This is a genomic window from Corynebacterium sp. KPL1824 (assembly GCF_000478095.1).
Lineage (GTDB): Bacteria > Actinomycetota > Actinomycetes > Mycobacteriales > Mycobacteriaceae > Corynebacterium > Corynebacterium accolens.
Map to the genome: position 1 here is coordinate 718327 of NZ_KI515749.1, position 57124 is coordinate 775450.

The 57124-nt window shown below is 58.3% G+C and carries 51 protein-coding genes and 2 pseudogenes (1 of these 53 cut by a window edge); 26 read left to right on the forward strand and 27 right to left on the reverse strand.

Annotated features, from left to right (window positions below; all coding sequences use genetic code 11):
• Positions 1–649: endonuclease domain-containing protein (locus tag HMPREF1267_RS03380; protein ID WP_232215099.1), on the forward strand; the 649-nt coding region annotated here is incomplete at its 5' end.
• Positions 650–667: 18 nt separating this feature from the next.
• Here HMPREF1267_RS03380 and HMPREF1267_RS03385 read toward each other — a convergent pair.
• The 5 genes and pseudogenes from HMPREF1267_RS03385 to HMPREF1267_RS03405 form a co-directional block, all read right to left on the reverse strand.
• On the reverse strand, positions 668–1576 hold the full coding sequence (locus tag HMPREF1267_RS03385) for a ribokinase (RefSeq protein WP_005277419.1): 909 nt from the start codon (positions 1574–1576) through the stop codon (positions 668–670).
• A pseudogene (locus HMPREF1267_RS03390) lies at positions 1573–2486 on the reverse strand (substrate-binding domain-containing protein). The gene HMPREF1267_RS03385 and the pseudogene HMPREF1267_RS03390 overlap by 4 nt, the downstream one beginning before the upstream one ends.
• Before the next feature lie 10 nt (positions 2487–2496).
• Complete coding sequence (locus tag HMPREF1267_RS03395) at positions 2497–3438, reverse strand: ABC transporter permease (protein ID WP_023016865.1); 942 nt, start codon at positions 3436–3438, stop codon at positions 2497–2499.
• Between the two features lie 9 nt (positions 3439–3447).
• Positions 3448–4999 (reverse strand): annotated as a pseudogene (locus tag HMPREF1267_RS13465) (sugar ABC transporter ATP-binding protein).
• Positions 4996–5985 (reverse strand): LacI family DNA-binding transcriptional regulator, encoded by a 990-nt coding sequence (locus HMPREF1267_RS03405; protein ID WP_023028394.1) that lies wholly within the window; start codon positions 5983–5985, stop codon positions 4996–4998. The pseudogene HMPREF1267_RS13465 and the gene HMPREF1267_RS03405 overlap by 4 nt, the downstream one beginning before the upstream one ends.
• A gap of 121 nt (positions 5986–6106) precedes the next feature.
• On the opposite strand from HMPREF1267_RS03405, the gene HMPREF1267_RS03410 reads away from it, so the two are divergent.
• From HMPREF1267_RS03410 to galK, 6 genes are all read left to right on the forward strand, one after another.
• Positions 6107–6562 carry a YdcF family protein gene (locus HMPREF1267_RS03410; protein ID WP_023028395.1) on the forward strand — a complete coding sequence of 152 codons (456 nt, stop codon included), beginning with the start codon at positions 6107–6109 and terminating at the stop codon, positions 6560–6562.
• A 280-nt stretch (positions 6563–6842) separates the two neighbouring features.
• Positions 6843–7742 (forward strand): aldose 1-epimerase family protein, encoded by a 900-nt coding sequence (locus HMPREF1267_RS03415; protein ID WP_023028396.1) that lies wholly within the window; start codon positions 6843–6845, stop codon positions 7740–7742.
• An 18-nt stretch (positions 7743–7760) separates the two neighbouring features.
• Positions 7761–9410: a sodium:solute symporter family protein gene (locus HMPREF1267_RS03420; protein ID WP_023028397.1), complete on the forward strand. Its 1650-nt coding sequence runs from the start codon at positions 7761–7763 to the stop codon at positions 9408–9410.
• 10 nt (positions 9411–9420) lie between these two features.
• Positions 9421–9663 carry a hypothetical protein gene (locus HMPREF1267_RS03425; protein WP_023028398.1) on the forward strand — a complete coding sequence of 81 codons (243 nt, stop codon included), beginning with the start codon at positions 9421–9423 and terminating at the stop codon, positions 9661–9663.
• Positions 9663–10757: a galactose-1-phosphate uridylyltransferase gene (gene galT, locus HMPREF1267_RS03430; protein WP_023028399.1), complete on the forward strand. Its 1095-nt coding sequence runs from the start codon at positions 9663–9665 to the stop codon at positions 10755–10757. Before HMPREF1267_RS03425 ends, galT begins: the two co-directional genes overlap by 1 nt.
• On the forward strand, positions 10750–11976 hold the full coding sequence (gene galK, locus HMPREF1267_RS03435; protein WP_023028400.1) for a galactokinase: 1227 nt from the start codon (positions 10750–10752) through the stop codon (positions 11974–11976). Before galT ends, galK begins: the two co-directional genes overlap by 8 nt.
• 20 nt (positions 11977–11996) lie before the next feature.
• On the opposite strand, the gene HMPREF1267_RS03440 is transcribed toward galK, so the two are convergent.
• Entirely contained in the window at positions 11997–13049 is a 1053-nt protein-coding gene (locus HMPREF1267_RS03440) for an RNase H family protein (protein WP_023028401.1), read from the reverse strand.
• An 813-nt stretch (positions 13050–13862) separates the two neighbouring features.
• Here HMPREF1267_RS03440 and HMPREF1267_RS03445 point away from each other — a divergent pair.
• The 3 genes from HMPREF1267_RS03445 to HMPREF1267_RS03455 all read left to right on the forward strand — a co-directional run bounded on the left by HMPREF1267_RS03445 (position 13863) and on the right by HMPREF1267_RS03455 (position 16544).
• Positions 13863–14414: an endonuclease domain-containing protein gene (locus HMPREF1267_RS03445; protein ID WP_023028402.1), complete on the forward strand. Its 552-nt coding sequence runs from the start codon at positions 13863–13865 to the stop codon at positions 14412–14414.
• Positions 14415–14610: 196 nt separating this feature from the next.
• Positions 14611–15774: an NRAMP family divalent metal transporter gene (locus tag HMPREF1267_RS03450; RefSeq protein ID WP_005277435.1), complete on the forward strand. Its 1164-nt coding sequence runs from the start codon at positions 14611–14613 to the stop codon at positions 15772–15774.
• Positions 15765–16544: a putative hydro-lyase gene (locus HMPREF1267_RS03455; RefSeq protein ID WP_005277438.1), complete on the forward strand. Its 780-nt coding sequence runs from the start codon at positions 15765–15767 to the stop codon at positions 16542–16544. Before HMPREF1267_RS03450 ends, HMPREF1267_RS03455 begins: the two co-directional genes overlap by 10 nt.
• Positions 16545–16564: 20 nt before the next feature.
• Here HMPREF1267_RS03455 and HMPREF1267_RS03460 read toward each other — a convergent pair whose 3' ends face one another.
• Complete coding sequence (locus tag HMPREF1267_RS03460) at positions 16565–17182, reverse strand: GntR family transcriptional regulator (RefSeq protein ID WP_023028404.1); 618 nt, start codon at positions 17180–17182, stop codon at positions 16565–16567.
• Between the two features lie 144 nt (positions 17183–17326).
• Between HMPREF1267_RS03460 and HMPREF1267_RS03465 the strand changes: the two genes are divergently transcribed.
• Positions 17327–18454 carry an ATP-binding protein gene (locus tag HMPREF1267_RS03465; RefSeq protein WP_023028405.1) on the forward strand — a complete coding sequence of 376 codons (1128 nt, stop codon included), beginning with the start codon at positions 17327–17329 and terminating at the stop codon, positions 18452–18454.
• Here the strand turns inward: HMPREF1267_RS03465 and HMPREF1267_RS03470 are convergent.
• The 4 genes from HMPREF1267_RS03470 to HMPREF1267_RS03485 all read right to left on the reverse strand — a co-directional run bounded on the left by HMPREF1267_RS03470 (position 18451) and on the right by HMPREF1267_RS03485 (position 24676).
• A complete protein-coding gene (locus tag HMPREF1267_RS03470; protein ID WP_023028406.1) occupies positions 18451–20244 on the reverse strand; it encodes a biotin carboxylase N-terminal domain-containing protein in 1794 nt (597 codons plus the stop codon). The genes HMPREF1267_RS03465 and HMPREF1267_RS03470 overlap by 4 nt on opposite strands.
• A complete protein-coding gene (locus HMPREF1267_RS03475; RefSeq protein WP_023028407.1) occupies positions 20234–21823 on the reverse strand; it encodes a 5-oxoprolinase/urea amidolyase family protein in 1590 nt (529 codons plus the stop codon). The genes HMPREF1267_RS03470 and HMPREF1267_RS03475 overlap by 11 nt, the downstream gene beginning before the upstream one ends.
• The gene (locus tag HMPREF1267_RS03480) at positions 21823–22584 is read right to left on the reverse strand and encodes a LamB/YcsF family protein (protein WP_005281702.1); all 762 of its coding nucleotides are present in this window, start codon (positions 22582–22584) and stop codon (positions 21823–21825) included. Before HMPREF1267_RS03480 ends, HMPREF1267_RS03475 begins: the two co-directional genes overlap by 1 nt.
• A gap of 145 nt (positions 22585–22729) precedes the next feature.
• On the reverse strand, positions 22730–24676 hold the full coding sequence (locus tag HMPREF1267_RS03485) for a fructose-specific PTS transporter subunit EIIC (protein ID WP_023028408.1): 1947 nt from the start codon (positions 24674–24676) through the stop codon (positions 22730–22732).
• A gap of 346 nt (positions 24677–25022) precedes the next feature.
• Here HMPREF1267_RS03485 and HMPREF1267_RS03490 point away from each other — a divergent pair, with 346 nt between their 5' ends.
• Positions 25023–25532 carry a 2'-5' RNA ligase family protein gene (locus tag HMPREF1267_RS03490; RefSeq protein ID WP_023028409.1) on the forward strand — a complete coding sequence of 170 codons (510 nt, stop codon included), beginning with the start codon at positions 25023–25025 and terminating at the stop codon, positions 25530–25532.
• Here the strand turns inward: HMPREF1267_RS03490 and HMPREF1267_RS03495 are convergent.
• The 3 genes from HMPREF1267_RS03495 to HMPREF1267_RS03505 are packed head-to-tail and all read right to left on the reverse strand — an operon-like array spanning position 25518 to position 27615.
• Positions 25518–25952: a DUF86 domain-containing protein gene (locus HMPREF1267_RS03495; protein ID WP_023028410.1), complete on the reverse strand. Its 435-nt coding sequence runs from the start codon at positions 25950–25952 to the stop codon at positions 25518–25520. The genes HMPREF1267_RS03490 and HMPREF1267_RS03495 overlap by 15 nt on opposite strands.
• Positions 25949–26368: a nucleotidyltransferase domain-containing protein gene (locus tag HMPREF1267_RS03500; protein ID WP_023028411.1), complete on the reverse strand. Its 420-nt coding sequence runs from the start codon at positions 26366–26368 to the stop codon at positions 25949–25951. The genes HMPREF1267_RS03495 and HMPREF1267_RS03500 overlap by 4 nt, the downstream gene beginning before the upstream one ends.
• Positions 26369–26424: 56 nt before the next feature.
• Complete coding sequence (locus HMPREF1267_RS03505; protein ID WP_023028412.1) at positions 26425–27615, reverse strand: amidase; 1191 nt, start codon at positions 27613–27615, stop codon at positions 26425–26427.
• Positions 27616–27771: 156 nt separating this feature from the next.
• Here HMPREF1267_RS03505 and HMPREF1267_RS03510 point away from each other — a divergent pair, with 156 nt between their 5' ends.
• Complete coding sequence (locus HMPREF1267_RS03510; RefSeq protein WP_023028413.1) at positions 27772–28713, forward strand: nucleoside hydrolase; 942 nt, start codon at positions 27772–27774, stop codon at positions 28711–28713.
• A 131-nt stretch (positions 28714–28844) separates the two neighbouring features.
• Here HMPREF1267_RS03510 and HMPREF1267_RS03515 read toward each other — a convergent pair whose 3' ends face one another.
• The 3 genes from HMPREF1267_RS03515 to HMPREF1267_RS13335 are packed head-to-tail and all read right to left on the reverse strand — an operon-like array spanning position 28845 to position 32534.
• On the reverse strand, positions 28845–29966 hold the full coding sequence (locus HMPREF1267_RS03515; RefSeq protein ID WP_023028414.1) for a hypothetical protein: 1122 nt from the start codon (positions 29964–29966) through the stop codon (positions 28845–28847).
• Complete coding sequence (locus HMPREF1267_RS12330; protein ID WP_023028415.1) at positions 29950–32049, reverse strand: AAA family ATPase; 2100 nt, start codon at positions 32047–32049, stop codon at positions 29950–29952. Before HMPREF1267_RS12330 ends, HMPREF1267_RS03515 begins: the two co-directional genes overlap by 17 nt.
• A 23-nt stretch (positions 32050–32072) precedes the next feature.
• Positions 32073–32534: a winged helix-turn-helix domain-containing protein gene (locus tag HMPREF1267_RS13335; RefSeq protein ID WP_023028416.1), complete on the reverse strand. Its 462-nt coding sequence runs from the start codon at positions 32532–32534 to the stop codon at positions 32073–32075.
• 133 nt (positions 32535–32667) lie between these two features.
• Between HMPREF1267_RS13335 and HMPREF1267_RS03530 the strand changes: the two genes are divergently transcribed.
• Positions 32668–33177 (forward strand): gluconokinase, encoded by a 510-nt coding sequence (locus tag HMPREF1267_RS03530; protein WP_023016894.1) that lies wholly within the window; start codon positions 32668–32670, stop codon positions 33175–33177.
• Here HMPREF1267_RS03530 and HMPREF1267_RS03535 read toward each other — a convergent pair.
• Complete coding sequence (locus HMPREF1267_RS03535; RefSeq protein WP_023028417.1) at positions 33174–34568, reverse strand: GntP family permease; 1395 nt, start codon at positions 34566–34568, stop codon at positions 33174–33176. The two genes, HMPREF1267_RS03530 and HMPREF1267_RS03535, sit on opposite strands and share 4 nt — an antisense overlap.
• 225 nt (positions 34569–34793) lie before the next feature.
• Here HMPREF1267_RS03535 and HMPREF1267_RS03540 point away from each other — a divergent pair, with 225 nt between their 5' ends.
• From HMPREF1267_RS03540 to HMPREF1267_RS03550, 3 genes are all read left to right on the forward strand, one after another.
• Complete coding sequence (locus tag HMPREF1267_RS03540) at positions 34794–35702, forward strand: hypothetical protein (RefSeq protein WP_023028418.1); 909 nt, start codon at positions 34794–34796, stop codon at positions 35700–35702.
• Positions 35703–36037: 335 nt separating this feature from the next.
• On the forward strand, positions 36038–37309 hold the full coding sequence (locus HMPREF1267_RS03545; RefSeq protein WP_198011992.1) for a threonine/serine exporter ThrE family protein: 1272 nt from the start codon (positions 36038–36040) through the stop codon (positions 37307–37309).
• Between the two features lie 468 nt (positions 37310–37777).
• On the forward strand, positions 37778–39100 hold the full coding sequence (locus HMPREF1267_RS03550) for an MFS transporter (RefSeq protein ID WP_023028420.1): 1323 nt from the start codon (positions 37778–37780) through the stop codon (positions 39098–39100).
• Between the two features lie 290 nt (positions 39101–39390).
• Here the strand turns inward: HMPREF1267_RS03550 and HMPREF1267_RS03555 are convergent, their stop codons facing one another.
• From HMPREF1267_RS03555 to HMPREF1267_RS03585, 7 genes are all read right to left on the reverse strand, one after another.
• Positions 39391–40347, reverse strand: a complete 957-nt coding sequence (locus HMPREF1267_RS03555; protein WP_023028421.1) for a glycine betaine ABC transporter substrate-binding protein — start codon at positions 40345–40347, stop codon at positions 39391–39393.
• Positions 40344–41096: an ABC transporter permease gene (locus HMPREF1267_RS03560; protein ID WP_023028422.1), complete on the reverse strand. Its 753-nt coding sequence runs from the start codon at positions 41094–41096 to the stop codon at positions 40344–40346. The genes HMPREF1267_RS03555 and HMPREF1267_RS03560 overlap by 4 nt, the downstream gene beginning before the upstream one ends.
• Positions 41083–42297 carry an ABC transporter ATP-binding protein gene (locus HMPREF1267_RS03565; protein ID WP_023028423.1) on the reverse strand — a complete coding sequence of 405 codons (1215 nt, stop codon included), beginning with the start codon at positions 42295–42297 and terminating at the stop codon, positions 41083–41085. The genes HMPREF1267_RS03560 and HMPREF1267_RS03565 overlap by 14 nt, the downstream gene beginning before the upstream one ends.
• A 2-nt stretch (positions 42298–42299) precedes the next feature.
• Complete coding sequence (locus HMPREF1267_RS03570) at positions 42300–42935, reverse strand: ABC transporter permease (protein WP_023028424.1); 636 nt, start codon at positions 42933–42935, stop codon at positions 42300–42302.
• A 189-nt stretch (positions 42936–43124) separates the two neighbouring features.
• Positions 43125–43862 carry a sulfite exporter TauE/SafE family protein gene (locus HMPREF1267_RS03575; RefSeq protein ID WP_023028425.1) on the reverse strand — a complete coding sequence of 246 codons (738 nt, stop codon included), beginning with the start codon at positions 43860–43862 and terminating at the stop codon, positions 43125–43127.
• 28 nt (positions 43863–43890) lie between these two features.
• Entirely contained in the window at positions 43891–44553 is a 663-nt protein-coding gene (locus HMPREF1267_RS03580) for a TIGR03089 family protein (RefSeq protein ID WP_023028426.1), read from the reverse strand.
• Positions 44554–44578: 25 nt separating this feature from the next.
• Positions 44579–46210 (reverse strand): LCP family protein, encoded by a 1632-nt coding sequence (locus HMPREF1267_RS03585; RefSeq protein ID WP_023028427.1) that lies wholly within the window; start codon positions 46208–46210, stop codon positions 44579–44581.
• A 133-nt stretch (positions 46211–46343) separates the two neighbouring features.
• On the opposite strand from HMPREF1267_RS03585, the gene HMPREF1267_RS03590 reads away from it, so the two are divergent.
• The 3 genes from HMPREF1267_RS03590 to HMPREF1267_RS03600 all read left to right on the forward strand — a co-directional run bounded on the left by HMPREF1267_RS03590 (position 46344) and on the right by HMPREF1267_RS03600 (position 49172).
• Entirely contained in the window at positions 46344–47252 is a 909-nt protein-coding gene (locus HMPREF1267_RS03590; RefSeq protein ID WP_034666836.1) for a glycosyltransferase family 2 protein, read from the forward strand.
• Positions 47253–47345: 93 nt separating this feature from the next.
• On the forward strand, positions 47346–48440 hold the full coding sequence (locus HMPREF1267_RS03595) for a sugar phosphate nucleotidyltransferase (protein WP_023016905.1): 1095 nt from the start codon (positions 47346–47348) through the stop codon (positions 48438–48440).
• A gap of 438 nt (positions 48441–48878) precedes the next feature.
• Positions 48879–49172, forward strand: coding sequence for a WhiB family transcriptional regulator (locus HMPREF1267_RS03600; protein WP_005277485.1), 294 nt, complete (start codon positions 48879–48881; stop codon positions 49170–49172).
• A gap of 87 nt (positions 49173–49259) precedes the next feature.
• Here the strand turns inward: HMPREF1267_RS03600 and HMPREF1267_RS03605 are convergent, their stop codons facing one another.
• Positions 49260–49736, reverse strand: a complete 477-nt coding sequence (locus HMPREF1267_RS03605) for a metallopeptidase family protein (RefSeq protein WP_005281750.1) — start codon at positions 49734–49736, stop codon at positions 49260–49262.
• 88 nt (positions 49737–49824) lie between these two features.
• Between HMPREF1267_RS03605 and HMPREF1267_RS03610 the strand changes: the two genes are divergently transcribed.
• A complete protein-coding gene (locus HMPREF1267_RS03610) occupies positions 49825–50322 on the forward strand; it encodes a DUF3499 domain-containing protein (RefSeq protein WP_023016906.1) in 498 nt (165 codons plus the stop codon).
• A 107-nt stretch (positions 50323–50429) separates the two neighbouring features.
• On the forward strand, positions 50430–51797 hold the full coding sequence (locus HMPREF1267_RS03615) for a phosphomannomutase/phosphoglucomutase (RefSeq protein ID WP_023028429.1): 1368 nt from the start codon (positions 50430–50432) through the stop codon (positions 51795–51797).
• Between the two features lie 17 nt (positions 51798–51814).
• Here HMPREF1267_RS03615 and HMPREF1267_RS03620 read toward each other — a convergent pair whose 3' ends face one another.
• Entirely contained in the window at positions 51815–53167 is a 1353-nt protein-coding gene (locus HMPREF1267_RS03620; protein WP_023028430.1) for an FAD-dependent oxidoreductase, read from the reverse strand.
• Between the two features lie 305 nt (positions 53168–53472).
• Between HMPREF1267_RS03620 and HMPREF1267_RS03625 the strand changes: the two genes are divergently transcribed.
• The 4 genes in view from HMPREF1267_RS03625 to HMPREF1267_RS03640 are tightly spaced (at most 9 nt apart) and all read left to right on the forward strand, a layout consistent with a single transcriptional unit that may run on beyond the window.
• Positions 53473–55149, forward strand: coding sequence for a nitrite/sulfite reductase (locus tag HMPREF1267_RS03625; protein ID WP_023028431.1), 1677 nt, complete (start codon positions 53473–53475; stop codon positions 55147–55149).
• Positions 55146–55397, forward strand: a complete 252-nt coding sequence (locus HMPREF1267_RS03630) for a hypothetical protein (protein WP_005277497.1) — start codon at positions 55146–55148, stop codon at positions 55395–55397. The genes HMPREF1267_RS03625 and HMPREF1267_RS03630 overlap by 4 nt, the downstream gene beginning before the upstream one ends.
• A gap of 9 nt (positions 55398–55406) precedes the next feature.
• Positions 55407–56144 carry a sirohydrochlorin chelatase gene (locus tag HMPREF1267_RS03635; RefSeq protein WP_023016907.1) on the forward strand — a complete coding sequence of 246 codons (738 nt, stop codon included), beginning with the start codon at positions 55407–55409 and terminating at the stop codon, positions 56142–56144.
• Positions 56138–57124 carry the 5' portion of a sulfite exporter TauE/SafE family protein gene (locus tag HMPREF1267_RS03640; protein ID WP_023028432.1) on the forward strand. 33 nt of this gene lie beyond the right edge of the window, so 987 of the gene's 1020 nt are visible here — the first part of the coding sequence; the start codon lies at positions 56138–56140; its stop codon lies beyond the right edge, outside the window. Before HMPREF1267_RS03635 ends, HMPREF1267_RS03640 begins: the two co-directional genes overlap by 7 nt.

Here is a 57124-nt window from a genome sequence, read left to right on the forward strand (position 1 = left end):
CCCCACAGGAAGTAGAAACCGAGTACTATCTCACCCAGCCCATCAACACAGGGCTGTAAAAGAAGCGGAACTAAACCCAGGACGCTTCATTCCCGTGCAGAATCCGCTTTTGGCTGCGGGAGAAGTAAGCGAAGCGGACGCGGTGGCGATGCTAGAAGCGCGCTATCAGACGCGACGCGGGAAACAAGCCCTAGAGAAGGAACGGGGCGCTATCTCTCGGGTACCAGCAAGGGTTAAAGAATTGGTGAAAAAGGCCGCCATCGGTGCCGATAGTGAAGTGGAGAGAAAGGTGACCCGCGCATTGCAGAAGCGCGGTAAAAAGGTGCAGGTTAACCACCAAATCGGTCCGTACCTGTGGGACATTGTGGTGGGTAAGGTGGCGGTAGAGATTGATGGTTACGACTACCACAAGGCTGAAGACCTAGGGACCTTCATTAAAGACCGATGGAAGGGAAATAACGCTGCGTTGAAAGGCTATACGGTGTTGCGGTACTCGGGAAGCTGCGTGAAGCACCACTTAGTTGATGTAGTACAGCAAATAATCGAAGCAGACGAGGACCGCACCAACTTCACGTCGCACGTTCACAAGCCCGTGTGGCAGTGGCATTGGATTCTTGCCGGATTTGAGTCCGAACCAATCTACGGCTAGATACCACCGAACACAGTTCTATTTCTGCGTGACCTCTGGCAACCTCGAAGAGGTCGTGGGATAGGACGGCTGGGCGCCGGCGCTGGTGGCGGCGAAGGCACCGACGCGGGCGGCAAAGGTGGCGGCATCGACAAGCGTGGCGCCTTCAAGGAGTTTGGTGCAAAATGCTCCGGCAAAGGCATCACCGGCGCCGGTGGTATCGACCGCAGTGATCTGTGGGGTGAGGATGTCCGTGTTGGATTCGGGCGTTGCCACGTAGGCGCCTTCGGCCCCGAGGGTCAGCACCACCGATTTAAAGCCGGCGGAGACGAGGCGGTGGGCGAGCTCGCGCGGGGTGCCGGTGGAAGAAAGGCCCAGTTGCTCAAGGATGAGGCCGGCCTCGTGCTCGTTGGCCATGAGGGGATCGGCCTGCAGGAGGGCGTCGCGGTCCACCTCGATGACCGGGGCGAGGTTGACGACTACGCGTCCTTGGGCGGCATCGACAGCAGCTTTGAAACCGGAGGCGGGGATTTCGCCCTGGAGCAAGACTACGTCCGCATCGGCGATGGTGGATTGGCGGGCGGTGACGAAGGGGGCATCGACAAGAGCGTTGGCGCCGGGGGAGATGACGATGGTGTTTTCGCCATCGGCGGAGACGGTGATGACCGCCAAGCCGGTAGTGGTATCGGACTGTTCCACCGCGCTGAGATCGATGCCGGAGCTGTGCATGTAGTGCATGGCGGGCTCGGCGTAGGGGTCGGAGCCAACCGCGCCGACGAATGCTACATTGGCGCCCAATTGCGCGGCGGCGACCGCCTGGTTCGCGCCCTTGCCGCCAGCGAGGATCTCGCCGCCGGAGCCCAGCAGGGTTTCGCCGGGGTGCGGGTGGCGTTCGGCGTGGACAATAAGGTCAGCATTAATCGAGCCGACGACGGTGAGTTTGCTCATTGGAAATCCTCCACGGTGTCTTTGGTGACGGTAATAACCTCAACAGGAACATTCTTTTCTGCGCTCTCGCCATGTAGAAGCGCTGCTGCTTGTTCAATTGCGCGGGCACCAAGCTCGGCAGGCTGCTGGGCGATCGTTGCCTCCAGCTTGCCATCTTTTACAGCTTTGAGCCCGTCAAAAGTGCCATCGAAGGCAACAATTTTGACTTCCTTGCCGGCTCTGGAGCCGAGGGCTTCAACAGCACCTAAAGCCATCTCATCGTTTTCTGCAAAAATGGCGCTGATATTCGGATTCGCCTGCAGCAGATTGGTCGTTACGTTGAGGCCTTCAGTGCGGTCGAAATTCGCGGACTGTTTGCCGGCGATCTTGATGCCGGGGTACTGCGCGATCCTTTCCTCAAACCCCTTGCCTCGTTCGCGCGAGGCAGAGGTACCAGCGGTTCCCTGCAGGATCAGAATTTCGCCCTCTTCTCCGATCAATTCTGCGAGTTTATCCGCCGCTTGGGCGCCACCGGCCTCGTTATCAGAAGCAACCATGGAATCTAGTTCCACGCCGTTGACGTCTCGGTCGACTCCGATGACTGGCACACCATCATTTTTGATGCTGCGTACAGCGGGGCGACGGCATCAGAGTCGGTGGGATTAATGACCACCACTTTTGCGCCCATGGATGTCGCATTTCCCAACTGATTGACCTGTTGAGCCGGGTCATCGGAGGCATCTTGGATATCGAGGGGAACGTCGAGCTCTTTGGCCTTATCCTGCGCGCCGTGGAGTAATTCTACGAAGAATGGATTAGTTTGCGTCGATACGGACAGGGTGATGCGGTTTCGATCCTCCTCGGAGCGGTTGCACGAGGCTAGACCCAACGCTAGTGCTGGGACGATAAGTGAGACTAAAAGTTTCTTCATGGTCTCCTGCCTAATTCGCGGTCTTATTACGGAATACGTCGAAGCCCACGGCTAGGGCGATGACCAAGCCGATGACAATCTGCTGCCAGAAAGAAGAAACATTGAGCAGATTCAATCCGTTGCGAATCACGGCCAAAAGGATGGCGCCAACGAGTGTGCCCGTGGCTTTGCCTTGTCCGCCGGAAAGGGAGGCACCACCAATGACAACGGCTGCAATAGCATCTAGCTCATAGCCGGTTCCGGCTTGTGGCTGTGCGGATTCAAGGCGGCCCGCCATAACCATTCCTGCCCAGGCGGCGAAAAATCCGGAAAGCGCGAATACTGCGATTTGGATACGCCTTACTGGCAGACCAGACAGGCGCGCGGCTTCAAGGTTTCCGCCGATGGCATACATCGAACGGCCAAGGACGGTGCGCTCTAAGATAAACCAACAAATAACGCCAGCGATGACCATCATGATGATGGGAACAGGGAAGCCGAATACGTCACCGCCGAAAGCGTTAACTGTGGGTGCAGTTTCGATGGGCGAACCCTGTGAAATTACGAGCGTGATGCCGCGGGCGATGGACATCATGGCTAGAGTGGCGATGAATGACGGAATTTTTCCCCAAGCAGTGGCCATACCGCAGATAGCACCGGCGAGCGCACCGACGAACAAACCGATAAGCAGAGTAAGCCAGCCGGGAAGCCCAGCGTTGGAGAACATGTAGGCCGAAACCATTGCTCCCAAGGCCGCCACCGAGCCAACAGAAAGGTCAATGCCTGCAGTGACGATGACGAAAGTCATGCCGAAGGCCAAGATGGCCACCGTGGCAGCTTGAATACCTACGTTGAGGAGGTTAGCCACCGTAAGGAAATAGGGAGTGGCGATAAAGAGCGCGATACACAAGGCGATGAGCCCCACGAGCGCGCCATTATTCATGGCCCAGTTGGCAATGCGATTCTTGGTCATGAGTAGTCCTTATTTTGTAGAGGCGGAGGGTGATGCGGCGGATTCGGTGTTGACCTCGGAGACGTCCGTAGCCGCAGCTACGTTAGAAACCGCCAAGGCCATGACTTCATCTTGAGTGGAATCCTTGGGCAGTTGTCCTACCAGCTGGCCCCCGGACATTACGAGGATGCGGTCAGACATGCCGAGAATCTCAGGCAGATCCGAGGAAACCATGAGTACTGCTCCGCCTTCTGCAGTTACTTCGTTGATGATGTTGTAGATTTCTACCTTTGCACCAACATCGACGCCGCGAGTTGGTTCATCAAGCAATAAGACTTTGGAGCCGGCCAGTACCCACCGACCGAACACAGCCTTTTGCTGGTTACCACCCGAGAGATCACGGATGGGTTGGTCCAGCCCGGCCATCCGGATCCGAAGGGTTTCGGCAACCTCACCGGCTCGTCGGTGTTGCCCCTTGCGGTCTGCGAGCCCTGCCTTCGCCGTGGGATACAAGGTGGCAAGACCAAGGTTGTCGGATACTGAGGCATCGAGGATCAAGGCCTGTGATTTACGGTTTTCCGGAATATGGCCTACCCCTGCGGCGATGGAGGAACTGATATCGCCGTTGGGTAGAGCGTTTCCTTCGACATGTATCGTGCCCGAATCATACGAATCCGCCCCGGCGATAGCGCGGATAATCTCTGTACGGCCCGCTCCCACAAGGCCGGCCAGCCCGACCACTTCGCCGGCGCGCACTTCAAACGAGACATCGTGAAATGCGCCTTCGGAGGACAGGTCTTTAACTTCAAGCAGTGCCTCGCCAGGCTGAGCCGAAGCTTTTCGCGGATACTGATTTTCAATCTCACGGCCAACCATGAGGCGCACCAGCTCGTCCTTTTCGGTATCAGCGGGGACTTCAGCGATGAAGGCGCCGTCTCGCAGCACACTGATGGTTTCTGCGATTCGCGCCAGTTCATCGAGGTGATGGCTGATAAAAACCATCGCGACGCCCTTGGCTTTAAGGTCCTCTAATACCGCGAAAAGGGCATCGACCTCTTTGCCCGTCAATGCCGCGGTTGGCTCATCAAGAATGAGGATGCGCGCATTCATCGATAGGGCTTTGGCTATTTCTACCAATTGCTGCTTGGCGATGCCCAGCTCGCTTACCGGTTGATTTAAATCAACGTCCAAGCCGATGAGGTCTAATGCTGCTTTAGCTTGTGCTTTGAGGTGTTTTCTGTTGACTAGGCCAAACTTATTCGGCGTCCGCCCGAGCATGATGTTTTCTGCCACAGACATCGTGGGAACGAGGTTGAGCTCTTGATGGATTGTGGCGATGCCAAGCGCTTCGGAGGCTTTAGTATCGGGGATTTTTAACTTCGGATCCATCAATGAGGATTCGTCCTGAATCCGGCTCGTGTACGCCTGCGATCATCTTGATGAGTGTGGATTTCCCGGCACCATTTTCACCGAGGAGGGCTTGAATCTGCCCATAGCGTACGTCTAAATCTACGCCTTTGATGACCTCGACTGGTCCGAAGGACTTAGTAACGTTGTCGAGTTTGAGGACGGTATCGCTCATGTGTTTTCTCCCTGCACCTCGTGGGCTGTGGACATCCGCGGAATATAGCGGGTGGGAAGGATTTTTCCTTGGGGTTGTCGTTTGTCTTCGATGGATGCGATGAGTTCAGCAGCGGCGGTTCGGCCCATGCAGGCGACATCTTGGTCCACCACGGAAATTGGGGCTGCTTGAAACCGCAGATAGATAAAATCATCGAAACCAACGAGCGCTACTTCTTGGCCGATGGCTTTACCGGCGTTATGGCAGGCCTCTAATGCGCCGGCAGTCATCATGAAATCCCCGGCAACAATTGCGGTGACTTCTGCTTGCAGCAGTTCGATGGCGCCCTTATAGCCTTCCTTGTGCCGAAAGTTGCCTTGGTGGATGTGTATATCCATTCCCTGAGCGGCCTGCTTAAACACTTCGAGGCGCTGGCGACCAGTAGATGTTTCCTGCGGCCCTGAGAGATAACCAATCTTGGTATGGCCCTTGTCCTTGAGTTGGGCCACGGCGTCGTTGATTCCAAGGGAGGGGTCCGAAACCACGGCTGGCAGCGAGTCGAGTTCGCGGTCAATGAGAACGAGGGGGCGTTGTTCCTGCGATTGCGCCAGGGCATCCTTTGCTCCAGAGAGTGGTACGGCGATGATGCCGTCGACTCGTCGTTGTCCCAATGCTTCCAGTGCTGTCACTAGGCGTTCCGGATCTTCCCCGCAACTGGTAATGATGGTGGCGATGCCTTGGGCGTTTGCTTCTTTTTCCACCGCTGCTGCCATGGCGGCGAAGTAGGGGTTATCCAGGTTGGGAATGATGAGCCCGATGGCGTGTGAGCGCGCGCTGCGCAGGGCCCTCGCTTGAGCATTGGGCCTGTAATTAAGCTTATCGGCGATGTCTTGAACCCGAGTCCGCGTGGCTTCTGAGATCGAGGTATTTCCCGCCAAAGACCGTGAGGCGGTGGAAATGGACACCCCAGCAGCCGCGGCGACGTCTTTCAGCGTGGTTGTAGCCATGCCGAGCTCCTCATTGGTGGGGAATAAACGACTAAGTGTGCAATCGTTTGCACGATTATTTTAACTCTACGGTTTGGCTCTTATCAGTGTCAAGGGTTCCCGCCGGTCTAAGCTAATAATCATGGAACATTCCCAGCGCGATCCGCTCCTTGTTTTGGGCTCCCGTGTCACCCACGGCCATCCGGGCGCCATGCTGCGGTCTCGCTTGGATAAGGCACTCGAGCTCTATTCTGGGCAGACGGTCATCGTCTCTGGCCGAGGGGAAGCGGGCGCGATGGCTGAGTACTTGTTCCAGCGGGGTGTGGATCCTGCGGATGTACTTGTGGAACCGGCCGCTACCAGTACAAATGAGAACCTAGAAAACGCGCACAGCCTCGCACCAGATGCTGTGTTGCAGGTGGTTACCAACGATTTCCATGCACTGCGCACCACATTGTGGGCTTGGTACTTGGGGATCGCGATTAACGTTCATCCCGCGCGCACGCCGTGGCTTTCGATGCCGAGCAATTACCTGCGCGAGGTTGTGGCGACCCCGCATTCCGCGGCGCGCATCCTGTGGCGGCGACTGCGCAAGTAGTGGGAAGCGATTGTGCAGTGGGTGATCTCGTCTGGCTTGGACTGCTGGGAGGCTAGTATTCCTCGCATTCTGGGGGAGAGGTAAAAATCAATCTCAGGCATGTGGGTACACAATGGTGTGGGTATGTACACCGCAGTAGCCCTGAAATGGGTCAATCTTGCAGTGGCCGAGCTGGCCAAATACCCCTTTTAAGGAGATGGTTGTGCAAACGATTGACTTGATTTTGCGCGAGATCTTAAGCTGATTTCAACCACACGTTATAGCCAGAAAGGTCGTTAATATGACCGGTTATACATCGAATGAAGAGCGCGCCGACATTGAGTGCGTCAGCATCTCTCATGGCGAGTACATAGCCGAAATTGCCCTATGGGGCGGCGGCGTGAAATCCCTGACCTTTCGGGGACGGCCGCTGCTAGAAAACTACAAGGACAAGCCCCCGATGATGGCCGGGGTGGTACTAGCGCCGTGGCCTAACCGCACTGAAGACGGTCAATTCACCTGGCAGGGCGAGCACTACCAGCTGAACATTACAGAACCAGAGCGCAATAACGCTATTCATGGGCTTGCAGTGGACTGGTGGAAGTTAATTGAACAGCATAAGGACGAGGTCACGCTAACTTTTAGCATTGGGCCCCACAATGGCTGGCCTTGGACTGTAGAGCTAGTGGCCACCTACGCTGTGGATGACAGCGGCTTGCATTCTCATCTGAAGGCCGTGACCGAGCACGCCGAGGACATCCCATTTGCTTATGGGCTTCACCTCTACCTGTCTGCGCAGGGTGCGCCCACCCACGAGTGCGTGCTCAACCTGAATGTGGATGAGCACCACCTTCTGGATGAAAGAAACCTGCCCACCGGTGAGGTGCGCCCGGCGAAGTTGGTGGACACACCGCTGGACCGTGTGAACTGGGATGACTGTTTTCACGGACACGGCCCGCTTGTAGCGGACTATACCGCCGATGGCCGCGGGGTCCGCTTGGCCATGGATAGCGGTGTGGAGTGGGTGCAACTGTATACACCGGAGAATTTTCCCCGCGAAGTAGCACCATCGGGCAAGGCCTTGGCAGTTGAACCTATGAGTGCGCCACCTAATGCCTTGCGCAGTGGGATAGATCTTGTGCGACTAAAGCAGGGGAAACCGCACGTTTTTAGCCTGCATTTGTCTGCCGTAGAAAAATAAAATCGAGAAAGGTCAGCGATGGAAACAGCTGAATCCGTATTGAGGCTGGATGCCTCATGGGTGGACTACCTCTTGGTAGCCATTTACTTCCTATTCGTTTTGGGCATCGGCTGGGCGGCAAAGGCCCGGGTCTCAAACTCCATTGACTTCTTTCTATCCGGAAGGGGTCTGCCGGCTTGGGTAACCGGGTTGGCCTTCGTTTCCGCCAATCTGGGTGCGGTAGAAATTATTGGTATGTCCGCCAATGGTGTGGAGTATGGCTTCCAGACCATGCACTACTTCTGGATCGGTGCCGTTCCCGCCATGGTATTTCTTGGCATCGTGATGATGCCGTTTTATTACGGCTCCAAGGTGCGTTCGGTCCCAGAGTTCATGCGCAAGCGGTTTGGCAACGCAGCACACTTGGTGAATGCGATTTCCTTTGCCATCGCTCAGCTGCTTATCGCCGGAGTGAACCTGTATCTCTTGGCCACCATCGTGGAAGCCTTGTTGGGCTGGCAGATGTGGGTATCTCTGCTGGTAGCAGGACTCATTGTGCTGTCCTACATCACGTTGGGTGGCCTATCGGCAGCGATTTATAACGAGGTATTGCAGTTCTTCGTCATCGTGGCTGCACTGGCGCCGCTGACCATCATCGGCCTTAACCGGGTCGGTGGATGGAGCGGTTTGAAGGATGCCGTGGCTGAAGAATCTCACTTCCACACCTGGCCGGGTACGGAGATTTCCGGTTTCGATAACCCGGTATGGTCCGTTATCGGCATCGTCTTGGGATTGGGCTTTGTGCTGTCTTTCGGCTACTGGACCACGAACTTCGTCGAGGTGCAGCGAGCAATGGCCTCAGATTCCATTTCCGCTGCTCGCAAGACTCCGATTATCGGTGCCTTCCCAAAGATGTTTATCCCATTCTTGGTGGTAATTCCGGGCATGGTGGCTTCGGTATCGGTTGCGGACCTGATGGAACAACGGGCTGAACCGAATGATGCCATCTTGTTGCTGATGCGTGATTTGCTGCCTAATGGCCTTTTGGGCGTGGCCATTGCGGGCTTGTTGGCATCCTTTATGGCTGGTATGGCCGCCAATATCTCTGCCTTTAACACAGTTATGTCCTATGACATCTGGCAAACGTATGTGGTTAAGGATCGTGAGGACGATTATTACCTCAAGTTCGGGCGATGGGCTACGGTAGCGGCGACGGCGATTGCGATTTTCACCGCGTTGTTGGCGAAAAACTTTGGCAATATCATGGATTACCTGCAAACGCTCTTTGGATTCTTTAATGCGCCGCTCTTCGCCACGTTCATCTTGGGCATGTTCTGGAAGCGGATGACTCCGCACGCCGGTTGGTCGGGCTTGGTTGCCGGTACGGCTTCGGCGATTGCGTTCTGGTACGTAGCTACCTTCACTGACGCCATTAATCTTCCGGGGCAGGGAACTGCGTTCGTTGCTGCTGGTGTCGCCTTCGTTGTGGATATCCTTGTGTCCATCATCGTCAGCATGTGCACCCAGCCCAAACCTGACAGCGAGCTCGTGGGCTTTGTTTCTTCCGTGACGCCTAAGGGCCACTTCGAGGATTACACCGAAAAGTCCCTGCCGTGGTACCAGCAAACTGTCCCATTGGGCATTATCTGCCTCGCCATGGCCGTCGGCCTCAATATCATCTTTGCCTAAGGAGTAGCTCATGTCTGATAAAAAGCACGCAGGCGCGTTTGACCTGCGCAATGTGATTGGCGCCTTATTAGGCCTGTACGGAATTATTCTCATTGCTTGTTATTTCTTCCTTGACCCTGGCGTCAACCCGGATACCGCAATGCCAAAAGAGGCGGCGAATAACCTGTGGGCAGGCCTGGCAATGCTCGCGGTAGCAGCGCTTTTTGTTCTGTGGGCGCGCCTGAAACCAATCAGGATCCCAGGAGAAGAGTAATGGTTGATATCACCCATGCCACGCTTGCCGATGGCCGCGAGATCATCTACTTCGACGACCAACCTCACCCCGATCGCGTGCTTGATGATGCCCGCGATATCCCCGCCGTCGCTCCTGCTTCTGAAATGCGCCGTGATCCGTTGACCGGCGATTGGGTTGCTTTTGCCGCACACCGCATGAACAGGACCTTCATGCCGCCGGCAAATGAGAACCCTCTAGCCCCGACGCGGCCAGACCAACTGCCTACTGAGATTCCCAGCCCCAGCTATGACGTGGTGGTTTTTGAAAACCGCTTTCCCTCTTTCTCCATGGCCGCCACGATTGAGGAACCGGATAAAGATGAGCTCCTCGGCATGGTCCCGCGCTTGCCAGCCCAAGCCCGTTGCGAGGTGGTGTGCTTTACCGAAGACCCAACCCTTTCATTCCGCGATCTGCCTGAATCCCGTATTCGCACCGTGATCGAGGCCTGGGCACACCGCACCGCCGCATTATCCGCCATCGATGGAGTACAGCAAGTATTCCCCTTTGAAAATCGCGGGGAAGAAATTGGGGTTACCCTCCAGCACCCGCATGGCCAGATTTATTCTTACCCGTTCCTTTCCCCGCGGTTGCGCTCCATTGTGGATTCGGTTCGCGCCTATGACGGCGATCTTTTCCAGGAGCTTCTCGATAGGGAACGGGAAGCAGGTGATCGCATCATTGCGGAGACGCAATATTTCACTGTCTTCGTCCCCGCGGCCGCTAAATGGCCGCTTGAGGCGATGGTTCTGCCCAATGACGATGTCCCAGACTTTTCGGCGCTTAATGAAGCACAACGCGCCGACCTTGCTGGAGTGCTGAAAAAGCTTTATTCCGCGGTCGATCGCTTTTTTGAGGGCGTGGAAAAGACACCATATATTGCCGGCTGGACACAAGCCCCGGTGGATCCGGAGCTACGTTCGGGCGTCCGCATGCATTTGCAGCTATTTTCGCTCATGCGCTCGCCAAATCGCATGAAGTATCTTGCCGGGTCTGAATCCGCGCAGGGAGTGTGGATTAATGACACCACGCCGGAACGTATTGCAGCGCGATTCAAGGAGGTTTGGGATGCCTAAATGGTTTACTGCGCGCACGGACGAGGAACTTGCAGCCGCTGCCCGTCGGCTTTTTGCGGCGACTTTCGCTGACGATGAGACAGGTGCTGCTGCCCCCGAGCCGGTAGGGGTGTGGGCTGCTCCGGGGCGGGTAAACCTCATCGGCGAGCATATTGACTATGCCGGTGGCGCATCCATTCCTTTTGCCTTGGAACAAAATACGGCCGTAGCTGTGCGCCCGCGTACAGATGGCGCACTACGCATCGCTTCGGAATTCGATGGTTCCGTCGCGCAGGCCTGTGTTCCGTTTTCTAGCGTGAAACCGGGGCATCCTGCTGACTGGTCAGGCTATATCGCTGGCACCATCTGGGCGGCGGTCGAGGCCGATTTATTGCAGTGCACTGGGCTCGATATCGCGATTGTATCGGACGTTCCTGTTGGTTCTGGTCTATCCAGTTCTGCAGCGTTGGAGTGCTCTATTGCCGTAGCAGCTTATGAACTCGACCATGGGTGTTTACCCGATGATGCTGCTAGAGCGCAGCTCGTCCAAGCCTGCATCCGTGCTGAAAATGAGGTGGTGGGCGCCTCCACCGGGGGACTGGATCAAAATGCCAGCCTCTTTGGGCAGCGCGGAAAGGCCCTATTTCTCGATTTTTCTACCGGAGCCGTCGAACGCATCCCCTTCGATATCGCCTCCCAGGACTTGGTGCTGCTCATTGCGGATACCAATGCGCCACACACGCTTTCCGATGGCCAGTATGCCTCCCGCCGCGGGATTATCGATGATGTGCAATCCGCGGCTGGGTGCACCATCCGCGATATTCCGGATGCTGTGGATTTTGCCGCAACTGTTGCCGAAAAGTCCTCGGATTCGGCCGAGCTGTACCAAAGGCGCGTGCGCCATGTGGTGGAAGAAACCGAGCGCACCTTGAGCGCTGCTTCCGCCTTGTGCGCATCCGATATGGATACATTTCGCCAGCTGATGCGCGATAGCCATGTCTCGCTGCGGGATTTTTACGAGGTCACAACGCCCGAACTCGACTCTGCTTTTAACGCGGCAGGTGAGCTCGGTGCGCGCATGACTGGCGGTGGCTTTGGCGGCGCAGTTATCGCCCTAATAGCGAAGGACGACGTAGACGCGACCGCGCAGGCCATTGAAGAAGCAGCGGCACAGCAAGGCTTTCCCGCTCCGACCTTCGTGGTGGCCCGCCCCGGAGAGGGCGCGCGCCGATTACACTAAGCGTGCTGCGGCGGAAACCGTTACCGGGGCTTTACCGCCTTGAGCGCCTTGCTGATCCCGCTTTGCAAAGTAGGCCGTGACTGCTTCATGGGGTGGGCAATGGCGCGCAGCCCCATATACGCAATCTGATCGGCGGCGCGATTGAGCGGATCCCCAGCATGGCCGAGGACTCGGCGGATATCCACCTCGCAGGTGCCTTCTAGGTCGCCCCAAGCCTGCTGGAATCGGGAGCGCGCGCCAGAGGATACCCCGCGCCACCTGCGTCCCGGGCGGGCGGCCTTCGAGCCTTTCTTGTGCACAATGTGGTTGACCGCATCCAATGCCGCAACAGAATCGGATTCGATGACAGCCTTTGTCGCACCTACCTTGAGCAGGTACTTTAACGCGAGCGTGAGCGCTTCTAGTTCCAGTTCGTCCGTGCTGGCTTTCGTTTCGCGGGTGCGCAGGCGGTAGTCACCATTTCCCGCCACGAAACACATCGAGCCCTTGAATACGGTATCGGAGGAGGCGTCGGTGGCGATGCGTACCACCGCGCCTGCCGGCCACGACGTCGTGTGCGAGAAGTTTGGCCACCATTTCGCCTCTGGCGTTTCGACTTGGTTGGCTTCTTTCTTTTTCGGTGCCTCGCCCAGCTTGCGGGCCTTACGCGCGGTCAAGCCAGCTTGTTTGCGGCGTGCGGAGCTCGCGCTTGCCGATGCCCGATTCTCCCCCGCAAAGCTCCCCGTCACCGTATAGCCGCGCTTCTCGAGCGCCGCTCGGAGCGCATTTTGCCTGCGCCCGGTGACAATCCAGGTGCGCCCATCGATTCCGTGCAGGGCGCGTTGCAGCTCGCGTACCGCAACTTTAACGATATCGCCTTTTTTGATCTGGCCTTTGCGCACGAAGCGTGCCTGGGCGGTATTGACCGCAATGACCCACCCCTCGATGGTTCCATCCTCCGCTGAATCCCAGCGTTCATCCCACAACGCGATCGCCACATGGACCGGCGCAGACACCATGTCCTTGGTGATTTTGCGGGTGCCATAGGTGCGCGATTGCGTGCCGGTAAGTGCTGAGAGCTCGAGGGGTTCCATTGGTTCTAGTAAATCACGCCCCATTCCAGCTGTGAGCTGCACGCGCCTGATGTGGGCTCGATTCGTGAAGGTTCGCGATAGTTCTAGGCCTCATTGCGTTCCAACCCGCAACAGGGTCGCAAAAGAGCTGTGCAAAAGCCTCCTCAGGATGTTCCGCAACCGGCTGCTTAAAGGCCTCTTCAGGTTGCTCCTAAGAAGTGCAGGGTCCTATGCAACATTTGAAGAAAATTTGCGATATTTGAGGCACCATTTTGCTCAGTTATTGCAGTGGAGGTTGAACATAGGAGGCTGGCCTTCCAACCCTGACCAAAGCGACCGACTGCCTGGCCTTCGCAAAAGGTGTTAGTCGCCCGTTCCGTGGGATTGGCACCCATTCGGTGCAGGTTTCCAGCAGGGAGCTCAGAATATGACCATTTGGAGCATCACGCTCGGCAGTTTCTCCACAGAGCCGCGAAGATAAAGGGCATGCTAAATCATGAGTTAATTAATCTTCGTTACGCAGGTTCAACTAGTCCTTACTATCCCGCGTTGTACACGGGAGAATTAAAGCGAGTCGCTCCATGGATTGCAGTGAAAACAACGACGTGGGAAAGCTGGCCATGGCATAAGCAACAGGTTGCCCTTACTTTAGCGGCCGGCCTAAGTGCGCACCGAGCGTCATTGGTGGCTAAGTCGGCTGCGCGTATGTGGGGAATATGGGTGATCCCCCGGAGAAACGAGGTCATTGAACTCGCCTCGCCGTCAGGAAGTATTCCACCGAAAACGCAGTGGCCGCGAAATTACTACCGTATGGCACGCATAGAGGAGACAACGGTGGAAAAGTCCGGAGTTCGGGTGACGAATCCGGCGCGGACATGCTTGGATATCGCAAGGTTACATGGGTTTGCGGAAGGGCTTGTTGCGGTCGATTCCGCATTGCGCGCGGGCCTGGTGTCGGTAGAAGATCTGAAGGAAACACGGGCAGCAATGGCTCGGATGAAGGGGCCTATCCCCATGAAAATGGCGGTGGAGCATGCGTACGCAGGATCCGAATCACCGTACGAGTCGCTTTTGCGGGCGTTAATTATTGAAAGGATTCCCGCTGCCACTGTGTACCCTCAATTTCGCGTATTGGGAAAGTACCGGGCTGACTTATGTATCGATGGGTGGCTCATTATCGAGGTCGATGGGGACACCAAGTACGACGGTACTTATGGGAAAGCGCCGGAAACGGTGGTTAAGCAACAAATGCGCAGGCAACGAGAAATCGAAAACCAGAAATATAAGGTATTGAGATTCGGGCCAAAAGATCTGGTCAATGACCCGAATAAGGTAGTGGAGACGATAGTTGAATACCTGGAGCGAAAGGCAGGAAAAGTAGCGTAGATCACCCCCGAAGCACCCCTAGCTATAGATGTTGTTGAACAACCTCTGTAATAGCAATTATGATGATGCGAATCACATTTAAGAGAGACTGGCGTCACGAAAGGTGAAATTAGTGAGTGCTGAAAAACAGGCTTCCGCCCCGGCACAGGCGGGGGCGCAGGCGGATGCGAAGATCCCGCCCAAGGGCATCGGCGCCATGGCGGGCGCCATGTTCCTCATGGCTACCTCGGCCATCGGCCCGGGCTTTTTGACCCAGACTTCGGTCTTTACCGTCCAGATGGGCGCTTCTTTTGCCTTCGCCATTGCGCTGTCCATCCTCGTGGACATTGCCATCCAGCTCAATGTGTGGCGCGTGCTCTGCGTGACGGGAATGCGCGCAAACACCCTGGGCAATACCGTTCTTCCCGGCTTGGGCTGGGTGCTCGCCGGCTTCGTCTTTTTCGGCGGGGCGATTTTTAATATCGGCAATATCGCCGGCGCGGGCCTGGGCCTGAACGCAATGCTGGGCATCGATGCGCGCATTGGCGGCGTCATTGCGGCGGCGATTGCGGTTTTCATCTTCCTCTCCCGCCGCGCTGGAATGGCGCTGGACCGCCTCGTGGCAGCCCTGGGCGCGGTGATGATCCTGCTCATGCTGTATGTGGCCATCGTCAGCCAGCCGCCGGTAGGGGAGGCGCTGAAGAATACCGTCGCGCCGGGTGAAATCGATTTCTTCGTCATTACCACCATCATCGGCGGCACGGTCGGTGGCTATATCACTTTCGCCGGCGCGCACCGGTTGATCGATGCAGGCTTATCCGGCGTTGAAAACGTCAAGAATATTACGCGGACCTCCGTCAGCGGCATCATCGTCACCGGTATTATGCGCATGCTGCTCTTCTTAGCGGTATTGGGCGTGGTGGCTACCGGCGTCACGCTAAAAGAAAATAATACCGCCGCCGATGCCTTCTACCACGCGGCCGGTGAATTCGGCCTTCGTGCATTCGGTATGGTGCTCTTTGCCGCAGGGCTGTCCTCGGTCATCGGTGCCGCTTATACCTCGGTTTCCTTCGTGACCACCCAGGAAACCCCGGCCCGGACCCGTAATATCTTCACCGTTATCTTCATTGCGGTCTGCACGGTCATTTTTGTAATAATCAATTCCGCGCCGCAAAAGCTCTTGATCTTCGCCGGTGCGATTAACGGGCTCATCCTTCCCATCGGCTTCGCGCTGGTGATGTGGGTAGCTTGGCGCCGCAAGGATCTGCTGCAGGGTTATAAGTATCCAAAGTGGCTGCTTATCCTTGGCGGCTTGGCCTGGTTGCTTACCATTTTCATCGGCCTCCGCGCAGTCTCAGGAATCACAGCAATATGGGCATAATGCACACGCCAGAAGAGGTGCGCGAGTTCGCTCGCACCCACGAGATGACCACCACCGCCGGGCACGCGCGGGGCTACATGCAGGCCAACCTGCTCTCGCTGCCCAGCGCATACGCCTTCGACTTCCTGCTCTTTGCCCAGCGCAACCCCAAGCCGTGCCCCATCGTCGGCGTGCTTGAGGCGGGGCAGTACACCTCGGATCTGCTACCTGGCGGCGATATTCGCACCGATATTCCGGCCTATCGCATCTTTGAAAACGGTGAGCACACGGCCACGCTTGCCGATGCCACCTCCTATTACACCCCCGACATGGTCAGCTTCCTCATCGGCTGTTCGTTTACCTTTGAAACGGCGTTGGTGGATGCGGGTATAGAGATCGCGCATATCGAACAGCAGCGCAATGTGCCGATGTACCGGACGAATATCCCCACTACTCCTGCGGGCGTATTCTCCGGGCCAATGGTGGTATCGATGCGCCCGATTCCGGCATCGCAGGTTTCCGATGCGGTGCGCATTACCTCCCGCTATCCGTCCGTGCACGGTGCGCCGGTGCACGTGGGGGACCCAGCGGCCATCGGTATCGCGGATTTAGCGCACCCGGACTTTGGTGATGCGGTGGATATTCCAGAAGGCTGCCTTCCCGTCTTCTGGGCGTGTGGGGTTACCCCGCAGGCCATCGTGATGGAATCAAAGCCAGAGCTGGCTATTTCCCACGCGCCGGGCAAGATGCTGGTGACCAATGCCCGCGATGCAGAGTACCTCATCCCTTAGGCATTGACCCCTCCGCTTAATTAGTCCGTGAGGGACAAGATGGTATCGCAGGTTTCTAAGAGGCTATCGCGCAAGTGCGTGGTGGCCTCTTCCCGTTTTCCATCCGCGATGAGCGTGGCCACATCAACGTTGCCTTGAATATGCTCGGCGTGCAGCTGCGGGTAGCGCGGGATGACCAATAAGAAGGTAAGCCGCATGCGCGCGAGAAGGTTGCTCATCTGCTCATCCAAGGTAGGGGAACCCAGCCCTGCTACCAGGGCTTGGTGGAAGCGCTGGTTAATGGAGGAGACTTCCTGGTGTTTATTGCGCCTTGCGCACTCGAAGGCGGAGGAGGCGAGGGAGATAAGCGAGGGGGCATCGGCAAACGCGCCCCAGCGCGCCGCGGCCGGCTCGATGGCGGCGCGGGCGGCGAATAAATCGCGGATATAGGCGGCATCCGGGGTGGCGATGAAGACGCCGCGGTGGGGGATGCGCTCGACCAGGCGCTCAGCGGCGAGCGTGGTGAAAGCCTCGCGGAGGGTATTGCGGGAGCAACCGAATTGCTCAGCCACCTTTACCTCGCTGAGCTGCTCGCCGGGCTGAAAATTGCCGGCCGACATCTCTTGGCGCAAAGCGGTGGCGACGGACTGGGAAAGCATGACCCTCACCTTACTGAATGGGTGAGGCGTCAACGGCCATTCCGTATGACTTAAAGATCTAAAAGTTCTAAAGAGGTGGCAAAGTTCTAAAGGATCTAAACTGAAACCATAGTTCTAAAGGATCTAAATGGGAGGTCTGTCAGAGTGATTCCGGATAAGAATCCTTTTCGCCCCAGTTTCGGCGCGTCGCCGGTGCAGCTGGCCGGGCGCGAATTTGAAATCAGCTCGTTTAACTATGGGCTCCTGGGTGGCGTGGGCGCCATGCAGCGCGCCTTGCTGGTCAGCGGTACGCGCGGGGTGGGCAAAACGGTACTTCTCAATGAGTTTGAAGAATCCGCGCGCCGCCTGGGGTGGGTTGTCATCCGCGCCTATGCGGATACCCAGATGGTGGCACAGCTGCGCGATTCCACGATTCCGGAAGCCATCGAGGAGTTGGATTATACGGAGAAGACGGGCCGCAAGATCACGGGATTCTCTGTGGCGGGCGTGGGATCTGTGACGACGCAGCTACCTCACAACCAGGCCCAGCCCAGCTTGGTCTCGCGGCTGCGCAGCCTCCTGAAGGCCGCGCGTGCGCATGATGCGGGCGTCTTGTTAACGGTCGATGAGGTGCAAGCGGCTTCCGTGGATGAGCTTGCGCAACTTGCCACCGCCATCCAGGATCTCATTCGCGACGAGTACGATATTGCCTTCGCCGCCGCGGGATTGACCTTCGGGGTAGAAGAGCTATTGGAGCATGAGGGCACCACCTTTTTGCGCCGCGCTCAACGGCTGGATTTGGGGCTGCTTGATGATGCCACCGTAGCCGAAACCCTCCACAGCACCGCCACCGCGGCTGGGCGCGGTTTCAGCGAGCGCGCTTTAAAGGAGGCGACCGCATTGGTGCAGGGGTATCCGTACCTATTGCAGCTGGTCGGTGCTTTGGCGTGGACCCGTGCGGTACTCGATGGGGCGGATGCCATCGAAGAGCGTCACGTGTCCTCTATTGCGCGCGAGATTCCAGCGCATATGGGCAACCAGGTGCACAGGATTGCGTTGAAGAATGTTCCTGACGCCCAGCGCGCTTTTCTCAACGCCATGGCGGAGCTGGAATCCGAACACGGGGCTGATATTCCCACCGGTGCCATCGCGGCGCACCTGGGCAAGACTCCCAATGCCATTTCCATGGCCCGCAAGCTGCTTTTAGAACGCGATCTCATCGCTAGCCGCCGCTACGGAACCGTGCATTTCCTTTTGCCCTACCTTGGCGAGTATTTGCGCAGCACGCGCTAGTCGATGGTCGCAATCACCGTCGCGGAATCCAGGCGGTCGCCCTCTTCAGCGAGGATCTTGATGGTGCCGCCGCGCGGGGCCTTGATGGCAGATTCCATCTTCATGGCCTCGACCGTGGCGATGGAATCTCCTTCGGAGACGCTATCGCCATCGGATACATTCCAGGCCACGAGGTTGGCCTCGAAGGGGGAGGTGACCGCGTTATCGTCGCTGGACTGTGCCCCGGCCGTCGAGGGAGCGGTGGCAGTGGCACCAGAATCACCCGCGGCGCCCGCGCCAGCGCCGGCACCAGCACCAGCGAGGAAGTCCATGGGCACGCCGATATTGACGAGTTTGCCATCGATTTCCACCGCTACCGTCCGGCGCTTGGTGTAGATGGCCTCGACCTTGTCTACCTGGTTCGCGGCAGAGGGCCGGTAGTTGTGGTCGAGCCAGTCGGTGAACACGCCGATGTCGCTGGCACCCGCATCGGCCTCGGCGGAAGACGGGGTGCCAATAAGTGCTGGCTCGTCCATCATGTCGCGGTGGAAGGGCAGCACGGTGCGCACGCCGGAGACGTCGAATTCGCGCAGCGCCTGGCGCGAACGGGCGAGGGCCACCTCGCGCGTGGGGCCCCAGACGATGAGCTTGGCAATGAGCGAGTCATAGTACGGCGGGATAATGGATCCCGAGCGGACAGCAGAATCGACGCGGATGCCGGGGCCGGTGGGCGGCTCGAAGGAGACGATGGTGCCGGGGCAGGGAGCAAAGCCGTTGAGGATGTCCTCGGCATTGATGCGGAATTCAAAGGCGTGGCCGGTGGAGGCTGGATCCTTAGAGATGGACAGGGGCTCGCCCGCGGCGATGCGGAATTGCTCGGCGATGATATCTGTGCCGGTCACCACCTCGGTCACGGGGTGTTCGACCTGGACGCGGGTATTGACCTCCAAGAAGGAGATGGTGCCGTCCTCGGAAACTATGTATTCCACGGTGCCGGCGCCGGTATAGCCCACGTGGGAACAAATGGAGCGGGCGCCTTCGATGATGCCGTTGCGCTGGGCATCGGAAAGCGCGGGTGCCGGGGCCTCCTCGATGAGCTTTTGGAAGCGGCGCTGGGTGGAGCAATCGCGGGTGCCTAGCACGCGGACGTTGCCGTGGGTATCCGCCAGGACCTGCGCCTCTACGTGGCGCGGGTGGGTCAGGAACTTCTCCACGTAGCACTCGGCGCGGCCGAATGCCTCCATAGCCTCGCGCCCGGCGGAGTTGAACGCGCCTTCGATCTCATCCATGGAGTCCACGACTTTAAGGCCGCGCCCGCCGCCGCCATAAGCGGCCTTGATGGCAATCGGCAGCCCATGCTCCTCAGCAAAGGCGCGGGCCTCCTGCCAATCATCAATCGGATCGGAGGTGCCCGGAGCCAGGGGCGCGCCGACCTCTTCGGCCACGCGGCGGGCGGCAATCTTATCGCCCAAAAGCTCGATGGATTCCGGCGATGGGCCGATCCAGATCATGCCGGCATCGGTGACGGTGCGGGCAAAGTCGGCGTTTTCGGAGAGGAAACCGTAGCCCGGGTGGATGGCATCCGCACCGGCGCGCACGGCGATATCCAGCAGCGCCGGGATATTCATATAGGTATCGGCGGCGGTATTGCCGGGCAGCGCATAGGCTTCATCGGCAACCTGGGTGTGCAGGGCGCCGGCATCGGCCTCGGAATAAATGGCGATGGACTTAATGCCCAAGTCGCGGGCCACGCGGGCAATGCGCACGGCGATTTCGCCGCGGTTAGCAATGAGGACGGTTTTAATCTGCATTTTCTTCTCCAGTATTTAAAGCTTGGGGTGTCACGAGGCGGAAGGTCACGCGCGCGCCGGGCGGGAGCTGCGCGGCAATGTCGATATCTTCTTCCAAGACGGTGGCGATGACGGGATAGCCGCCGGTGACGGCATGGTCGCGCAGGAAGACCACCGGCTTGCCATTCGGCGGGATCTGAATGGAACCGGCCACCATTCCCTCGGAGGGCAACTCGCCGTCTTTCACGCGCTGCACGGTGACATCCCCGTCTTTCGTCCCCGAAAGCCTGAGGCCAACGCGGTTGGAATCAGAGGAAACGACCCATTCGGTATCCAGGAAGGTAGAGATATTATCGCCAAACCAGTCATCGCGCGGGCCCAGCACGCAGCGCAGCGTCGCGCGCGTCTTGCCAGCGGAATCAGCGGATACGCGCAGGGGGTTGACCAATTGCGCATCCGTCATGCCGGTCGAGCGGGGGAGCACGCCGATGACATCGCCAGTGGTGACGGGGTCGGGGCCGAGGCCAGAAAGGACGTCGGTGGCAGAGGACCCGAGCTCGGACTCGGCGATGATGCCGCCGCGAATGGCCACGTAATTGCGCATGCCCACCGTTGCGGCACCGACCGTCACGGTCTGGCCGGCGGTAACGAGCACCGGGCGGGCGAGGTGTACGGGCATCTCACCCAGGCGGACGCGGGCGGTGGCGCCGGTAACGCAGATGACGGTATCGGTCAGCGCGCGCAGCTTAATGCCGCCGATGTTTTCTAGCACCGTCGCACCCCGCGGATTGCCCACGGCGACATTCGCGGTTGCCGCGGCGGCGTGGTCGGCGGCACCGGAGGGTGTTACGCCCAAGTCACCTACGCCGGGGCGGCCAAGGTCTTGAAAAAGCGTGAGCAGGCCGGCATCGAGGACCTCCATGCGGGGCAGGCGGGCCGGCGAGCGCTTGGATTCCGCGCTGCGATCCACCAAGTCCGGTAGCTCGTCCACGGCGCGGTAGCGCACGCGGTCACCGGGCTGCACCAGCGCGGGTGGGTTAGCGTGTGAATCCCACATCGGGGTATTGGTGGTGCCGAGCAACTGCCAGCCACCTGGGGAAACGCGCGGGTAGACCGCGGAGAACTCGCCCGCGATGCCTACTGCACCAGCCGGAACGGCGGTGCGCGGATCGGAGCGGCGGGGAACGGCCTTGGCCTGGGCAGGATCGGAGGGCGCGCAGTAGGTAAAGCCGGGGGCAAAACCGCCAAAGGCGGCGGTCCATTCGGTAGAGGTATGCCAGTCAATCAAGGCCTCGCGCGACATGCCGAGGAGCTCGGCGGCGGCGTCGACATCTTCGCCATCGTAAAGCACGTCGATGTCTACCGTGCGCGCCTCTTTTGCGGTAGCGGCGGCAGGGGAGAAGTCCGTCAGGAACTCTGCGGCCGCGCGCGCGGAATTCGGCGCCTCAAAGGTAATGAGCAACGTGGTGGCGGCGGCAATGCAATCCACCTGGTTCTTCAGCGGTTTAGCGGACAGCGCCGCGTGCCACGCCATGACCTGCTCGAGCCCGTCCAAATCAATGAGGAGGGCGCGGGTGCCAACGAAGTGAATATGCGGCATTAGATAAAGCTCCGAATATCGATTCCTTCCGCGCTGAGGCGTTCGACCACACCGCGCAGCAGTTTCACGGAGCCCGGCGAGTCACCGTGGGTGCACACGGATTGGGCATCGACATCGAGCGTGGTGCCATCGATGGCGGTAATAGATCCGGTTTGGGCGACTTCCAGCACGCGCTTGACGACATCCCCCTCATCCCCCAATACCGCATTGTCCTGTTTGCGGGAGACCAGCGTGCCATCTGGGTTGTAGTTGCGATCCGCGAAGGCCTCGCGGATGACGGTGAGGCCTTGGGATTCTGCAATATCGACCGCGAGGCCGCCCGGCAGCAGCATCACGGGGAGGTCACCGAAGGCCTTGATGCCTGCGATAACTCCCTTGGCCTGTGCCTCGTCTTTGACGATGGTGTTGTACATCGCGCCGTGCGGCTTCACATAAGACACCCGCGTGCCATTGGCGCGCGCCAGCGCATCGAGCGCACCAATTTGGTAGGTGACCTCGTCCGCGAGCTCCGCCGCGTTGTAGTCGATGAAGCGGCGGCCAAAACCGGCCGGATCGTTATAGCCCACGTGTGCTCCGACCGTGACTCCCGCACGCGCCGCGGATTTAAGGGTCTGCGCAATGGAGTGCGGGTCACCGGCGTGGAAGCCGGTGGCGACATTGGCGGAGGAGACCATCTCCAGCATCGCGGCATCATCGGCTACCGGGTTGCCAGCGGTGGTTTCACCCAAGTCCGCGTTGAGATCAATGTGGAGCGAAGCCATTCAACACCATCCTTAATTGTTGAACAATAAGTGTGGTTCCTAGTGTAACCCGTGCCACTGCCATTTGTGAAGGCGGTTACTTTTTGGGCGGAGTGGTGTCGGTGGAACAGCTCCTTTCCGGACAGACCGAGGGCAAGGCAGAAAACTAAGACTCCACGGCGGCTTGGGGTTTGACCTGGAGGACAGAGGAGATAATCCCTTCTGCCTCTTCGCGGGAGCTGGCCTCGTGCAGCTGGGCGCGGAAATCCTCCTTCATGATGGCGCGGGCGAGGGTGGACAGCAGCTTCAAGTGCTGTTTCCCAGCGTCATCGGGCACGGCGATAAGGAACGCTAAGCTCGTGGGTCCTTCTCCGGTGCCCCAGGTGATGCCACCTTCGGGAAGCCGGGCGAAGGCCAGCGTCGGTGTGGTAACCCCAGCGGAACGTGCGTGCGGGATTGCCACGCCGTGGCCCACGCCGGTGGAGTGTTGGGACTCGCGGACAAGGGCGGCATCGGCAACCGCAGCGGCGTCGCTAATGCGGCCATCGGCTGCGGCGAGGGAAACCAAGGATTTGATGACGGCCTCGGAGTCATGGCCGAGCGGCTCATCGAGGCTGATGGTAGAGGTACCGAGAAGCGGGAGCACTGCGGGTGACTCCGTCGCCTCGTCCGATTCCGGGGAGCGTTGCGTCAGGCGAATGAGCAGGAGCATGAGCGCGGCACACACGGCAACGCCGCAGAGCAGGGACAGGAAGAACCACGCCACGTGATCCACCGCGCCGAGGACGGCGACGATAGGGCCGCCATGCATGACATGATCTTGGACACCGAACGCGCCTGCCATGGCACCGGCGACGGCACCGCCCACCACGTTGGCCGGGATGACTTGCAGGGGGCGTGCCGCGGCTAGGGGAATGGCGCCTTCGGTGATGCCGAAAAATCCCATAAATAGCGCGGCGATACCGGAGTCCTTTTCCGCCTTATTGAACCAACCCCGGCGCAGGAGGGTGGCCACGCCCACTGCGAGCGGCGGAACCGCAATCGCGGCGGCGGCCATACCCATCGGAGCAGCATTTCCCGCCGCGATCATGCCGCCGCCAAACAGGAAGGCAGTCTTATTGAACGGCCCACCCATATCGAAAGCGATCATCGCGCCGATGATAAGACCCAGCACAATCGCCGATGAGCCTTCCAGCCCGCCGAGGTATTCGGTCATGGCCTCGAAGGCGGTGGCAATCGGCGCGCCGATGAAATAGATGAAGGCCAAGCCCACTATCAGCGTGGTGAAAATTGGGATGACGATAATCGGCCAAATCGGCGCGATGAATTTGTGCACCGGAATCTTCTTGATTGCAAGGGCCACGTAGCCGGAGAGAATACCGGTGACGATACCGCCCAAGAATCCGGCGCCAGCCTCGGACCCGTACAGCGAGCCGGTTGTGGCGATGAGCCCGGTGATAAGGCCTGGCGCTAAGCCCGGCCTATCCGCGATGCCAACGGCGATGTAGCCAGACAAGACCGGGACCATCAGCGAAAATGCCAGGCCACCGAGCTCATTGAGCGTATTCCAGAAGCTATCTTCAGGTATCGACAGCCCCTCCGGCGTGGGCGTGCCGCCCAAGGACAGCGCCACGGCGATGAGCAATCCGCCGGTGACCACGAAAGGAATCATGTGGGAAACACCATTCATCAGCGCCTTGTACATGGTCTGCCCAATACCGCGCAGCCCAGCATCTTCCGCGGCGTCCTCCGCCTCGCTTTCCGATGCCCCCTTATCCTCACCCTTCCACCGCGGCGCCTCCAAGGACTTGGTCAGTAGCCGCTCTGGGTGTTTGATGGCCTCGTCCACACCGGTGGCTACCAGGCGCTTGCCGTGGAATCGGTCCTTCGCGATGGTCGTATCGGCACCGATAACAATCGCATCGGCTTCCTCGATGTCCTGTGTACTGAAGCTGCCTTCCACACCGATGGAACCGTGCGTTTCAATCTTGATGCGGTAGCCCAGCTTTTTGGCGGCGGCCTCTAAGTTCTCGGCGGCCATATAGGTATGGGCGATACCCGTTGGGCACGCCGTGATGGCGAGAATGAAAGGCGAAGAATCTGATGTGCTCATACTCTTATTAAAGGCACCCGGTTAAACGAGCACAAGGAAAAGGGGAGGTTCTTTGCGCAGAGTCCGCTGTGCGGGGGCCTGTGTGCGGGAGCCAATGCGCAGTGCCCGATGTACAACCTCCTCTGTGCAGGGTCCTATGCGCATCCTCCTCTGCGTCAATTGAAGGCGCGATGCGATTTTTGAGGGGCGACTTTGCTCAAATTGAGCATGGGACCTATAGCATCGCGGAGATCGCACCAGTGTTGACCGGCGGTACCCTAGAAACAGAACTAGAAGTAAACCGTAACCGCCCGCATCTTGGGAACACGAGTGAATCGTGCCCACTTGAACCGAAGAAAGCCGCATCGTGAGTACAGCATCGCCGGATAATATCCTGCTCTACCTGCCAGAAAAGCAGGAAGAGCAGATTCGGGAGATCTTTGCAGGTCTTGCCGAGCGCGGATTCCCCGTGCAAAACCAGCGCCCGCATATTACGGTGACCTTCGCGCAGGAGATGGAGCCTCACGTTGTTGAGCTTGCCGCAGAGCTTTTACCACCGGTCATCCCGGCGGCGTTTCGGCGCGTGGGAAACGTCATCTTCGGCACGAAGCGGAAACGGACCGTGGCCTGGTTATTAGAGACAAGCGATGAACTCGAAATCGCAGCGCGGAAGATTAGCGCCGCCAATCCCGAGGGCCGCGGTCCGCGCTGGACGCCGCACCTGACGATGGGCCTGCGCTTACCGCGCGAGGATGTGGGCGGTTATTTAACCGCGATGGATGAGCTGACGTCCTCGCACTTCAAGGAACTTACCGCAATAGAAGCTGCATATTGGCGCCCGCGCACGCAAGAAAAGACGGTGCTAGCGGGAGGCTAGCCAGCGCGAAATCGATTTAACGTATTGCGTATATACATCTAATACTCGCGGGATTGAATTGGAGACGATTCCCAAATCCACTTCAACGTATTGGTGAGTAATGACATTGCGCAAAGCCGCACTCTTATAGAAATCTTGCTCCAGGTCGGAGGGCAAAACGCCCGCGCGAATGAGATCTTCGAAACCGCGACGGCTATTAGAGTCCGCAACATTTAAGGTCGTTGCCGCAATGTGTTGGTTAATATCTGTGGCAAGATCGATTACTTGCTGCAGCATGAAAAACACGGCATACATTTGTGAAAGGTCAGAGCGCAGTTCGTCCACGTCTGAATCCTGGTATTTTTCAAGCTCGCCAAGTATGCGCTGGAGGGAGACAAGCCTTTTGCGGATAGTGTCTGATTGAAAATCCCGTGGACTCATGACATTAAGCTCCTGAGCTCGAACTCGCGGCGGTACGCCGTATTGATGTACTCCCGTGCCGCCATCATTTGCAGCGTTCCATACTTGGAATTGGACGGATCGACCAAGAGCTCGCATTTTTGCAGAGCTTCATGCTGCGCCACCGTGTCCGCGGTATCCAGACACATGAGATCGATGCCGTCGCCGTAGCGGGAATAAAACGCCGTGGCAACGTCGAGCAGATTCGGCCGGTCAGCTTTCGTGCGCGAGAAATCGACCGAATAGGCAAGGTCAACATCATTTGCATTGGCGGCATCTACGTGCGCGCTGCCAAAAAGAACCAGCAGGTCAATGCCGGTATCCAAGCAGAATGACTCCAAGGAGCCGTCATCGGCCTCAGCGCGCAACCGCGCGGCAAGCTGTGCTGGAGTACTCATAACCATCACCTTACCAACGCCGTCAGCAGGCAGATGCACGCGGAATCAGAGTGTGCTTAAATCTCGCGGGCGACGCGCAGGACGGTGAGGTCCTGGCCCGGCTTGCCGATGACCTGCACCGCATCACCCACCCCCGTGGTCTCCGTCGTGCGCAGCGGGACAGTGATCGCCGGCCAGCCCAAGACATTGAATGGCTCGGTCCAGCGGCGCAGGCTGGCAGCGGAATCCGCAGTGTTTTCTGCAGTGATGTCGTCCCACCTGATGGGGCCGGCGTCGAGGGTGGGGGTGAGGATGATGGGGGAGGTATCGACAAGCGTTAGTGCTTTCGTGCGCAGTTGTTGTACCTGCTGCGCTGCAGCGTCGTAGTCTGCCTGAGTAATATCCTGCCCGCCGAGGACGCGCTCCAAGATGACGTCCTGATACTTATCCCGCTGATCAAGGTAGGGCTGATGGACGTCGTAAGCCTCCTTGAGGCGCATCGGCGCGTAGAGCTTCGCGGTGGTAGCGATGGTGGATTCGAGCTGGGAGTAATCGAGGCGCTCCACGGCTGCCAACGTGGAATCCTGCAACGCAGACAGTAGGCCAGCAAAGCGCTCACCTTTGGTTTTCAGCGAAGAGACATCGATGGCGGATACATTCTCGGCGGGAACCGGTTCTTCATCCACCGTGGCTAGCAGGGCCTGCTCGATGAGGTCGATGGAGCTGGCGAAGAATCCGATGCAATCGAAGCTTGGTGCGAAGGGGAAAACCCCATCGAGCGGGATGGTGCCGGTGGTGGGCTTAAATCCCAGCACGCCCTGGCTGGCGGCCGGGACGCGCACGGAACCGGCGCTATCGGAACCCACCGTGAGATCGAGCGCCCCAGACGCAACCAGCGCCGCCGACCCAGAACTAGAACCGCCGCTGCAGACCTGCGGATCGCGCGGATTGATGACGCGGCCATATGCGGAGGCATCGCCCAAGATGCCATATGAGAACTCTTGGAGGTTGGCCTTGGCAACGGGAATCGCGCCAGCATCCATCAGCCGCTGTGCCACTGTGGCATTCCGCGTTGGAGCTGGCCCCATATCCACGTTGGTGCCACAAGTAGTAGTCACCCCGGCGATATCCACGATGTCTTTAAAAGCAACAGGCAATCCGCGCAGCGTAGGCGCGGAATCCACCGCGTCTTCATCAAAAGAAATGGTGGAAATCACCGCGTTGAATTCTTGCTGCGCGTGGGTCAGGCGGTCAGAAATTGTGGGCATGGTGAGGCGAATTCCTTTCCACGACGGTTCATACCGTTTGCGGGTTGACTTGCTGTATTCCAGGCTACCGCTGGTGGGCTTGGACGACTTGAAGCCGTACCACAATCAACCGCTGAAACCGTGGCGGTCTTCACCGACCAAAAGTAGGCTCGAGACATGACGCGAAAAATTATTCTGGACTGCGACCCCGGCCACGATGACGCGGTAGCCCTGCTCTTGGCTATGGGCAATCCCAACATCGATCTGCTGGGCATTACCACCGTCGGCGGCAACCAGACCTTGGACAAGGTCGCCCGCAATGCCCTGGTCGTCAAGGAAATCGCCGGTCATCCGGAGATTCCGGTCTACGCCGGCTGCGATCGCCCGCTCGTGCGCCCCGTAGAAGTTGCCGAGGTTATCCACGGCTCCACCGGCATGGATGTCAACGGCGTCGATCTTCCGGACCCAAGCACCGCGCTTGCCGATGCCCACGCCATCGACTTCATCATCGACACCATCATGTCCCACGACCCCGGCACCATTACCTTGGTCCCAACGGGTCCGTTGACCAATATCGCTATGGCCGCGCGCAAAGAACCGCGCATCGTAGAGCGTGTCAAAGAGGTTGTGCTTATGGGCGGCGGCTACCACGAAGGCAATTGGTCCCCCGTTGCCGAATTCAATATCAAGATTGATCCTGAGGCGGCACATATCGTCTTCGAAGAGCCGTGGCCGGTCACCATGGTCGGGCTCGACCTTACCCACCAAGCACTGGCCACAGCCGGGGTCGAAGCCGAAATTAAGGCGTTAAATACGCCCGTCGCGGACTTTGTTGTCGGTCTCTTCGGTTTCTTCCGCGAGGCGTATCAGCAAAACCAAGGCTTCACGGATCCTCCGGTCCACGATCCGTGCACGGTGGCTTACCTCATCGATCCGAGCATCGTGCAAACCCGCAAGGCACCCGTTCACGTTGAGCTCGCCGGCGCACTTACCACCGGTATGACCGTGACTGACCTGCGGGAGCCCGCCGATGACACTTGCCATACTCAGGTCGCTACCAAGCTGGACCATGTGGGCTTCTGGAAATTGGTAACCGAGGCCCTTAAAAATCTCGGCTAGACCACATACTGCGGTCAAAACCGAAAAAACAGCCACATTATCGCCTCTGAATCACTAGTCTCAGGCCATAACGTGGCTGTTTTGTACTCTTGTATTCACTTCGTCTGGCATTGTGCTCTTTCAGAGAGTCTTTAAGCAATTTCGTGAGATTCTTTTTGAAAGGAACCGATATTTGGCGCCACAAGCATAAGTGCTTTCTCACGAAACTCTCGAATTGAGGTTTCTAGACCAATGCCAGCGAAAGTTACAGGGTGCCCATCGAGAAAGAACGATAACGTCTCATCCGCTTGGTTTTGTCCCGTGGAAGCATAAAGCATGATGCCCTGAGCGGTTTCCCATTCCTCGCTGAAGGGTTCTTGGCTGCGTAAGTATGCGTAAAGCTGATAAAGATGAGAGCTTTTAATAGATTCGTTTCCTACGCGATTCTCAGTGAACAAATGCGTGAACTTGGCATCAATAACTGTAATTTCACCTTCTGGTGATCGCAGAATGATATCTGTCTGCATGCTCGGTAAATAGCTGGGAGCTTGTTGAACATTCCAATTTAAGCGTTTACCGCTGCTTACTTTCCAGCCGAAAGGGCTGAGATGGTAATGGAACAGGCCGAATAGAGCTTTTTCGAACAGCTTGCGGAGTTCGTCTTGCGTGAAGTGTTTTCTGCTGAACCGAGGAAGGGCGTCGTTTCCGCGAGTGGGCACGGCTAGTTCCAGAAGCAGTTTAGCCACGGCAACTGGTTTCTTATCTGCAGGAGAAAGCCTGGCACGAGGAAAAGCCGCCGTTTTTGGCTCGGGAACCCCCATTTGAGCAAGTCTTTGACCCAGTATCTTGCACCGGTGCGCAGCGTCACCACTACCTACGTTTGACAGGATATGTCCTGCATACTCGAGGGCGTAACGAAGGAATCGGTTAACTTCGCTATTGATGGTTAGTTCATTGAACTCACAAGCAATGAGACCCTTTTCTAAGAGTTGGTGGCGGGCGGTTTCATACATGTTTATTCGGCCTCGCACCCGGGTTATATTTCGTTCGGTGAGGGTAAAGTCGATGCTCAATTCTCTCCGAAAGCGCCTTTCTACAGCGTCACACAGCATTGTTCCGATGAGCTCTGGAAGCTCAACTCCCGCTTCTTCCACGGAGGAATTGGATATGTGTCCATCAATGAAAGTCTGTGAAGCGTATAGCTGGAGCATCCATACACTACGGATCGGAACGTATATGTCCTCCGGTTTTATGGAACTATCCTGTGAGGACATCGAGGGCCTGCTCGCGCTTCGAAGGATTATCGAACCAGTATTCCCCTATGAGCGGCTTAAGATCCGAGGTCACTACCTGGTTAAACCACTCAATAGTGGCTTCGTAAGAACTGTCTGTTAGCTTTCGGCGCGGAGTAACAAAGCTATGTCCGATGAGGTAATCATCACCAAGATTGAAATCATCGCGGATTAGTTGATTAACCTCCTCGATCCTCCGGGCAATTTCGGTGAGTGCTTGGCCATTGCGATTACGGTTGGAAACACAGAAATTGCGCCAGGTGGATCCCAATTGTGGAACGAGATTTACGAAGGCGAACCTGCGGCGTAAAGCCATATCTACCATGGCAAGTGACCTGTCCGCTTGGTTCATAGTGCCGATGACATAAAAGTTATCGGGTAGGAAGATTGCTTCTCCTTCCTGGCTATAAAGCGTGGTAAGTGCATTTTCGGGGTTTCTCTTATCAGCTTCTAAGAGGGTGAGCATCTCTCCAAAAATTTGCGCTGGATTGCCGCGGTTAATCTCTTCAATTACCACTACGTGTGGATTGGAGTCGTTTTCCTTAGCCTTTTCTACCGCATGGAGGAACGGTCCGTCTCTCAGTTCAAGCTTTCCATTGCTGCTGGGGCGAAAGCCTTGAACGAAGTCCTCATATGAAGTAGAAGGATGGAACTGAACAGAAGTGACTAGTTCTTCTGCATCCGACTTGCACAAGATATATGCCAAGCGACGTGCAAGCCATGTCTTTCCTGTACCCGGTGGTCCTTGGAGAATCAGATTCTTCTTTTCTTTCAGGCGCTCCAGCATAAGCTCGAGATCGTCTTTCGGAATAAAACAGCCTTCTTCTATTAGTTTAGGGATGGTAAAGGGGTCTTCTTCCGACGAAGACTCTGCAGTTTGGGTAGTAGCATCTGTTGGTTCTTGGTTGAAAACCCATGCTTCATAAGACAACCGGGGAAAGTTGGCTGGTTCGATCTCGGCGGTAGTAAGCCATTCTCGAATGTCATCGAGCGTGAGCAAATAATCTTTACCCGTTGAAACATTCTTCTGAATATTGATTCCTAATGCGGAGTCTTGGGCAAGATACTTGGTGATAACTGAATCAAAAGTCAGGAAGTAGAGTGGACGCGCCCAAAACAATGCCATGGTGTATGCCGTGATCGATCGATCTTTAGTCATCACGTCGAAATCGCGCATGAACTTGGCTCTATTTTCTGGCGTATCTGACTGGCTTAACCCGATTGCCGATTCGAAAAGACTCCAGCTGTTATCCCAAAACTTTTGGTTCTTAACATCTGAGGGTTTGGTGGTAAAACACGAGCGCAGGTTATTTAGTTGGGGTAGTCCAGAAAAATCTGTTGGTGCTGGGGCTTCAATTCCGAAAACCGCTTTGAAGGCTTGGCAAATAGCCCGTTTGTTAGACACCGAAATCTGACGGTTTGCCACTCCGAGGATAGTAAACGGATCCATGTCAGTAGCTGGCACTTCTTCATCGTCGATGGACCATTTCCATAGATGCTTGAACCGAAGCGGGCGTCCTGAAATTTCAGCGGTTTCTTTTAGCTTTTCCAGTAGCTCAGCGCGGTTGTCTTTGAAGGCGAGTAGCTTAGTGGCGAATTCTTCGAAAAAATCCGGCCAATCAAATGACGGGGATAATGGAGTCTCAGAGAAAAATTCAGGATCTCCCATGCCCTGGATGACTGATTCCACACGGTCATAGGCATGATTTCGAGAAATCTGACAAATAGTAAGCAGTGAACCCAGAGAACGTTGAAGGTCAAGTCCTAGGTCATCACGGTTGAAGAAATCGCTGGACCAGTTGATTGGTCGAACATGCCGTAAATCCTTCGGATCATTTGGGTGGTATTCGTAGTTGCCGGAGACATAGCCGAAATAAACTCGTCCTTGGTGCAATTTGCTAGGCATCAGAACTAAGTCGCCTATCTGCATCTCGTTTTTAAATCGATTGAGCTGAGACGCGTAGCTGGTAGCCGTTTGTGCCTTGAGATCTGGGTGCTCTCGAACCATTGAGGCTTTGATGGCATCCAGACTATCCTGCTGGTTTACCTCTGGGCCGTAGTCCATGCCGGGAAGACCTTGGTTGGACGCTAATGCTTGCTTTTCGCGTTCGCCATTGCTTCCGGCGCGCAGTACCCAGAAAAATCCGCACTGGATTCTTCAGGAACTTGTTCTTGCGGGCCTGTATCGGCTGCTTGTGGCTTATTTGTTTTGGAAGTAAGTTTTCCGAGTTCTCGAATTTGGTCTTTGCTTAAGGGATACGGGTTGGAGGCAAGCCAAGTGGCCCCCTCAGCGGTCAAGGAAAAGGAACCCGGTTTAGAGGAAGTGACAAAGCCAATCTCTCTTGCGTGGAATACCGCCCACCGCGTCCGGTCTTCCACAGCGGTTCTATTTTTGAGCTGCCGGTGAGCTTGCTCTGGAAAGTCCACTTCAGCAATTTTTTGAACGCGTTCAAAAATCTCGGGATAAGAGACCAGTGTCGCGTCCCGCATCGTTTCTAAGACGATGGGAAGAACGGTTCTCCAAGAAAAGGTTTGCTGTGGGTCACTCATCAAAGCATCCTTAGAAGTTAAAGCAGGGACGTTTTCATGATAGTAGGAGAACGATTCACTCGGTACGGATGTAGCTCAATTGGAAACCGCGGGGATAAAATCGAGAGAAAGAACCCCAACCCAAGGAGCCACCATGGACCAGAACAAATTCCGTCACGTCGTCGTCATGGGAGTCTCTGGCTCTGGCAAGACAACGGTGGGGGAGGCCCTGTCGCCGCTGGTCGGGCTAGAGTACCGCGACGGCGATGATATGCACACGCAGGCAAATATCGACAAGATGGCCGCGGGAACGCCGCTGAATGATGAGGACCGGGAGCCGTGGCTAAAACAGATCGGTCAGTGGCTGGCGGATAGGCCGGAAGGTGCGATGGTGGGGTGCAGCGCGCTAAAACGCAAGTACAGGGATCTGATTAGGCAGTACTGCCCAGGCGTGGCGTTTGTGCACGTGCACGGGGACTTTGATGTGTTGTATGAGCGGATGCAACACCGACCGGGACATTTCATGCCGGCGTCGCTGTTGCAATCGCAGTTCGATACTTTGGAGCCGCTGGAAGAGGACGAAACTGGCCGCGTTTTCGATGTGACGCGGCCAGCGGAAGATATTGCAGAAGACGCTGCTGCTTGGATAGAGTTCGGCGCCTAAAAGACTGCAGCCGCGCCGTAGAGGACGAGCACGAGTGCGAAGCCGATGACGGAGATGAGCATCTGGTTGACGGTCCACGTCTTCAGAGTGGTCATTGTATCCATGCCCATCAGGCGGCCGACGAGCCAGAAGCCCGAATCGTTGACGTGGGAGCCGAAGACCGAACCAGCGGCGGTGGCCACGACGATGAGCGCGAGTTGGAGTTCGTTGAACCCGCCAGCTTCCACAGCGGGGACCATCAGGGCAGCGGCGGTAGTGAGTGCGACGGTGGCTGAACCCTGTGCCAGGCGGAGGGCTACGGCGATGAGATAGCAGGCCAGGATGACAGGGATGCCGAGGCCGGAGAGGGAATCGGCAAGCGCATCGCCAATGCCGGAGGTGCGAAGCACGCCGCCGAACATGCCGCCCGCACCGGTGATGAGCACGACGGAACAGATAGGGCCGAGCGAGGAGTCAACGAGTTTTTCCAGAGCCGTCTTTTCCTCGCCGCGGCGCAGGCCGAGGACTACCAGCGCGATAAGCACCGTAATCAGCAGTACGATTGGAGTTTGGCCGAGCATGACGAAGAACCTGACCCACGTGGCATCGGCATCGATTGTGCCGTAGGAAGCTAGAGCGTTGAGCCCGGTATTGAAGAAGATGAGCACCATCGGGATGAGCAAGATGGAAATCACCGTGGCGGCGGAGGCTGGTTTTAAGGGTTGTTCTTCCTTTTCAAGGACAGGCCCGGTGATGGCATCGGTGACCTTGAACGGGAACTTCTTTCCGGCAAAAAGTCCGAAGCGGTAGCCGGAGATATACCAGGTTGGAAGGGCCAGCAGCAGGCCGACGAGCAGCACCAATCCGAGGTCGGCGCCGTAGAATTCGCTGGCGGCGACAGGACCGGGGTGCGGTGGCAGGTAGACGTGCATGACAGAAAAGGCGCCAGCGGCCGGCAGGCCAAAGGCAAGGACTGGGCCATCCAGGCGGCGGGCGACGGCAAAGATAACCGGCAGCATCACGATAAGACCAGCGTCGAAGAATATAGGGAAGCCCATAATCAGCGAGGCGATGCCGAGTGCAAGGGGCGCTTTGTTTTCGCCGAAGCGGCGAACCATGGCATCGGCAAGCGACTGAGCACCGCCGGAAGCCTCCACGAGCCGGCCGATCATGGCGCCGAGTCCCACCAGAAGCGCCACCGAGCCAAGTGTGGAGCTGAAGCTTTCCGTCATCGTAGGGACAATGCCCTCGAGCGGTATGCCGGCCGCGAGTGCTGTTAGGGCGGAGACCACCAGCAACGTTAAAAATGCATGCAGCTTGAAATAGATGACAAGCACGAGGATTAGTGCAATCGCGGCGATGGCGATGCCGAGGAGTGGGCCAGTAGAAAGTGTTGGCTCCCAAGTATCCATGAGCTAAAGGATCCTTTGCATCCGTTTGAAATTTAATAGGGCGTATTGGCCTTTTCAATCCGTCACGGTAGCAGCATTGAATTCGCCCTGGAACGCGTTCTGCGTGTACTCGTGGAAAATGAGGCTGACGCGACACCCGATGGAGGTGAACCGCCGCGGGTTTCCTGGGATGAGTAGACAAGGCTACATTGGAATTATCTCTCTCACCTTTGGAAAGGACTCTTTATGAAGCGCAAGCTTGGCTTTTCGGCATTGATATTGGCAGGTGCGGTGGCACTCGGGGCGTGTTCTTCTGGCGGCGATGATGCTGCAGAACCAGCTACCAGCGCACAATCGGAAGCGACGTACTCTACCTCAGAGGCTGCGCCAGCCTTAGGCAAGGGCGATAGCTTCGATGTACCGTGCAGTGGCGATGATGACACCACGTGCATGACCGTGAAAATCAATGACATTGTCGATGATGCGCACTGCGCAAGTACCGAGTCGAAGAAAGGGAAGTTTGTCGCGGTAGAGATTTCCGCGTCCATGCCTGAGGGCGCGGATGACGGATTCACCTCGCCTTTTAGGTCTATGCCGTGGCGAGCAAGCACCGCTGACAACAAAATTAATAATGCACGGGCAGAAGTTAGCTGCGATGATGGCAGCTACCTCAACCTCATGGATGAATTCCCAGGCTACAGCGCCGACGGTACGGCTTTCCTCGATGTTTCTAAAGACACCAATATGCTGCACTTTAAGGCCACGAATGAGGTGAGCTACAAGATTAAGGTGGAAAGCGGCGGTGAAGCGGAGCCTTCTTTGCAGGAGCCCACCAATGAAGCAAGCTCCAAGAATGACCCTGCCCAAGAGCGCGCAGGCGAAGCTGCGCAGCCTGCCCCGCAGCCGAAATCGGGAACAGATAGTGGGGGACAACAGCAGGTAAACCCGAACAACCAAGGCGGCGATGCGCCCCAGAATGCTGGCGATGCGCCTGTCGTAGGAATTACCCAAGCCCCTGGCGTGGAGAATCCGCACCCGCTCGATAAAACGGTTGCTTCCTGTGGCGACCCATCCAATCAGCAACCAGGGACCACCTATTTCACGGATGGGACGACTGGGTGGACGCAACAGTGCGCAAGCCAGATGGCGCAGTAAAAACAACTCCAGCGCCCGGGCCGCAGTGAAGGGCCGCAGGGCGCTGGAGCTGGTTCTCTCTATCTCTCTTGCGTTCTCTCAAACGCTAAGGAAAGTATGGGCCTAAATCCTGTTATAGGCATTGAAAAAAGCTGAAATTTTCCTGAAAGTTAGTGCAGGCTAAGAATATCACGGGGTAGGCACGCGGTGCGCTAGTCTGGGAGGTAGAAGAAATAGCCAAAATGTGGGTGGAAGCTGGGGCAATGGCCGCCGAGAAGTGGCCTGGATCGCAGCTTTCCCGCGAGGTAGAGGTGGAAGACTTGTCGTCGCAGTATGATCCGAATTTTCACCGGCAGATGGGCGTGGAAGCTGACGTCGTCTTGCGCGTCGGAATGATGCTGATGGGGGCGGGCACATCGGGCTATCGCGTGCTGCGCGGCATGAAGCGCAGCGCCCGGGCGTTGGGGTTTGATCATTTGGACGCAAACGTGGGCCTGACGCAGATTACCTGCACCTTCCACCGGGGAGATTCCTTTCGCACCGTGATTGCGCGCACGCACTCGCCGGCCGTCGATGCCTCCCGCATTGAGGCATTGGAGGACCTTACCCATAACCACCTATATTCCGGCATTACCGCGGAAGAGCTTTCGGGAATGCTCGATTCCATAGAAAGCGATGTGAAAAAGCGCTGGAGCGTGTGGGTCCTATCCACAGCGGCCGCGGTCGCGTGCGCGGCGTTTGCTTTCTTAAATTTCTTCCCAGTGCAAGCGGTAGGGCTCGTGGCGCTGGCGGCATTCGTGGGGCAGTTTGTGCGCTATGAAGTGCTTCACCAGCACGTGCACCAAATTGGCGGGATCATTGCCGGTGGCGCGGCAGCCAGCATCACCTTCTTTATCCTCATCGAGCTCCTCGGATTTGCTGGGGTAGTAGAGCCGAGCTCGCTGTCCTCGGGCTATGTTGCGGCGGTGCTCTTTTTGATTCCGGGGTTCCCGCTGTTCTCGGCCCTGATTGATATCGCGCGCTTTGACTTTGATGCGGGTATCGCCCGGCTGGGGTATGCGTTTACGGTCATCTTTACCGCTACGTTTACCGTCTCCATGGTCAGTTGGCTAACGGATCTTAGTCCGGATCCGCCGGTCCCCGCCCCGGATACGCGGTGGTACCTGCTGGCGTTTGTTGCCAGTTTCTTTGGTATCGCGGGCTTTGCCTTCCTCTTTAATTCCTCGCGCCGCATGGTGCTGGTGGCTGCAAGCGTGGGAACCGTGGCCAACGCGGTGCGCTTAGGGCTGCTTGAGCTGGGCACGACCATTTACTTTGCGGCGTTTATCGGAGGGCTCATTATCGGGCTCTTGGGCGCGGTGGCCTCGCAAAAGGCGCGGTTGCCGCGCATTACCACCACCGTGCCGGCCGCCGTCATCATGATCCCTGGAGTGACGATGTTCCGCGCGGTTTATTACCTCAACGATGGCCAGATGGATCAGGCGGTGGCAAATGTGGCCACGGGCTTGATGGTGGTAGGTGCCATCGGCGCAGGGATGGTATTTGCCCGGCTGCTGACGGACCGCGATTGGGCGCTGGGGCGCCTTATTGATTTCGATAAGGAGATCCCACGGAAGAAGCCCACCTAGTTCAGGTGGTCTAGCAGTGGGGCGGTCAGGGGCAGCAGGCAGTAGCAGAAGACAACAGCGGAACCCCACAGCACAGAAACTTGTAAAACGCCAGCGGCACCCGGTTCCTTTCGGTTCCGAGTGCCGCTGGCGTCTCTCTCTACAAGGGTGTTTCCATGTATCGGTGTGCACCGCCCTCTGGAAACTGAGGGGTTCTCTCTATCTCTCTCGTATGCGCTCTCTCAAACGCATGATTTAAGTATGGGGCACGCGGCTGGAACGGCAATGGAATCTGCCTGAAAGGTTGCTGCAAAGTGCTGTGAGTTGGGTGGGGAAGGGAGGCATCGGCAAGCAAAGCGTGTCAGCGAGGCTATAAAGGCATATATAAGTGACCTAAACCATAGTAAATTCTGTAGGCTCGTCGCTACGGGTGCAGACTATGCTGCGCCATTTTTGCGAATGAAGCTCAACAGAAACGAGGTGAGGAGCATGGCTCCTCTGATAGCCCCACCGCCAGCGAGCGATGAATCTGCCCCAACGGATGTGGACGTTCCTGGCACTTCACACGAACAGCGCGTTTCCGCCATCAAGGCCGCATTCATCGGCACGTTTATTGAGTGGTTTGATTATGCGGCCTATATCTATATGTCCGCGATTATCTCGCGCGTCTTTTTCCCAGAAATGGAAGGCCGCCGCGCGCTGATTTTGACCTTCGCGCTCTTCGCGCTGTCATTCTTGGTGCGCCCCATCGGGGGAATCGTCTGGGGACATATTGGTGATAAGCACGGCCGCATCCACACGCTGACCTATTCCATCGTGTTGATGTCACTGGCGACCGCCTGCATCGGCCTATTGCCTGGGTATGCCACCATCGGCTTTGCCGCGACGCTCTTGCTTCTTATATGCCGCATGGTGCAAGGCTTTTCCGCCGCCGGTGAATATGCCGGCGCCGCCACACACCTGGCTGAGATTGCCCCACCTGGGAAACGCGGGATTTATGCTGCGGTGGTGCCCTCGGCCACCGCATCCGGGCTGCTCTTGGGCTCGCTCATCGCGGCCTTTCTTACCGGTGTGCTCGATGATGATGCCCTGCATTCCTGGGGCTGGCGCGTGCCCTTCCTAGTGGCGCTGCCGCTCGGCCTGTACGGCTTATGGATCCGCCGCCATACGGAGGAATCCAACCGCTTTGAAAAGCACGCGGACACCGAGCTTTCGCCCCTGCGCCAGGTGCTGAAATACCCCAAGGCCCTGGCCATTGCCTTTGCCGGCGCGGTGCTCAACGCGATTGGCTTCTACGTCATCTTGACCTACCTGCCCACCTATCTTTCGGAGGAGCTGGGCATGGCAGAAACTCCGGCGTTTATCGCGTCTTCGGTGGCCTCCGCGTTCTACGTGGGCTTTGCGCTATTGACAGGCCTGCTGTCCGATCGCCTTGGCCGGCGCACCACCATGCTGTGCGCCGCGCTCTTTATGGGACTTGCCATTATTCCGGCATTCATGCTTCTCGATGGCGCAGGCATCCTGCTCGTCATCATCATTCAGGTGTGCCTGGGTGGGGTGCTGGCGCTTAACGATGGCGTCTTGCCCTCCTTCCTTTCCGAGCAGTTCCCCACGCATGTGCGCCTGTCTGGTTTCGCGCTGACGTTTAATACTGCCAATGCCATCTTCGGCGGTACCGCCCCGATGATCGCGACGTGGCTGATTGATACCACCGGAAATAAACTAGCCCCGGCCTTTTACCTGGTGGCTGCGGCGATCGTGACGGGTACTGCCGTGCTCTTCGCGCCGCGCAAGAACAAGCTGGTGGCATAACCCGCGCGGGTTATGCCTGTAGAACTAGTAAAACGCCAGCGGCACCCGGTTCCTTTCGGTTCCGAGTGCCGCTGGCGTCTCTCTCTACAAGGGTGTTTCCATGTATCGGTGTGCACCGCCCTCTGGAAACTGAGGGGTTCTCTCTATCTCTCTCGTATGCGCTCTCTCAAACGCATGATTTAAGTATGGGGCACGCGGCTGGAACAGCAATGGAATCTATCTGATAGGTCGCTGAAAAATACTGAAAGTTTCCTGTAAATCCATTTGTGCTGGTAAGCGGCCCTCAAAGATTATCCTTCTAGCAGGCCTTCATCGATGAGGAAATCCTGTGCCACGGCGGTGTAGTCCTCACCGTCGACGTCCACGCGGGCATTGAGCTCCTGCATCTTCTCATCCGTCAGGAGTTTCGCGAGGGGAGCGAAGAGATCCTTGATCTCTGGGTATTCTTCCGAGACCTCGGTGCGCACAACCGGGGCGAGGTTGTACTTGGGGAAGAAGAGCTCAGGGTCCTCCAGCACGGTGAGGTTTAAGGACTTAATGCGGCCATCGGTGGCAAAGATGGAACCGAGGGTGCACTCGCCCTTATTCAAGGCGGCATAGACGGCGCCGGAATCCATAATCCTGATGCGGTCGCGCGGTGGTTGTTCAATGCCATAGCTATCCAACATGGTAAGCAGGCCGTCATTGCGGGCTAAGAACTCGCTATCGGTGCAAAAGGTCTGCTCGTTGGCGGGAACTCCCTTGATATCGGCCAGCGATTCGAGGCCGTACTGTGCGTGGGACTGCTCGCTAATGGCCAGCGCGTACGTATTATTCATCGGCGCTGGGGGTAGCCAGGTAAGTCCATGGTCCTTATCGGCCTCCTTCACTGCCTCGTATTGCTCCTGCGAGCCGGGGACCGGATCGGCGTTGCCCAGGTAGGTAATCCAGGCGGTACCGGTGTATTCAAACATGGAGTCCATATCGCCGACCTCCAGCGCTTGGCGCGCCGAGGTAGAGCCGGGGATATTGGTTAGGTCCTTTACGTTGGCACCTGCGGATTCCAAGAGGATGGCACCAATCTTGCCCAGGATGACCTGCTCGGTGAAGTTCTTGGAACCGATGGAAATATTGGCGCCGTCGAGGTCAATATCGGCCAGGTCACCCTTTAATTCCCCACTCGGGATGAGACCACCGGCGGTGCCGAGGCCGCACCCGGCGAGGAAGAAGGTGCTTGCGGCAGCGAGGGTTGCGAGGAGGCGTTTCATTGGATCATTCCCTTCGGGGCGAAGACAACCTCAAGAACGCGGCCCACCCATTCGACCGCTAAGGCTAAGGCGGCGATGAGGACCGCGCCAGAGATGAGAATAGGGTTGCGGTAGAGGGTGATTCCGGTGGTAATCAGCCCGCCGAGGCCGCCGGCATCAATAAAGGTGGCAAACGCACCCGCGCCGACCAAGAGCACCAGGGAGGTGCGGATGCCGGTCATGATGACCGGCAGGGCCATGGGCAGCTCGACCTTGGTGAGCACCTGGATTGGTGACATGCTGAGGCCGTAGGCGGCCTCGACAAGCTGCTTATCCACGCCCCGCAAGCCCGCAATCACGTTGGCGAGTACCGGCAAGAAGGCATAGAACCAGAGGCCGAGGATGGCCACAGGCTCGCCAAAGCCGAGCCAGATGGCCAATAGGACGATGACACCGACGACGGGCGCGGCCTGTCCAATATTCGCGATGCTGGTGATGATCGGCGCCATGAACTTGGTGGACTTGCGCGTTAGCACGATGCCCAGCGGCACGGCCGTGGCGATGACCAACAGTGCGGAAATGACCACGAGGACTAAGTGCTCGCGGGTCATGGTGAGCACAGAACTAATCTGCAGGGTGCGCTCTTCAATATCATCCAGCTCGGCCGTGGCGTGCCAGATGAGCCAGCCGCCCACCGTGAGCACCACCAGGATGGGGATGCCGATGATTAGGAGGCGGTCCTCGCCGGTCAGGCGCTTAAATTTCTCCACCGGAATCCACCTCCTTGTCATCTAAAGCCTCTTGGGCGGCGGCATTCATCTGCTGGATATAATCCGTGACCGTTTCGTAGTACAAAACGCCCACGAATTCACCGCGGCGGGTAACAAGCGCCCCGCTGTGGGAGGAAGCAAGCATGGCAGACATGGCATCGCTAAGCGTAGAGCGCGCATCCACAACGGAGTTGAGCTCGAACTGCGGCTCCGGGATGGTCTCGTAGCGCTCGAGCTGGCGGGCGAAGATCCAGTCGCGGGGATGGCCCTTGTCATCGATGATGACCACCATTTCTTCGCCGGCTTCGCGCAGGCGCGCTAGGGCCTCGCTTGTGGGTTCGCCGATGCGCGCGGTGGCCTGGTCCGCAAGCTCCAGCTCATCCGCGCGGCGCAGGTTGAGCTGTTTTAGGGCAGAGCCGGAACCAATGAAGTCGGCCACGAAGTCATTCGCGGGCGCGGCAAGGATATTTTCGGGCGTATCGTACTGGCTGATTTTGCCGCCGGGCTCAAAGATGAGGATGCGGTGGCCCAGCTTGATGGCCTCATCGATATCGTGCGTGACGCAGATGATGGTCTTTTTCAACTCGGATTGGATATTGACCAATTCATCCTGCAGGCGCGTGCGGGTGATGGGGTCGACCGCGCCGAAAGGCTCGTCCATCAAGACCACCGGCGGATCCGCCGCTAGGCCGCGGGCGACGCCGACGCGCTGTTGCTGGCCACCGGATAGCTCGCTGGGGAAGCGATCGCGGTAGGTTGCAGGATCGAGCCCGACCATATCCAAAAGTTCATCGGTGCGCTGAGCAATCTTATCGGCCTTCCACTTCTTCAGCTTGGGCACAAGCGCAATATTATCCGCGACGGACATGTGCGGGATGAGGCCGCCGCCTTGGATGACGTAGCCAATATCGCGGCGCAGCTGCGTGGGATTTTTCTTGGTGGCATCCTCTCCATCGATATAAATGGTGCCGCTTGTCGGCTCCACCAAGCGGTTAATCATCTTCAGCGAGGTGGTCTTACCGCAACCAGACGGCCCGACGAAAGCGACCAGCTCGCCTGCCGGAATTTCGAAGGAAAGGTCCTCCACGGCGGGGGAGTCTTGGCCCGAATAGGCCTTGGTGACGTGATCGAAGACGATGCTGGCACCGCTATTGCTCGCGTCCGCGGCGTGCGTGGATGAAGCGTGCGTTGAATCAGACATTCTTAGATACCTTTCGGGGTGGTCAATTTTTGGATTCCGGCGAGAATCGCATCCACGATGAGCGCAATAATGACGACGCCGATGGTGCCCACCAGCGTGAAATTAAGTGCGTTGGTGCCGCCGATTTGGCTGAGTCCTGAGTAGATATATCCACCCAGTCCTGGGCCGAGCGCATAGGCGGCGATGGCGGCAACGCCCATAGACATCTGGGTGGAGACGCGAATGCCGGTCATAATCACCGGCCAGGCCAGCGGCAGCCGGATGCGGAAGAGGATAGCCGTCGAGCTCATGCCCTGCCCGCGGGCGGATTCGATGACATCGTCGCTGACATTGTGCAAGCCGACGATGGCATTGCGCAGGATGGGAAGGACGGCATAAAAGACCACGAGGGCAACCGACGGTATGGTGCCGATGCCAAACAGCGGGATGGCAAGACCAAGCAGCGCCAGCGATGGCAAGGTCAGGCCAATGGAGGTTAAGGCATTAGCGATAGCCGCACCGTGCGGGCGCTGGGCCACAAAGATGGCAATAACCAACGCGATGACCAGGGCCACGGCGACTGATTGGATGACAAGGCTTGCGTGTTGGTAACTGCGGAAAAGGATATCCTGCCAGCGCGCAGCGATAAATTCGTTCATTTCATCACCTAAAAGAAAGAGAATAGGGCGCAGGGAAAATTATTAGGGGCACAGACTCTCTGGTCCTTCCTCTGCGCTGATGATGTGCTTCTAGCGTACAAGCCTTTTTACGCGCGAAACAATAGCGTGACAGGCTGGGCACAAAACCGGGGGCAGTGAGCACGAGGTAATACCGGTCTTAGTGGCGGCCTAGAAAAACAGCACTTGGCCGATAAGTGCCAGGGCAGCGGTAATAGCTACCACCGTGACGATGCGGTTCAGGCGCTTGGTATCGATGAAGTGGTTGAGGTAGTTGGCAATGAATAAGCCGACGACTACTAACGGGCTATAGGCCGCGGCGGCGTAGACCTGTGGCTGGGTCACCTGGCCGTTAAAGCCCAGGATGATAAGGGACATGACGGTACCGATCACAAAGGTGCCGGCGAGGCTGCCGCGCGTGCGCTGTGGGTCGAAGCGCTTCATAATCAGCGCCATCGGTGGGCCACCGATGGAGGTAGAGGTTCCCAGGAATCCGGAGGTAAGGCCGGCAAGAACGGTATTGCGCCTGGTGGGCTTGGGGCTCCAGCCGAGGCTGGAGAGGGACATCGCCAAGAGCACGGCGCAGCCGATGAAGATGGAAAGGCCATCGTGTGAGAGGGATGCGATTGCCCACGCGCCGGCGAACGAGCCCGGAATGCGGGCGATGACGGATATGCCGACCAAGCGCCATGAGGTTTCGCGGTAGGTTCGCGCCAGCGTGTAGATGGAAATGCACAGCGCGAGGAGCAAGATGAGCGTGGGGACTAAATCCGGGCGCAAGAGCGCGATGATGGGAGTGGCGATGGTGCCGAGCCCAAAGCCGATCGAGCCCTGAGTGATAGTGCCGACCAAAATGAGCACACCAATAAAGATGTAGACCCACGCGTCTGAAGAGATTCCCAAGAACATGATGGAAGGCAAGTATAGGGCACTTGGCCTAGAGCCGGGCGGTTACTTTCTCATTCGCTGCAATTTCATCCAGGCGGGACGCGGGGCAGAGTCCAGCGACGATGACGGCGGAGCCGCCGGCCGCTAAGGGCTCGAGGACGGCGCGGGTGAAGGAAGATTTATCGCTCCACCCGGTAGATAGCAGCCGCTCGGCGCAGCCGGGCGGGGTCACCAATTCCGGCAGGGGCTGGGTTTCACCAAAGTACTGATCTCCATAAAAACGGACGGTGGGGCCGAAGTCGATGGCACCGGTGGGCAGATCCCCGCCGGATTCAACGATGCCGCGGCCAAAGGGGTCGTCGCTGATGAGCACGATATCGGCCTGCGGCTGGCGCTCTTGGGCGGCGAGGTAGCGGGAGGGGGAGGTAAAGACGACATCGGCAAGCGCGGCCGATTCACCGAAATCAAAGCTGGGCCCGGCGGCGAGGGCGCCTAAAGCAATGACGGCGGCCTGCCACGAGGTGGGCACGTCGATGGCGATGGTGGAATCCGGCTCCAAGTCGAGCTCTTCTTCCAACATATTGGCGATCTTGGCCACCCAGTTATCGAGCGTCTGGGCGGAAAAATCCATGCGCGCGCCGGTGGATTCGTTATAAACAGTCAGCCGCGGGGTGGCGGCATCGGCGTTTAAAAGATGGGCGAGTAGTTCCATACCCGCCCATCGTAGGCTAGCCTGCTTAGTTCACGCAGCGCGGACCGTCGCCGCCAGCATCGATTTCAGGGGCAACCTTGTTGGCACCGAAGTCATTGCCCGGGGTTCCTACCAGGTCGGTATCTTCTTCGGCGGCGGATTCCTCGGCGCTGGCTTCCTCATCGGAGGGGCCCTGGTAATCATCGGTGGCCACAACGAGCAAGGTATTGGCATCGAGCTGCGGATTTTCTACCACTGGCAGGCCACCGAGCTTTTCCGCCAGCTTCTTGGCATCTTCGCTCTCGGGGTCTGCGGCCACGACCTGGGACTCAGAGTAGATGCCGGGCTGGGCATTGGCGGAGCGCTCAACGGTATAGCCGGTGTTTTCCAGCCAGGTGCCGATGCCTGCGGCCAAGCCATCGATATTGCCGGCATTGAGGACGTGGACCTCGTTATCGGAGTTGATATCGGCATCGTGCTCCGCTGCGTTTTCGGCGTTTTCCTCCTTGTGGGCCGCGTCTTCTTCAGCTTCCTCGTGCGACATGGCCAGATCCTCCATGAAGCGGTGGACCTCATTGGTATCGATGGTGACGATGGATTCGCCGTAATCGCCGCGGCCATCGATGGAGGTCACCGGAATGGTGGTAAAGGTGACATTGCCGCCGGCCAGGCCTGCTAGCTGGGTGACAAAGCCCATGATGTCCCAGCCGTCATCGATGACCACGGAGCGCTCCACGGCCTTGGCAATCTTGGAGAGCTTGGACGGGCTGGTCAGCGTGTCATTATCGAGCACCTTATTCACCAGCGAGGCCATATACGCCTGTTGGCGTACGATGCGGTCAAGGTCACCGCGCGGCAGGTTATAGCGCTGGCGCACGAAGGTCAGCGCCTGCGCACCATCGAGGGTCTGGGTGCCCTTGTGGAAATTGGCGCCGGACATCTCGTCCTCAACGTCCTCGTTGAGGCAGACTTCGACGCCACCGACGGCATCAGTAAGCAGCGTAAAGCCGAGCAGGCCCACCTCAGCGTAGTGGTCAATGGATACGCCGGTCAGGGAGTGCACCATCTTCAGCAGGCCTTCGCGGCCGGCTTCTACGCCGCGCTTTTCGATGTCCTTATCCGTATACGGTGCCTTTTCGCCCTGCGCCTCCGCCTGGGCGTTTTCCTGCTGGAGCTCTTGGACCTTGTCGTTTTTGTGCGAGGCGTAGACGGCATTGATCTTCATATTGCCGTAGTCCGGATCGTTGACATAGGTATCGCGCGGAATGGATACCGCGGTAGCGCGCGAGCCGTCTTCCGGAATGCGCACGAGCATGATGGTGTCGGTGTTTTCCTCGCCCTCGGCAACGCCGGCGTGGAGATCCGCCAGCTCCTTTTCAGAGAGCGGATTGCCCTGGGCATCGGTGCGCGAGTCCTTGCCTACGAGCAAGATATCGGCGGCGCCGTCCAAGGAAGGATCGGATAGACCATCCTCGCCCAAAGATAAGTCTGAGGCGGAGGACATGCCCGTATCCAGGCGCCCCACCGTGGCGTAGCCCACGCCGGAGACAGCCAGGATGAGGGCAGAAATAACAGCCACGATGGTTTTGGTGGCCGTGGAACCCTTTTGCTTAACCGTGCTAGCGGCAGAGGGCGCGGGTTGGATATTGCGCGCCCGGCGAGTGTTCTCAGAAGTCACAAGTGAAGGCTTTCTACTTTCCGGGGATCTGGAGACAGTTTAGGGGAGATCTCGCCAAATTTAGGGATCCGTGACCAGTTTCGCGCAATTGAACAGTGTCTGTCTCCGGACACAGCCCCTGGCGTGACTAAGCTTGGGGCCCATTGTGACTACTGAAACTACAGCTCCGCTCGCCATTATCACCGTGACCTATAACCCCGGTGAGTACTTGGCGCGCTTTATAGGCTCCCTGCCGGACGCCAGCGACCAAGGCGCCCAGGTGGTGCTGGCGGATAATGGCTCGACCGATGGCATCCCCGAAGCCGCCGCGGCGGAAAGGGAAGGGGTGGACTTCCTCGATACCGGCGGCAATATTGGCTACGGTGCCGGCATGAACGCCGGCGCGCGGTGGGTGCGGGAGAACCGGCGCGTAGACGATGAGTTCTTCCTTATTTCTAACCCGGATGTCACCTTCAGCGAAGGTGCGATTGACCAGATGATCGCGTGCGCGCGCCGCTGGCCGGATGCTGCAGCGGTAGGCCCGCGCATCGTGGAACCAGACGGCAGCAACTATCCGTCAGCCCGGTCGGTGCCGAATATATCCACCGGCATCGGCCACGCGCTGTTTTCTAACCTATGGCCCTCTAATCCGTGGACGCGCACGTACCGCAACGATGCCGATATGTCCGTCCAACGCCCCGCCGGGTGGTTATCCGGATCCTGCCTCTTGGTGCGCTGGGACGCCTTCGATGCCATCGGCGGTTTTGATGAGCGCTACTTCATGTACTTAGAAGACGTGGACTTGGGCGATCGCTTCGCGCGCGCCGGGTATCAAAACATTTTCTGCCCGGAAGCCGTCATTAGCCACGCCAAGGGGCATTCCACCCAGGCGCACGCCGGGGCGATGCTGCGCGCGCACCACAGCTCCGCGTACCGCTTCCAGGCGGACCGCCACCCGGCGTGGTGGCAGGCCCCGCTGCGCGCCGCGCTGTGGCTGGGCTTGCGGGTGCGGGGAGCGGTAACGGCCGCTCGTGCCAGTACCGCCAAAGATTCGGAAGCCTGAAGCGCGTGCCGTTGACCTGGTTTCTGGTCGCGGCCGCATACACTGACCTTCGAAAAACCTCAGAATAAGATTGTCTGCATACAAAGGATGACTATGACTGAAGCAGCCACCACTTATGGTGCCACCACCGATGCGGTGATTTTGGTGGGCGGGCGCGGTACCCGCCTGCGCCCACTGACCATTGGTACGCCCAAGCCCATGCTGCCGACGGCAAACTACCCGTTCCTGCAGCACCTGCTCGCCCGCATCAAGGCCGCGGGCATTGAGCACGTGGTGATGTCCACCTCGTACAAGGCAGAGGTTTTCGAGGAATACTTTGGCGATGGCTCCGAGCTCGGCCTGGACATTGAATACGTGGTGGAAGAAACCGCGCTGGGCACCGGCGGCGGCATCCGCAACGTCTATGACAAGCTGCGTAATGACACCGTCATGGTATTCAACGGCGATGTTCTTTCCGGCATGGACCTAGAAGGCATCTTGACCACGCACCACAACAAGGGTGCCGATGTCACCATGCACCTGCTCAACGTGGCGGATCCGCGCGCCTTTGGCTGCGTGCCCACGGATTCTGAGGGCCGGGTCACGGCCTTTTTGGAAAAGACCGAGGATCCACCAACCAACCAGATCAACGCCGGCTGCTATGTCTTTGACCGCTCCGTTATCGAATCCATCCCGGCAGACCGCGTGGTCTCGGTCGAGCGCGAGACCTTCCCGGGCTTGCTTGCCGATGGCCGCTTGGTCGTCGGCCACGTCGATAACTCCTACTGGCGCGATATGGGCCGCCCGGATGACTTCACCCGCGGCTCCTCCGACTTGGTGCGCGGCATCGCCCCATCGCCGCTCTTGGAAGGCCGCACCGGCGAGTCCCTCGTGGAATCCTCTGCGGGCATTGCCGGCGGCGTGCTGCTGCTATCTGGCACCGCGGTGGGCCGCGGATCCGAGGTGGGTGCTGGTTCCCGCCTGGAGGGAACGGTGGTCTTTGATGGCGTGCGCATCGAACCGGGCGCCATCATCCACAACTCCATCATCGCCTCCGGCGCGCATATTGGCGCCAATGCGGTCATCGAAAACTGCGTCATTGGCGAAGGCGCCCACGTTGGCGCCCGCTGCGAGCTCGTGGACGGCATGCGGGTATTTCCTGGTGTGACCATCCCCGATGCCGGCATTCGCTTTAGCTCTGACGCCTAAAGCACCCACCACCTACCCTCCGCATCGCTTTCAGCTCGGCCACGAGCGCGGTGTGGAGGGCTTTGTGATCCCTGCCCGGCTGAGATTTTGGGAGACACGCCGACACTTCCTGAAAATTGTTGACAGAAAAACCGGGCACCACTATATATAGTACCCCCTACCTATACCCCCGGATAGCACCGGGTGTTACTAATGTGACGAATGGGGATCGTGTGCAGCGTTTTTGCGATAAAGCGCGAAAAAGGCACTAATTCAGGTTGACGATATTTAGTGATCCGGTGTGAAATTACATCAGTGCAAGAAACGGCGACCGACACACCCGTTTTTACGGATTGGCTCGAGGATTGACGGCGATTCAGCCGCACTTCAGCCTCGTGTACAGTCGGTTGCACTGATTAGGATTACCCAACCTCGGAGAAAGGAAAAGGCGTGGACAAAATGGCTAATAACAACGCCATTCTCCGTGGCGGTGCTGCTGCAGAGGTATCGCTCGATGAACTCTTCGGTGCCGTCGAGCAGGAGTGGCAGGATCAAGCGTTGTGCGCGCAGACGGATCCAGAGGCATTCTTCCCCGAAAAGGGAGGTTCCACCCGTGAGGCAAAGCGTATCTGCCAAGCTTGCGCGGTGCGCGATGAGTGCCTGGAATACGCGCTGGAGCACGATGAACGCTTCGGAATTTGGGGCGGGCTTTCGGACCGCGAACGCCGCCGCCTCAAGCGCGAGATTGGTTAATTAAGTTGTGTGTGCTCTAGCCCTTGGCTGCGACCCTGAGTGGTGTGGCCAAGGGCTAGAGTTTTCTCTGTGGTGCGAAAAGTGTCCCTACCAGCTATAGCGCGGGTCTACCTCCTCTGGGGCGAGGTTTAAGTAATTGGCCACCAGGGCGGTAATGACCGTGCCGAGGAGCTCTGCGCGCTCGGCGGAGGTCACGGCACGCTGCTCAATGGGCATGCGGAAGATAACGAGCCGGGCGCGGGTAGGGCTACCAGCGGAATCGACACCGGCGGGCACGATGCGGCCGAGCGGCACGGGGCCATCGGCAATGATTTCATCCGGCAGCACCGTCATATCCGCCGAAAGGCGCATGCGCGGGATGGTGTCTACCGCAAGGTCGAGCCCGCGCAATTGCGGGGCGAAGGCGTGCTGAATGGGTGCGTAGGCCTCGAGGACGGCGGCATCGAAAAGCTCGCGGGCGCTGCGGTAGCGTGGGGTTTGCTGCGGCAGAAGGGGCCCGTGCAGGCCGCGCCCGTGGCGATCGTGGGCGGGGCGGATATGCGGGCGGGGGCGAGCAGCGGTCATGGCGTTGATTCTAAAGCTCTAAGGTTGCGCAATAAGTGCAGCCACGCCGGGGAAGTACTATCTAAATCTCAACCAAGGGTTTAGACTAATGCGCGTGACTGAATCTCGCCATTGCTCCCGCCCAGGCTGCGGCCGACCCGCCGTGGCGACGTTGACCTACGCATACGCGGATCAAACCGCCGTGGTTGGCCCGCTGGCAGAAGAGGATAACCCGCACAGCTGGGATCTCTGCAGCACCCACCGCGACCGCATCTCCGCGCCGGTGGGCTGGGAGCTGGTGCGCGTAGACCGCATCGAGCTCGACGAGGATGACGACCTTATGGCCCTGGCCCAGGCGGTCAAGGAAGATGGCAGGGTGACCACTGGGCTTGTCGATGACCGCAGCGCCGGCTCCGGGGCAGATCCCATCGATTACGCCGCCACCTTCGATGGCGCTGATCCCGCCAATTCCAATCATCCGGTATTTCGCACCCGCCGCGTGGCCTATGCCAAAAAGGCCCGCCGCGCTCACCTGTCCGTCGTTCCTGATGCGCAGAGCGAAGATAATTCTGCCGAGAGGCAGGACACGGACACCGAATCTGATTAAAGCAAGGGCGCTGAGCACAGCGCCTGAGAAAACTCGCGCTACCTAGCCGCAGACACGGAAGGAGCACTGCGCTAGTTGCCCGTAGGCAGGGAGTATTATTGCGAGGTATGCGAACTCGTGAGCATCTTGATGCAGTGATTAAGGCCTATGACGTCCGTGGCGTGGTGGGCGAAGATATCGATGAAGACTTCGTGCGCGATACTGGCGCCGCCTTCGCCGCAATCCTGCGCGAAGAAGGCGAAAACACCGTGGCTGTAGGCCACGATATGCGCCCGTCTTCTCCCGCGTTGGCGCAAGCCTTTGCTGAGGGCGTGGTGAGCCAAGGCCTCCATGTGACGCTTTTGGGGCTTACCTCTACGGATGAGCTCTACTATGCGGCGGGTTCTATGGAGTGCGCGGGCGCGATGTTTACCGCCTCCCACAACCCGGCGAAGTACAACGGCATCAAGCTCTGCCGCGCCGGTGCCGTCCCCGTGGGGCAACAGACTGGGTTGGAAGAAATCAAGCAGATGCTTATCGATGGCACCCCAAGCTACGACGGCCCTAATGGTGCCATCGCCGAGCAAGAAATCCTGACCGGCTACGCGGACTTCCTGCGTCACCTCGTGCCGCTGGAAGAATCCAAGCCGCTGGTCGTCGCCGTCGATGCCGCCAATGGCATGGGCGGGCACACGGTCCCGGCCGTTTTCGATGGCCTGCCCTTTGATGTCCGCGATCTCTACTTTGAGCTCGACGGCACTTTTCCCAACCACGAGGCGAACCCGCTGGATCCCAAGAACTTGGAGGATCTGCAGAAATTCACCGTAGAGCAAAACGCCGATATCGGCCTTGCCTTCGACGGCGACGCCGACCGTTGCTTCGTGGTGGATGAAAAGGGCCAGCCGGTATCGCCGTCTGCCATCTGCGCGCTGGTGGCCAGCCGCTACTTGGATAAGTTCCCGGGCGCGACCATCATCCACAACCTGATTACCTCCAAGACGGTGCCGGAGCTCATCGCGGAAAAGGGCGGTACCGCCGTGCGCACGCGCGTGGGCCACTCCTTCATTAAGGCCCAAATGGCCGAGCACACGGCGGCCTTTGGCGGCGAGCACTCCGCGCACTACTACTTCCAGGAATTCTGGAATGCCGATTCCGGCATGCTGGCCGCTATGCACGTCCTGGCCGCGTTGGGACAGACGGATAAGCCGCTCAGCGAGCTCATGGCGGAATACTCCCGCTACGAGGCCTCCGGCGAGATCAACTCCACGGTGGCGGATCAAAAGGCCGCCACCCAGGCCGTGCTCGATGAGCTGGCGGATAAGATCGAATCCGTCGATGAGCTCGATGGCGTTACGGTCGAGCTCAAGGACACGGACGCGTGGTTTAATGTGCGCGCTTCCAATACCGAGCCGCTGCTGCGACTCAATGTTGAGGCGAAGACCTCCGAAGAGGTCCAGCAGATTGTGGACGAGGTCCTCGCCATCATCAGGCGCTAATTACTGGAATCGCCGAATCACTGCGCGCGGGAGTGGGCGACCATGTCGTCCCACTCCACGTACTTCTTTCGCTCGCGGCCTTCGCGCTCGCCCAAAGCGCGCTCAGCGGCATCGAGGCGTTGCCAATCCTGCCAGGTGAGGTAGTCGATGCCCTTATCCGCGAAGGCCTCGGTGATATCGCCGGCGGTGGGGGACGGTAGGGTGCCCGCGGCGGCATCATCAAGCAGCATGCCAATGGTTTCGCTGGCATCGGACTTGGTATTGCCAATCAGGCCCACGGGCCCGCGTTTTACCCAGCCGGTGGTGTAGAGGCCGGGCACGATGGCGCCCTCTTCGTCGATGACGTGGCCGCCGTCATTGTTGATGACGTTTTTCTCGCTATTAAATGGCACGCCGTCCACGGCGTCCGAGCGGTAGCCCGTGGCAAAGTAGACCGCTTGCACTGGCCACGTGGTGAATTTACCCGTCCCGCGCACGCTGCCATCGCCGGTCAGCTCGGTGCGCTCCGTTTTAATCCCGCTCACCCGGCCGTTCTCACCGAGGATCTCCACCGGCTGCTCAAAGAGATGAATCTGCAGCGTATGCGGGGCCTTTTTAGGATCGCGAATGGCATATTGCTCAAGAACCTGGCACACCAAATCCGTCGACTTGCTGGAAGCGCGTGCCTCTAGCGAGGCCTCATCGTAATCAATATCTTCGGGGGAGACGACCACATTGATGTTATCCGAGTGGTCGAGCTCTTTGAGCTCTTGCGGGGTGAACTTGGCTTGGGCGGGCCCGCGGCGCCCGAAGACGCGTACGGTCTCTGCCTTATTTTGTGCCAACGAATCGTAGACATTATCGGCGATCTCGGTCACCTTAAGTTCATCGCCAGTCTTGGCCAAGATACGCGAGACGTCCAGGCCCACATTGCCCACGCCGATGACAGCGACCTCGCTGGCGGAGAGGTCCCATTCGCGCTCAAAGCGCGGATTGCCGTCATAGAAGCCTACGAATTCACCGGCGCCGTGCACGCCCTGCAGCTGTGCGCCAGGGATATCGCGGTGGCGATCGCCTACCGCACCGGTGGCAAAGACGACGGCATCGTAGTGCTGCTGCAGCTCGTCCACGGTGATATCGCGGCCGATGTGCACGTTGGTAAGCAGGCGAATCTGCTCCGTGTCCAATACGCGGTGCAGGGATTTAATGATGCCTTTAATGCGTGGATGGTCAGGGGCCACGCCGTAGCGGATGAGGCCGAAGGGAGCGGGCATCTGCTCAATGAGATCGATGTGTACATTGCCACCGGTCTTTTTCACCAGGATGTCGGAGGCGTAAATGCCAGCGGGGCCGGCACCGATGACGGCTACGTTTAAGGGTTTATCTGACACGGTAATTTTGCCTTTCTTGTCTGCGTAGTCTCCCGCGGTGGGATGAAGGGAACGAAGTTCTCAATAAATATGCACAAATAGACCACATAGTCTATTTATCGTGAGTGAGCGCGGGATTTCTCTTAAGAGAGTGAACCGTATGGTCTGTTTGCACACAAGCGGAAGAATTAGATTCTTTATTAAGCCTTCTCAAAGTGCAGGTCATAGCTTTGGGGAAAGTGAAAATAAAACAGACCGCTTTGTCTGTAATCTATAGACGGGTAGGTTTTCCCTCAACGCTTTGAAAGGGAGGTCTACACCACATTATGGCTACCGCAACAACGACCAAACGCAAGCCACGCGCCAATAAGCCCGAGGGCCAGTGGAAAATCGACGGTAAAGAACCGTTGAATAACGATGAGGCCATCAAACAGGATGATGGTGGTCTCTCCGCTAAGCAGCGCGTGATAGACATCTACTCCAAGCAGGGATTTTCCTCCATCCCGCCGGAGGATTTAGCACCGCGCTTTAAATGGTTAGGCCTGTATACGCAGCGCAACCAGAACCTGGGCGGGGAGATGACCGCCAAATTATCTAACGCGGAATTGCAAGATGAATACTTCATGATGCGCGTGCGCTTCGATGGCGGCCGCGCCGATCCAGCCAAGCTGCGCGCGGTGGGAGAAATCTCGCGCGATTATGCCCGCTCCACCGCGGACTTTACGGATCGCCAGAATATTCAGCTGCACTGGATTCAGATCGAAGACGTACCCACCATCTGGGACAAACTCGAATCTGTGGGCCTGGGCACCTTGATGGGGTGTGGCGATGTGCCGCGCGTCATCTTGGGCTCGCCGGTCGCGGGAGTTGCCGAGGATGAAATCATCGATGCCACCCCAGCCATCGAGGAGATTAAGAATAATTACTTACCGCGCGAGGAGTTCCATAACCTTCCCCGCAAGTTCAAAACCGCTATTTCCGGCAATGCGCGCCAGGACGTGACGCACGAAATTCAAGACGTTGCCTTCGTCGGCGTCAACCACCCCGAATATGGCCCCGGCTTTGACTGCTTTGTGGGCGGGGGACTATCCACCAACCCGATGCTCTCGCAATCCTTGGGCGCGTGGGTGCCACTCGAGCGCGTGCCGGAAGTATGGGCCGGTGTGGTCAGCATCTTCCGCGACTACGGCTTCCGCCGCAACCGCAACCGTGCGCGGCTGAAGTTTTTGGTGGCTAAATGGGGCATCGACAAGTTCCGCCAGGTCCTCGAGGAAGAGTACCTGGAGAAGCCGCTTGCCGATGGCATCCCGCTCGAGGTTAATCCCGGCAGCCGCGATCACCTGGGCGTGCACAGGCAAAAGGACGGCAAGTTCTACGTCGGCGTAAAACCCACCGTGGGCCATGCAACGGGCGAGCAGCTCATTGCCATTGCCGATGTCGCGGAAAAATTCGGCATTTCGCGCATCCGTACCACCTCGATGAAGGAATTGCTCTTCCTCGATGTGGAAGAAGACGATATTCCGGCACTTTCGCGCGCGCTGGATGAAACGGGCCTGTATTCCCAGCCCACGGAGTTTCGCCGCGGCGTCATTTCCTGCACTGGGCTGGAATTTTGCAAGTTGGCGCACGTGACCACGAAGGCCCGCGCCATCGAATTGGTGGACATCCTCGAAGACACCCTGGGGGATTTGGATGTGCCCATTTCCATCGCACTCAATGGCTGCCCCAATGCGTGCGCGCGCTCCCAGGTATCCGATATCGGACTTAAAGGTCAGATCGTCACCGATGCCGATGGCAACCGCGTCGAAGGATTCCAAGTCCACCTAGGCGGTGCCCTCGGCCTTTCTCCCGACTGGGGCCGCAAGCTCCGCGGACACAAGGTCGTAGCCGATGAGGTACCGGACTACGTCATACGGCTGGTCAATAAATATAAGGAACAACGCGAAGAAGGCGAGCAGTTTCGCCACTGGGTACTGCGCGCCGAGGAGGAAGATCTGCAGTGAATTTCCGCCGTAAACCTAATCCCAATCGCAATCACCCCACCTTTTGCCCTTACTGCGCCGGCACCGATCTGTTCCCGGATGAAGAAGACGACTTTGCCTGGAATTGCCAGGAATGCCTGCGCGTATTTTCGGTCCGCTTCCACGGCCAAGACGATGCCCCCGTGGCACCGGCCCCGGCCGTTTCTTCCACCGAAGCCCTGCAGCGCTCCCTAGCCCGCCGCGGACACTCCACGGCTCCGGTGGATTAAGGATGCACCATGACCACACTCATCACCTTGTCCCACGGCTCGCGCCACCCGGGCGCCGCCGCTGGCATTGAACGGCTCACCCAGGCCGCTGCTGCCGCGATACCAGCCCGCCCTGCTTATCGGGCGGCGCACCTAGAGTTCAATACTCCCGATCTCACCGCAGCTGCGGTCGACCTCGCCCGTTGTGGGGAGGATACGGCCGTAGTCATTCCATTGCTCTTTACGCAGGGCTACCACCAGCGCGTTGACGTTCCCCGCGTTATTGCCGCGGCCGAACAGGCCTCAGGCGTGCGCTTGGTACAAGGCGAGTGCTTGGGCGGAGGGCGCGCCGCAGAACATAGCGTACGAGATGTGGGCAGGCGGGAAGCCGCAGAAGCGGACCTGGCGGCGGTGCTCGCGGCACGCGCAAGGCCGGAAGATACCCACCACGTCATCTACTCCGTCGGTTCCTCTGATGCTGCGGCCAATGACTCCATCCACCGGCTGGCCGTTCGGGTATCCCAGCTCACCGGCGTCCCCGCCACGGCCGCGTTTGCCACCCGGGGCGGCAGCAATGACATTCATGCATTGGCAAGAAGCACTGCGCGAATGCGGGTTATCCCGCTGTTTGTCACCGCAGGACTGCTCCTTAAACCACTGTCATCTACCCCCAGCAATGTCACCGTCGATCCCGTTCTTGGTACCGATCTCGCTGGCATCGTTGCTGCTCACTACCACATCGCCCAGGAGGTCGGTGTTCCATGCTAACCCTGATTTTAATCGCCGTGGCCGGTGCGGCCGCCCAGCTTGTCGATGGCGGCATCGGCATGGGCTTCGGCGTCACCTCAACCACCATCCTTCTCCTCGCGGGCCTTGGGCCCGCCCAAGCCTCCGCCGTCGTCCACACCGCTGAGCTGGGGACCACCGCAATGTCGGGCCTGAGCCACGCCCGCTTTGGGAATGTGGATTGGAAAACCGTCTTCCGGCTGGGTGTGCCGGGTGCCATCGCGGCGTTTATCGGCGCCACCGTGCTCTCCAATATCTCCACCGATGCGGCAGCCCCGATTACCGCGCTCATCTTGGTGGCCATCGGCAGCAACCTCATCTGGCGCTTTTCCCGCCCGCGCCGGACGAAGTTCGTGCAAAAGCGCAGCCATTCCACCCCGTTTTTGATCGGGCTCGGTTCTGTTGGCGGCTTCGTTGACTCCACCGGTGGCGGCGGCTGGGGTCCGGTATCCACCTCCACGCTCATGGCCATTGGCCGCGAGCAGCCCCGCCGCATTGTCGGCACGGTAAATACCGCCGAATTCCTGGTCACCCTGGGTGCCACCCTCGGCTTCGTCGTTGGATTGTGGCAGGATATCGTCGCCAACCTCTCCGCCGTGTTGGCCCTGCTCATCGGTGGTTCCATTGCCGCCCCGATTGCGGCATGGGTAATTTCCCGGATCGAACCGGTCGTCCTCGGTGGCTTGGTGGGTACGGCCATCGTGGCTCTCAATATTGGCAAGGTTTTAGGCGGGCTAGAAACCTACTTCGGGCTGAAGGTACCGGGTTTTGTCTCCCCGCTGCTCATGGTCCTAGTCCTCGTCGTGGGCATTTCCGCCACCATCCATGGTGCCCGCGCTACCCGGGCAGCCCGTGCGAGGGAGCTGGAAGCCGAAAACGCCGAAACCAAGGCACACGCGGAATTTCATGCCGCAGGCTTTGCCCACAGCGCGGCCGGTGCCTCCAAGGGCGAAAGCGCCGTG

Coding starts and splice junctions, on each gene's coding strand:
- HMPREF1267_RS03385 (WP_005277419.1), bottom strand. CDS start 1,576: ATGAGCAAACTCACCGTCGTCGGCTCGATTAATGCTGACCTTATTGTC.
- HMPREF1267_RS03395 (WP_023016865.1), bottom strand. CDS start 3,438: ATGACCAAGAATCGCATTGCCAACTGGGCCATGAATAATGGCGCGCTC.
- HMPREF1267_RS03405 (WP_023028394.1), bottom strand. CDS start 5,985: ATGGCTACAACCACGCTGAAAGACGTCGCCGCGGCTGCTGGGGTGTCC.
- HMPREF1267_RS03410 (WP_023028395.1), top strand. CDS start 6,107: ATGGAACATTCCCAGCGCGATCCGCTCCTTGTTTTGGGCTCCCGTGTC.
- HMPREF1267_RS03415 (WP_023028396.1), top strand. CDS start 6,843: ATGACCGGTTATACATCGAATGAAGAGCGCGCCGACATTGAGTGCGTC.
- HMPREF1267_RS03420 (WP_023028397.1), top strand. CDS start 7,761: ATGGAAACAGCTGAATCCGTATTGAGGCTGGATGCCTCATGGGTGGAC.
- HMPREF1267_RS03425 (WP_023028398.1), top strand. CDS start 9,421: ATGTCTGATAAAAAGCACGCAGGCGCGTTTGACCTGCGCAATGTGATT.
- galT (WP_023028399.1), top strand. CDS start 9,663: ATGGTTGATATCACCCATGCCACGCTTGCCGATGGCCGCGAGATCATC.
- galK (WP_023028400.1), top strand. CDS start 10,750: ATGCCTAAATGGTTTACTGCGCGCACGGACGAGGAACTTGCAGCCGCT.
- HMPREF1267_RS03440 (WP_023028401.1), bottom strand. CDS start 13,049: ATGGAACCCCTCGAGCTCTCAGCACTTACCGGCACGCAATCGCGCACC.
- HMPREF1267_RS03450 (WP_005277435.1), top strand. CDS start 14,611: ATGGCGGGCGCCATGTTCCTCATGGCTACCTCGGCCATCGGCCCGGGC.
- HMPREF1267_RS03455 (WP_005277438.1), top strand. CDS start 15,765: ATGGGCATAATGCACACGCCAGAAGAGGTGCGCGAGTTCGCTCGCACC.
- HMPREF1267_RS03460 (WP_023028404.1), bottom strand. CDS start 17,182: ATGCTTTCCCAGTCCGTCGCCACCGCTTTGCGCCAAGAGATGTCGGCC.
- HMPREF1267_RS03470 (WP_023028406.1), bottom strand. CDS start 20,244: ATGCAGATTAAAACCGTCCTCATTGCTAACCGCGGCGAAATCGCCGTG.
- HMPREF1267_RS03475 (WP_023028407.1), bottom strand. CDS start 21,823: ATGCCGCATATTCACTTCGTTGGCACCCGCGCCCTCCTCATTGATTTG.
- HMPREF1267_RS03480 (WP_005281702.1), bottom strand. CDS start 22,584: ATGGCTTCGCTCCACATTGATCTCAACGCGGACTTGGGTGAAACCACC.
- HMPREF1267_RS03485 (WP_023028408.1), bottom strand. CDS start 24,676: ATGAGCACATCAGATTCTTCGCCTTTCATTCTCGCCATCACGGCGTGC.
- HMPREF1267_RS03495 (WP_023028410.1), bottom strand. CDS start 25,952: ATGAGTCCACGGGATTTTCAATCAGACACTATCCGCAAAAGGCTTGTC.
- HMPREF1267_RS03500 (WP_023028411.1), bottom strand. CDS start 26,368: ATGAGTACTCCAGCACAGCTTGCCGCGCGGTTGCGCGCTGAGGCCGAT.
- HMPREF1267_RS03505 (WP_023028412.1), bottom strand. CDS start 27,615: ATGCCCACAATTTCTGACCGCCTGACCCACGCGCAGCAAGAATTCAAC.
- HMPREF1267_RS03510 (WP_023028413.1), top strand. CDS start 27,772: ATGACGCGAAAAATTATTCTGGACTGCGACCCCGGCCACGATGACGCG.
- HMPREF1267_RS03515 (WP_023028414.1), bottom strand. CDS start 29,966: ATGTCCTCACAGGATAGTTCCATAAAACCGGAGGACATATACGTTCCG.
- HMPREF1267_RS12330 (WP_023028415.1), bottom strand. CDS start 32,049: ATGGACTACGGCCCAGAGGTAAACCAGCAGGATAGTCTGGATGCCATC.
- HMPREF1267_RS13335 (WP_023028416.1), bottom strand. CDS start 32,534: ATGAGTGACCCACAGCAAACCTTTTCTTGGAGAACCGTTCTTCCCATC.
- HMPREF1267_RS03530 (WP_023016894.1), top strand. CDS start 32,668: ATGGACCAGAACAAATTCCGTCACGTCGTCGTCATGGGAGTCTCTGGC.
- HMPREF1267_RS03535 (WP_023028417.1), bottom strand. CDS start 34,568: ATGGATACTTGGGAGCCAACACTTTCTACTGGCCCACTCCTCGGCATC.
- HMPREF1267_RS03540 (WP_023028418.1), top strand. CDS start 34,794: ATGAAGCGCAAGCTTGGCTTTTCGGCATTGATATTGGCAGGTGCGGTG.
- HMPREF1267_RS03545 (WP_198011992.1), top strand. CDS start 36,038: ATGGGCGTGGAAGCTGACGTCGTCTTGCGCGTCGGAATGATGCTGATG.
- HMPREF1267_RS03550 (WP_023028420.1), top strand. CDS start 37,778: ATGGCTCCTCTGATAGCCCCACCGCCAGCGAGCGATGAATCTGCCCCA.
- HMPREF1267_RS03555 (WP_023028421.1), bottom strand. CDS start 40,347: ATGAAACGCCTCCTCGCAACCCTCGCTGCCGCAAGCACCTTCTTCCTC.
- HMPREF1267_RS03565 (WP_023028423.1), bottom strand. CDS start 42,297: ATGTCTGATTCAACGCACGCTTCATCCACGCACGCCGCGGACGCGAGC.
- HMPREF1267_RS03570 (WP_023028424.1), bottom strand. CDS start 42,935: ATGAACGAATTTATCGCTGCGCGCTGGCAGGATATCCTTTTCCGCAGT.
- HMPREF1267_RS03575 (WP_023028425.1), bottom strand. CDS start 43,862: ATGTTCTTGGGAATCTCTTCAGACGCGTGGGTCTACATCTTTATTGGT.
- HMPREF1267_RS03580 (WP_023028426.1), bottom strand. CDS start 44,553: ATGGAACTACTCGCCCATCTTTTAAACGCCGATGCCGCCACCCCGCGG.
- HMPREF1267_RS03595 (WP_023016905.1), top strand. CDS start 47,346: ATGACTGAAGCAGCCACCACTTATGGTGCCACCACCGATGCGGTGATT.
- HMPREF1267_RS03600 (WP_005277485.1), top strand. CDS start 48,879: ATGGCTAATAACAACGCCATTCTCCGTGGCGGTGCTGCTGCAGAGGTA.
- HMPREF1267_RS03605 (WP_005281750.1), bottom strand. CDS start 49,736: ATGACCGCTGCTCGCCCCCGCCCGCATATCCGCCCCGCCCACGATCGC.
- HMPREF1267_RS03610 (WP_023016906.1), top strand. CDS start 49,825: ATGCGCGTGACTGAATCTCGCCATTGCTCCCGCCCAGGCTGCGGCCGA.
- HMPREF1267_RS03615 (WP_023028429.1), top strand. CDS start 50,430: ATGCGAACTCGTGAGCATCTTGATGCAGTGATTAAGGCCTATGACGTC.
- HMPREF1267_RS03625 (WP_023028431.1), top strand. CDS start 53,473: ATGGCTACCGCAACAACGACCAAACGCAAGCCACGCGCCAATAAGCCC.
- HMPREF1267_RS03635 (WP_023016907.1), top strand. CDS start 55,407: ATGACCACACTCATCACCTTGTCCCACGGCTCGCGCCACCCGGGCGCC.